At 59.3% G+C, this 44,882-nt stretch carries 39 protein-coding genes and 1 pseudogene (1 of these 40 only partly in view); 10 read left to right on the forward strand and 30 right to left on the reverse strand.

Going from position 1 to position 44,882, the window contains the following annotated elements:
• The 3 genes in view from AC07VR_RS26590 to AC07VR_RS26600 are tightly spaced (at most 60 nt apart) and all read right to left on the reverse strand, a layout consistent with a single transcriptional unit that may run on beyond the window.
• Positions 1-325, reverse strand: the 5' portion of a protein-coding gene (locus AC07VR_RS26590) for an AAA family ATPase (protein WP_495013042.1). It extends 398 nt beyond the left edge of the window; 325 of the gene's 723 nt are visible here — the first part of the coding sequence; it begins with the start codon at positions 323-325; its stop codon lies off the left edge, out of view.
• 60 nt (positions 326-385) lie between these two features.
• Complete coding sequence (locus tag AC07VR_RS26595) at positions 386-2,425, reverse strand: Mu transposase C-terminal domain-containing protein (protein WP_495013043.1); 2,040 nt, start codon at positions 2,423-2,425, stop codon at positions 386-388.
• A gap of 2 nt (positions 2,426-2,427) precedes the next feature.
• Entirely contained in the window at positions 2,428-2,811 is a 384-nt protein-coding gene (locus AC07VR_RS26600; RefSeq protein ID WP_495013044.1) for a helix-turn-helix domain-containing protein, read from the reverse strand.
• A gap of 192 nt (positions 2,812-3,003) precedes the next feature.
• On the opposite strand from AC07VR_RS26600, the gene AC07VR_RS26605 reads away from it, so the two are divergent.
• Entirely contained in the window at positions 3,004-3,663 is a 660-nt protein-coding gene (locus tag AC07VR_RS26605) for a LexA family transcriptional regulator (RefSeq protein WP_495013045.1), read from the forward strand.
• 285 nt (positions 3,664-3,948) lie between these two features.
• On the opposite strand, the gene AC07VR_RS26610 is transcribed toward AC07VR_RS26605, so the two are convergent.
• The 6 genes from AC07VR_RS26610 to AC07VR_RS26635 all read right to left on the reverse strand — a co-directional run bounded on the left by AC07VR_RS26610 (position 3,949) and on the right by AC07VR_RS26635 (position 11,260).
• Entirely contained in the window at positions 3,949-5,361 is a 1,413-nt protein-coding gene (locus AC07VR_RS26610) for an amino acid permease (protein WP_495013046.1), read from the reverse strand.
• A 211-nt stretch (positions 5,362-5,572) separates the two neighbouring features.
• Complete coding sequence (locus AC07VR_RS26615; RefSeq protein ID WP_495013047.1) at positions 5,573-7,834, reverse strand: ATP-binding protein; 2,262 nt, start codon at positions 7,832-7,834, stop codon at positions 5,573-5,575.
• Positions 7,831-8,604, reverse strand: coding sequence for a substrate-binding periplasmic protein (locus AC07VR_RS26620; protein WP_494994044.1), 774 nt, complete (start codon positions 8,602-8,604; stop codon positions 7,831-7,833). Before AC07VR_RS26620 ends, AC07VR_RS26615 begins: the two co-directional genes overlap by 4 nt.
• A gap of 5 nt (positions 8,605-8,609) precedes the next feature.
• A complete protein-coding gene (locus AC07VR_RS26625; protein WP_494994045.1) occupies positions 8,610-9,329 on the reverse strand; it encodes a response regulator in 720 nt (239 codons plus the stop codon).
• A 91-nt stretch (positions 9,330-9,420) separates the two neighbouring features.
• The gene (locus AC07VR_RS26630; protein ID WP_494994046.1) at positions 9,421-10,068 is read right to left on the reverse strand and encodes a TetR family transcriptional regulator C-terminal domain-containing protein; all 648 of its coding nucleotides are present in this window, start codon (positions 10,066-10,068) and stop codon (positions 9,421-9,423) included.
• A 142-nt stretch (positions 10,069-10,210) separates the two neighbouring features.
• The gene (locus AC07VR_RS26635; protein ID WP_495013048.1) at positions 10,211-11,260 is read right to left on the reverse strand and encodes an ABC transporter substrate-binding protein; all 1,050 of its coding nucleotides are present in this window, start codon (positions 11,258-11,260) and stop codon (positions 10,211-10,213) included.
• Positions 11,261-11,474: 214 nt separating this feature from the next.
• Between AC07VR_RS26635 and AC07VR_RS26640 the strand changes: the two genes are divergently transcribed.
• The 3 genes from AC07VR_RS26640 to AC07VR_RS26650 all read left to right on the forward strand — a co-directional run bounded on the left by AC07VR_RS26640 (position 11,475) and on the right by AC07VR_RS26650 (position 14,990).
• A complete protein-coding gene (locus AC07VR_RS26640; protein WP_495013049.1) occupies positions 11,475-13,436 on the forward strand; it encodes an oxidoreductase in 1,962 nt (653 codons plus the stop codon).
• 102 nt (positions 13,437-13,538) lie between these two features.
• Positions 13,539-14,156 (forward strand): helix-turn-helix domain-containing protein, encoded by a 618-nt coding sequence (locus tag AC07VR_RS26645; RefSeq protein WP_494994049.1) that lies wholly within the window; start codon positions 13,539-13,541, stop codon positions 14,154-14,156.
• A gap of 72 nt (positions 14,157-14,228) precedes the next feature.
• Positions 14,229-14,990: an enoyl-CoA hydratase gene (locus AC07VR_RS26650; RefSeq protein ID WP_495013050.1), complete on the forward strand. Its 762-nt coding sequence runs from the start codon at positions 14,229-14,231 to the stop codon at positions 14,988-14,990.
• 11 nt (positions 14,991-15,001) lie between these two features.
• Here AC07VR_RS26650 and AC07VR_RS26655 read toward each other — a convergent pair whose 3' ends face one another.
• Together AC07VR_RS26655 and AC07VR_RS26660 are read right to left on the reverse strand one after the other, a co-directional pair.
• Entirely contained in the window at positions 15,002-15,310 is a 309-nt protein-coding gene (locus AC07VR_RS26655) for a class I SAM-dependent methyltransferase (RefSeq protein WP_495013051.1), read from the reverse strand.
• Positions 15,311-15,495: 185 nt separating this feature from the next.
• Positions 15,496-16,503, reverse strand: coding sequence for a GlxA family transcriptional regulator (locus tag AC07VR_RS26660; protein WP_495013052.1), 1,008 nt, complete (start codon positions 16,501-16,503; stop codon positions 15,496-15,498).
• Between the two features lie 112 nt (positions 16,504-16,615).
• Between AC07VR_RS26660 and inhA the strand changes: the two genes are divergently transcribed.
• Together inhA and AC07VR_RS26670 are read left to right on the forward strand one after the other, a co-directional pair.
• The gene (gene inhA, locus AC07VR_RS26665; protein ID WP_495013053.1) at positions 16,616-17,305 is read left to right on the forward strand and encodes an isonitrile hydratase; all 690 of its coding nucleotides are present in this window, start codon (positions 16,616-16,618) and stop codon (positions 17,303-17,305) included.
• A gap of 33 nt (positions 17,306-17,338) precedes the next feature.
• Positions 17,339-17,510, forward strand: a pseudogene (locus AC07VR_RS26670) (PLP-dependent aminotransferase family protein); the annotation flags it as partial.
• Positions 17,511-17,771: 261 nt separating this feature from the next.
• On the opposite strand, the gene AC07VR_RS26675 reads toward AC07VR_RS26670, so the two are convergent.
• On the reverse strand, positions 17,772-18,260 hold the full coding sequence (locus AC07VR_RS26675) for an SRPBCC family protein (RefSeq protein WP_494994055.1): 489 nt from the start codon (positions 18,258-18,260) through the stop codon (positions 17,772-17,774).
• A 159-nt stretch (positions 18,261-18,419) separates the two neighbouring features.
• Between AC07VR_RS26675 and AC07VR_RS26680 the strand changes: the two genes are divergently transcribed.
• A complete protein-coding gene (locus AC07VR_RS26680; RefSeq protein WP_495013054.1) occupies positions 18,420-18,818 on the forward strand; it encodes a GFA family protein in 399 nt (132 codons plus the stop codon).
• 47 nt (positions 18,819-18,865) lie between these two features.
• Here AC07VR_RS26680 and peaD read toward each other — a convergent pair whose 3' ends face one another.
• The 4 genes from peaD to peaA all read right to left on the reverse strand — a co-directional run bounded on the left by peaD (position 18,866) and on the right by peaA (position 23,440).
• Complete coding sequence (gene peaD / locus AC07VR_RS26685; RefSeq protein WP_495013055.1) at positions 18,866-19,984, reverse strand: quinohemoprotein amine dehydrogenase subunit beta; 1,119 nt, start codon at positions 19,982-19,984, stop codon at positions 18,866-18,868.
• Between the two features lie 38 nt (positions 19,985-20,022).
• Entirely contained in the window at positions 20,023-20,346 is a 324-nt protein-coding gene (qhpC, locus tag AC07VR_RS26690; RefSeq protein ID WP_489071896.1) for a quinohemoprotein amine dehydrogenase subunit gamma, read from the reverse strand.
• A gap of 1 nt (position 20,347) precedes the next feature.
• Complete coding sequence (peaB, locus tag AC07VR_RS26695) at positions 20,348-21,778, reverse strand: quinohemoprotein amine dehydrogenase maturation protein (RefSeq protein ID WP_494994058.1); 1,431 nt, start codon at positions 21,776-21,778, stop codon at positions 20,348-20,350.
• A gap of 81 nt (positions 21,779-21,859) precedes the next feature.
• Positions 21,860-23,440 carry a quinohemoprotein amine dehydrogenase subunit alpha gene (peaA, locus tag AC07VR_RS26700; protein WP_495013056.1) on the reverse strand — a complete coding sequence of 527 codons (1,581 nt, stop codon included), beginning with the start codon at positions 23,438-23,440 and terminating at the stop codon, positions 21,860-21,862.
• A 351-nt stretch (positions 23,441-23,791) separates the two neighbouring features.
• On the opposite strand from peaA, the gene AC07VR_RS26705 reads away from it, so the two are divergent.
• Entirely contained in the window at positions 23,792-24,460 is a 669-nt protein-coding gene (locus tag AC07VR_RS26705; protein WP_494994060.1) for an HAD family hydrolase, read from the forward strand.
• 240 nt (positions 24,461-24,700) lie between these two features.
• Positions 24,701-26,191, forward strand: a complete 1,491-nt coding sequence (locus tag AC07VR_RS26710) for an aldehyde dehydrogenase family protein (RefSeq protein ID WP_494994061.1) — start codon at positions 24,701-24,703, stop codon at positions 26,189-26,191.
• 94 nt (positions 26,192-26,285) lie between these two features.
• Here the strand turns inward: AC07VR_RS26710 and qhpG are convergent, their stop codons facing one another.
• The 13 genes from qhpG to AC07VR_RS26775 form a co-directional block, all read right to left on the reverse strand.
• Entirely contained in the window at positions 26,286-27,602 is a 1,317-nt protein-coding gene (gene qhpG, locus AC07VR_RS26715) for a flavin-dependent monooxygenase QhpG (RefSeq protein WP_495013057.1), read from the reverse strand.
• On the reverse strand, positions 27,599-28,276 hold the full coding sequence (gene qhpE, locus AC07VR_RS26720; RefSeq protein WP_495013058.1) for a subtilisin-like serine protease QhpE: 678 nt from the start codon (positions 28,274-28,276) through the stop codon (positions 27,599-27,601). The genes qhpG and qhpE overlap by 4 nt, the downstream gene beginning before the upstream one ends.
• Complete coding sequence (locus tag AC07VR_RS26725) at positions 28,266-29,984, reverse strand: ABC transporter ATP-binding protein (protein WP_494994064.1); 1,719 nt, start codon at positions 29,982-29,984, stop codon at positions 28,266-28,268. The genes qhpE and AC07VR_RS26725 overlap by 11 nt, the downstream gene beginning before the upstream one ends.
• Positions 29,984-31,888, reverse strand: a complete 1,905-nt coding sequence (locus tag AC07VR_RS26730; RefSeq protein ID WP_495013059.1) for a sigma-54-dependent Fis family transcriptional regulator — start codon at positions 31,886-31,888, stop codon at positions 29,984-29,986. Before AC07VR_RS26730 ends, AC07VR_RS26725 begins: the two co-directional genes overlap by 1 nt.
• A gap of 274 nt (positions 31,889-32,162) precedes the next feature.
• On the reverse strand, positions 32,163-33,188 hold the full coding sequence (locus AC07VR_RS26735; protein ID WP_495013069.1) for a histone deacetylase family protein: 1,026 nt from the start codon (positions 33,186-33,188) through the stop codon (positions 32,163-32,165).
• 10 nt (positions 33,189-33,198) lie between these two features.
• Positions 33,199-34,428 (reverse strand): Zn-dependent hydrolase, encoded by a 1,230-nt coding sequence (locus tag AC07VR_RS26740; protein WP_495013060.1) that lies wholly within the window; start codon positions 34,426-34,428, stop codon positions 33,199-33,201.
• 137 nt (positions 34,429-34,565) lie between these two features.
• On the reverse strand, positions 34,566-35,876 hold the full coding sequence (locus AC07VR_RS26745) for an OprD family porin (RefSeq protein ID WP_495013061.1): 1,311 nt from the start codon (positions 35,874-35,876) through the stop codon (positions 34,566-34,568).
• A gap of 45 nt (positions 35,877-35,921) precedes the next feature.
• Positions 35,922-36,557, reverse strand: coding sequence for an RraA family protein (locus tag AC07VR_RS26750; protein WP_495013062.1), 636 nt, complete (start codon positions 36,555-36,557; stop codon positions 35,922-35,924).
• Positions 36,550-36,942: a RidA family protein gene (locus tag AC07VR_RS26755; protein ID WP_495013063.1), complete on the reverse strand. Its 393-nt coding sequence runs from the start codon at positions 36,940-36,942 to the stop codon at positions 36,550-36,552. Before AC07VR_RS26755 ends, AC07VR_RS26750 begins: the two co-directional genes overlap by 8 nt.
• 21 nt (positions 36,943-36,963) lie before the next feature.
• Positions 36,964-38,337 carry an MFS transporter gene (locus AC07VR_RS26760; RefSeq protein ID WP_495013064.1) on the reverse strand — a complete coding sequence of 458 codons (1,374 nt, stop codon included), beginning with the start codon at positions 38,335-38,337 and terminating at the stop codon, positions 36,964-36,966.
• Positions 38,338-38,505: 168 nt separating this feature from the next.
• Positions 38,506-39,435 carry a 2-hydroxyacid dehydrogenase gene (locus AC07VR_RS26765; RefSeq protein ID WP_495013065.1) on the reverse strand — a complete coding sequence of 310 codons (930 nt, stop codon included), beginning with the start codon at positions 39,433-39,435 and terminating at the stop codon, positions 38,506-38,508.
• Positions 39,432-40,187: a class II aldolase/adducin family protein gene (locus AC07VR_RS26770; RefSeq protein ID WP_494994073.1), complete on the reverse strand. Its 756-nt coding sequence runs from the start codon at positions 40,185-40,187 to the stop codon at positions 39,432-39,434. Before AC07VR_RS26770 ends, AC07VR_RS26765 begins: the two co-directional genes overlap by 4 nt.
• On the reverse strand, positions 40,184-41,485 hold the full coding sequence (locus tag AC07VR_RS26775; RefSeq protein WP_495013066.1) for an MFS transporter: 1,302 nt from the start codon (positions 41,483-41,485) through the stop codon (positions 40,184-40,186). Before AC07VR_RS26775 ends, AC07VR_RS26770 begins: the two co-directional genes overlap by 4 nt.
• 153 nt (positions 41,486-41,638) lie before the next feature.
• Here AC07VR_RS26775 and AC07VR_RS26780 point away from each other — a divergent pair, with 153 nt between their 5' ends.
• Positions 41,639-42,607, forward strand: a complete 969-nt coding sequence (locus tag AC07VR_RS26780) for a LysR family transcriptional regulator (RefSeq protein ID WP_495013067.1) — start codon at positions 41,639-41,641, stop codon at positions 42,605-42,607.
• A 10-nt stretch (positions 42,608-42,617) separates the two neighbouring features.
• Here AC07VR_RS26780 and mrdA read toward each other — a convergent pair whose 3' ends face one another.
• Positions 42,618-44,510 carry a penicillin-binding protein 2 gene (mrdA, locus tag AC07VR_RS26785; RefSeq protein WP_495013068.1) on the reverse strand — a complete coding sequence of 631 codons (1,893 nt, stop codon included), beginning with the start codon at positions 44,508-44,510 and terminating at the stop codon, positions 42,618-42,620.
• Positions 44,511-44,882 lie beyond the last annotated feature (372 nt).

A 44,882-nucleotide genomic window follows, 5' to 3' on the forward strand; every position in this document is an offset into this window, starting at 1 on the left:
CATCATCGACAATCAGCGGGCGCATCGAGGTCGAAAGTTGAACCGCAATTTGATCGACCATTTCTGACATTGTGCGAGCAGGGAAAATCGACATTTCCCTGAGGATGGCCAGCAGAAATGCTTTTTTGCTCCAAGCATCCCGGCATTCAACGTAATACGCCCGATGTAAATTCGCTGAATAAGCAGCTGCTGCGCTTTTGCCAAACCCACTAGGCCCGTACATGGCCACCAGTCCAGGTAGGCCAACTGGACGCGAGAGCGCGCGATTGATAGCCCCCGCTAACAAACCCACATTGGTCAACGGAACAATCTTGGTTACACTCATTGTGTTGTATCTCCTTTAGGTTGTGCTGGCAGGCACACTTAACGTTTTGGAGCGCGGGATTCAGCCCGCGCTTTGAAACACTTGTTGCATCGCTGCGAAGTCCGGGTGTGCGGGGTATCTTTCCCACCATTTGGCTTCGTCAGCGGTCAACTCTTCCCCTGCGTTCACACGCTCATTGAGTTTTACCCACAACCGATAACGTGAAACGTCATCGCCTGGAACGTGAAACGCTGGCGCTGCTGCCTCAAGAGCAATTGCGTACTCATGAGCTGAAATTAGTTGCTCTCGGCTAAGCGTTGCCGACGGAGCATTGGTCGGAGCAATCATTTCCACTCGACTCCCCGTCAACGTCTCCACCTTGTCCATGGACCTCTTGACTTGCCCCTGAGCCCGTTTCTCACGGCTCCGTTCCAGCATGTTCATCGGCATATAATCAGTGGAGTTTCCGTCTAGAACTGCCTCGCCTATCAACTCTCCGTCTAACGTGTATGTCCAAACACGCCCAGCATCTCTAACGTCGTACGCCAACCGTATTTCTTGTCCGTGCAAGCCGCGTAGATCGTTAAGAAAGTATTTATTTCCAAGCCAATTAATTTCGCCACGTCGAGTCTGACGAACGATTTGCGGCCTCATTAGCGACTCAACCAATTCCGGTGACGCTGCAATTGGTTCCCACCCCTCGGCGTAGGCCGCATTCCATGCTTCATCAGGGCTTGGATGTCTTAGTGAGCCTGTTCCAACATCTCTAATTTTTTCGAGCCCCCGATGCGGCGTGTTGTTATAGGAAATAATTTCTTCCTCAACGCCCGCCATGAACTCGGCAAAAGAAGGTAGCAATCTGGTAGTGCCGGTATTCTTCAGTTCTCTACGTCCAATACGATGCACCTTGGTTCCTGCGTGCTTGTCCATGTCAGCACCGATGTAGCTAACTAACTTCTTGGCCGCACGTACCCAGATCGTTTGATGGCCTCGCTCCGACAACCCTCGCGCCTGACTGTTGTAGGGCAGAGAGTGAGTCATCGTGCCGCCGAGACGATCAACAACCTCTCGTACTGTGTCGTTGTCGAACCCTGATCCGTTGTCCACGTAGAAGATCGCGAACATGCATTTACCCACCGCATCACGCAGAGCGTCCAAAACGCCAATAGCTGATTCAGCCTCACCAACCGATATCCCAACGACACGACGGGTCGCCACGTCCAGAACCGTTGTAATTTCCGGGCGATAAGGCTTGCCGGTAAGCGGATTAAGTACCTCAGCGTCGAACTTATGACCGTCAGCGGTATAAACATCCCCTGGAAACAGATTCTTGGTAGACCTACGACGAAACGGTTGCAGCGCCTTCAACTCCTGAGGGCTCATCCGCCCCACGTTGAGAGCCTCAGGCGTCAGTTTTTTTAAGAACCGCTGCACAGCGTGGATGCTTGGAGGCGTTTCGCCTTGGTAGCGAGTCAGGAACTCTCCGTAACTTGCAGCTACGCTTGGCTTTGTTGGTCTCTGGTAGCACCGAAGGAACGTCGCCGACCACTCAGGAACGTCAGTGTTAGGCTTCTGGCGAAGAGGCGCCAACCCGCTTTCACCTTGGGCACGATATGCGGACAACCAACGTTTCAATGTCCGCTCAGACAATGCTCGGCTTCCGGTCTTTCGGTCATTTGCAAGGTCCACGCGCTCCATGAGATACGGGCTCAGTGCATTGTCTCTCGCCTGTTTAACCAGAACGTCGATGGCGTTTTTCTGAGTAGTTACCGCACCGACACGCTCGATCTCCCGAATGAATGAGAGACGAGCAAGCATCACATTTCGTTGTTTATTGTTCAGGCGTGACGATAATTTAGCGTCACGCTCAATCAATTCCGAATCGGAATGAACCAACAGAAGATCGGTAGTTAGTTCAGAAGTACCAACTTCGCGGGTGAGTAAAAACTGTTGCGTTTCGACAGGCAGAGAACCAAGCGAGTATTCAACCGCTTTGGTCCCTGCTCGCTTGCGCCACTCCCAACTATCCTTTCCCCGGATCTGAATTGCCCGGTCACTTCCCGGCATACCGGGGAGCCCAGCCAACTCCTTAGCTGTGAACCATCCAAGTGACTTGGCCATGCTCAAGCCTTCCCTGCGTGATGGTGTGTTTTAGGCGATAAACCGTTAGACTTCTGCGCGATTTCCGAAGATTTTTCGGCCCGACCTGGTCGCTGACGAAACGGTTCTCCGCTTTGATCCCAACGCTCTGGCCAAATCTGAAAAGGCGTAAGGCCTAGGGCTTGGGCGATAGCTCGCTCCATGCGGGGATAGGCAACGCGCTTCACGTTGTTCAGTGCGTTACGCTCAACTCCGAGTTGGCGAGCCAGTTGAGCCAGCGAAGTGCCTTTGGCCCGCAGCTGAAACTTGATCCATTCCCAGCGCAGTTCGGCCTTCTTCGGAATTTCGTTATCTATCTTCATTTTTTGGTTCCGTTTTCCACTATTTAGAGTGGTTTTTAGGGTCACTAACGTTCCCTTGGGAATAATTTAGTCGTTTTCCGCAAAGCGAACAACCGAAAACTGAAGATTTCGTTTGTGTCTTCCGCTGTGTTTGGCACCGTTTTTAGCTAACCGCTTGTTTTTATTGGGTTTTTTAGGAATTCGAAATGCTGAAAAAAAGAAGACGCGCATTTCGTTTTCCGCAAATGGGAAAGCGAAATGCCTGAGAACCTTGCTGAAAGAATTAGGGAGTGCGCTTCGATAGTCGGAAACGGTGATGAGCTGTCTCGAAAAGCATCGATTCCGAGAAGTACGCTTGAGTCGTATATGACGGGGGACAGTGAGCCCAAGGCCTCCAGGCTTGTGGCTATCGCCAAGACTGCTCGCGTGGATATTGGATGGCTTGCGAGCGGTGAAGGCTCTAAACACGCTGGTGAAGCTCTGGAGAGCCAGCAGGAGGAACTGTACGACTACGTTCCACTTTACGACGCCCATATCAGCCAGGGACACGGCGCCTGGAACGAAGGAGCCCGGATTTTGACCATGCTGGCCTTTACCAAGTACAGCCTGCGTAAGAAAGGATTGCTCACGGAACATCTGGCAGCTGTACGCGTTGCAGGTGATTCCAATGAGCCCGTGCTAAGCGACGGAGACACCGTAATGGTTGATCTGCGTCGCAACCAGTTCCAGGGCGAAGGTTTCTATGTAATCCGCTTGGACGACTTGTTGTATGCCAAGAGACTGCAACGCCAACTTGATGGGGGCGTGATGGTCATCAGCGCAAACTCTGCCTATCAGCCACTAGCTGTCCCACGCGGTAGCCTCGACACATTGCATGTCGTGGGCCAGATTGTTTGGTCCGGCGGCTGGATGATCTAGAGCAAATGCCAAAGAGCCCGCTAAATGCGGGCTCTTTGGTGAGTCATCTTCCGTTTTTCGTTTGCTCCCTATTTGGCACTACTTTCGCGCCACCTCTCCGCTCAAGCCCCCGTCTTTCCTGATTCGCCCAGGTTCTTCCGGCTTCTTCCCACCGGTTTCTCTTGGTGCCATATCAATCGTTAACTCACACTTGCTCGCGATGACGGCATCACATTCAACGGGGATGTTGACTGTAAGTCCGCTATCGCGAGCAAGCTCGCTCCTACAGGTTTTTCGTTTGTTGGCTCAAACCGTTGGCAGGGCCTGCGCCAGAGCCGCTTGACGTTTACGGTTGGTCATGAAGTAAGCGCCGTAGCAGATGGCGATAAAGCCAAAGCCCCAATACAGCGACGGACGTTGGGTCTCGTCGAGGGCCAGGAAGACGAACAGCGAGCAGCACAAAGCGATGCACAGCAGCGGCAGGAACGGGAACCACGGCGCACGGTATTTCAAATCGCTGAGTTTGCCGCCGCCCTTGATGTACGCACGGCGGAATTTGTATTGCGCCAGGGCGATCACGATCCAGGTCACAGTGCCGGACATGCCGCTCACGGCCATCAGCACCATGAACAGGGTGTCGGCGGCAACAAAGCTGGTCATCAGCGACACCAGCGCAAAGCACAGGGTGATGCTCAGAGCACGCAACGGCACGCCGCGAGAGCTCAATGGCGACAGGCTTTTGGGTGCCATACCGGTTTTCGACATGGCCCAAAGGATCCGCGTCGAAGCGTACAGCCCCGAGTTACCGACCGACAGAATCGCCGTCAGGATCACGAAGTTCATCAGGTCCGCGGCGTAAGGAATGCCGACCATGTCGAACACCTGCACGAACGGGCTTTCCATCAAGCCGGCCTGCTGCCATGGCACGATGGCCGACAGCACCACAATCGCCAGCACATAGAAGATCAGCACGCGGAACACCACGTTGCGCACAGCCCTGGGAATACTTTTCTCCGGCTGATCGGTTTCGCCAGCGGCAACCCCCATGATTTCGCAGCCCTGGAAGGCGTACACCACGGTCATCATCACCGCGAACACCGCAGAGAGCCCGTTGGGGAACAGCGAGTCACCGATCAGATTGGTCATCATCGGCGCCGGGGCACCACTGGTCAGCGGTATCGCGCCGAAAATCACCAGCACGCCAACGATGATAAAGCCGAGGATTGCCGCCACCTTGATGCCGGAGAACCAGTATTCCGCTTCACCGAAAGCACGGGTCGCCAAGGCGTTCAGTCCAAACAACACCACCACGAACAGCGCCGACCAGTACCAGATCGGGATAATCGGGAACCAGCGCACCATCAACATGCCCGCCGCGGTGAATTCCAGACCGACTGTGGTTGCCCAGCTCATCCAGTAAACCCAGCCAATCATAAAGCCGGTGGCAGGCCCGATGTACTTGGTGGCGTGGGTCTGGAAGGATCCGGAAACCGGCATTTCCACCGACAGCTCGCCGAGGCAGACCATCACCAGATACATCAGAAAGCCGGCCACCAGGTAAGCCAGAATGGCGCCCACTGGCCCGCCCTGGTTGATGGTGACACCCGAGCCCATGAACAGCCCGGTGCCGATGACCCCGCCCAGCGACAGCATGAAAATGTGCCGGCTTTTCAAGGCTCGGGTCAGGTGTACGCCTTTTCGTTCGATAGATTCGCTCATGACGGCACCTCTTAAAACTGGGCGAGGTGCGCGGTGGATGACAGGAGGTCATCGCGCGGGGAAAGATCAGCTTTACGGCAGTTCATTATTATTATCTCCAATAAGCTTCGAAGACCGCGTCCGGCGCGGTTGTCCCGATTATTGGAAAGCCATGTAAGTTCGCGTTGTACGCAAAGATCAAAGATGTAATAAGTCGTAACGAATTTGTGCGTCAGGCATTCAACACGTCTGCCAGCACCCCTTGCGAACGCTGCAACACCCCATGGAACTGCGGCACCAGCGCGTGTATCGCCACGGTGTCGTTGATCAGTGCGGCCTCCTCGAAGGCTCGCAGGACATCGGCCAAGGCGCGGAACCCCAGCGAATCGCTGCTCCCGGCCAAACGATGGGCCAGATGCGCCACTTCCGTGCAGTCACCCGCCTCGATGGCTTCCGTAAGCGCCGTGCGATGCTGGGCAATCGAGTCGCGCAACACCTTCAGCAGGCCGTGAAGTTTTTGTTCGCCGAGCAAGGTGCGATGGGTGTGCAGCAACTGCCAGTCCATCAACTCGTGTTCCAGCGCAGGCTCGGGCATGGGCGATTCACCGGCCAATGCCTGGCGCAGACTTTCGAGTTTCAACGGTTTGCCGAGAATGCCCTGCATACCGGCATCCAGATAACCGCGTACCAAGGTCGGCTGCACGCTGGCGGTCAGAGCGAAAATACGGCTGTGTTGATTGGGCCCAGACGTGCTGCGGATCAGTCTGCACAGCTCGACGCCGCTCATTCCCGGCAGATGCACATCCAGCAGAATCAACTCGAAGGATTGCTTGCGGCAGCACTCCAAAGCCTGCTCGGCATCTTCGGCGAGACTGACCCGATGCCCGTCCCGCTCCAGCAAGCCGCTGACCACATCGCGGTTCAGCGCCACGTCTTCGACCACCAGAATGCTCAGGGCCTGGCCCGGCGCACTGGTGGCGGTGGCGTTCGCAACCCCCACGACCGGTTGCAGGGTCAGCTCGAACCAGAAACAGCTGCCCTGCCCCTCCTGGCTGTCGACACCGATGCGCCCGCCAAGAACTTCCACCAGATGTTTACTGATCGCCAATCCCAATCCGGTGCCGCCATAACGCTGCGCCACGTCTTCGCTGGCTTGAGTGAAACGCTCGAAAATCTTTTCCTGCACCGCTGCCGCGATGCCGATGCCGTTGTCGGTCACGCTGAAACGCAGGCGCTGTCCAGTTATCAGATCACCAGCAGCCAGCAGCGCGACGTCAACGGTGATCTGCCCTGCCTCGGTGAACTTGACGGCATTGGCCAGGAGATTGCTCAACACCTGACGCAAAAACTGCTCGGCACCGTGGCAACGATCTGCGACCTGCGGATCAAACCGGCAATGCAATTGAGTGCCATTGCTCAACGCCCTCGGCTCAAGCAGCGTCAGCACTTCATCGATCAGTTGCCTGACGGAGAAATCGACGAGCTCCGGATGGCTTTCACCTTCTTCCAGCCGGGCGAAATACAGCACTTCGTTGAGAATCGTCAGCAAACCTTCGCCGGCCTTATACAAAGCTTCCAGACGTTTACCATCGCGCTCCTCGAGGCGGGCGCCGCGCAGCAGTTCAGCCATGCCAAGAATGCCATTGAGCGGCGTGCGCAGTTCATGGCTCATGGTGGCGAGGAAGCGCGACTTGGCGAGGTTGGCCGCTTCGGCATCGTCCTTGGCGCGCAGCAGACTGGCGGTGCGTCGCTCGACCATTTTCTGCAGTTCGTCACGCTTGTCTTGCAGTGCCAGACGGTCGACTTCGCGCCGGTCGATATCGCTAAGGATTGCCCGGCGCATGTCATCGAGCGCGTGAGCCACGGTATCGATTTCGTCCTCGGTACCGGTGCTGCTTTTATCCAGCCGCAAAGGCTCGTGCCAGTCTCCGGCGGCAATTCGCCGGGCAAAATCGGCCATGACCTGCAGATGTCGGGTCACCAAACGGTAGAACAACCCCGAAAGCGCAACCGCCAGACCGCAGAGGAACACACTCATCCATAACAGGCTGGTCAGCCCGGTGGCGTACAAACGGCGATACACCGCCCCCAGATCGGTACTGACTTCCAGCTCGCCCAGATGCCGCGATGGGCCGGCCGGCGGCTGATAGTTCAGCTCGAAACGCTCGATGCGCAACGCCCCCGGTGCAGATGAACTGCCTTGCAGCAGGTCAAAGTCAGGGCTGCTCAAACGCACGCGGGCCACATCGGAAAAATCCACCAACCCGCGTAATTGCACATTCAACTGCTCCTGGTTGAGATCCCAGAGGCTGCGCTCCAGACTTGCCAGGTAGCCGGCCCGGATCAGTTCCATGCGCGAATCGATATCACGCATTTCACGGCGGTACTCGAAGTACAACTGCACGGTGCTGGCGAGGAGGGTGAAACAGAGGCTGAACAGCAGGATGAACAGCAGCAAACGCCGCAACAGGCCGCTGGGATTGGTGCGTTTCATTGCGCATCCGCCGGCAGGTTGATCATGTCTCGGTAGGTGGCTTCACTTTCGTTCAGCCAACGTTCGATCTCGCCGGAGTCGACCATCCGCTGCAGTTGGGCGTCGATATCGGGCATGCGTTCGGCCAGTGCGGAACGGCGTGACACCGCGACCCGTAAATAGTCCACGCTCAACGAATTGGGCAATGCCTCGATGTCTGCGGCGCCCGGCAAGTGTTCAACGAACAGCTGCCCGGTGCGTCGCTCCTGAGTGATGAAGTCGATCCTGCCGCGAATCAGTTTGCCGAAGTTCTGTCGACTGTCGGACACCCATTCGATATTGCCGTGCTGAGCGACGAAACGATCGAAGTCCAGCCCATAGCTTTCACCGAACAGTAAACCGCCACGGTAGTTGCCCAGGTCTTCAAGCCGTTCGAACTTCACCGGATGTTGGCGATTGACGAACACCGCGACTTCTTCGCGCAACACCGGCACCGTCGAGAAGCGCATGCTCTGCTCGCGTTGCGCCGTGCTGTAGGCCAGGACCACGTCAACGCGGCCTTCGGCGGCGTCCAGCAAGCAGCGCTTCCAGTTGCCCAGCACGACGATGTCGACCTCATAACCCAGCTGACCAAACAAGCTTTTGACCACGCTGGGCGCAAGGCCGCGCACCTGTTTGCCGTCGCTCCAGGAAATCGGCGGGTAAACCGGATAATCGCAATAACGAATTCGCTCGGCCGCCGCAGCGCTTGTACCCGCCAGCGCCAACAGCAGCCAGAGCAGCCGCAACATGCCGTTCAGGCAGCCTCACTGGCGGTGAACAAATAACCTGCGCCATGGATGGTAATGATCAATTGCGGTTCGGCGGGATCGTCATGCAGTTTGCGCCGCAAGCGCCCCACCAGGACGTCGATGGAGCGATCATTGGGCACCCATTCACGGTTGCGGATCTGATCCATCAACTGGTCGCGACTCAAGGTATGGCCACTGTTGCGCAAAAACACACTGAGCAACTGGTATTCACCATGGGTCAGCAGGGTTTCGCCACCGGCTTGATCGATCAAGCGTCGGCGATCGGTATCCAGTGCCCAGGCAGCGAACTGTTTGACTTGCTGACGAGGCAGCACCGTCGCCGGCTTGTGCACCTGGGCATGGCGAACCCGGCGCACCAGGTTTTTCGCCCGAGACACCAGTTCACGCGGGTTGAGGGGTTTGATCACATAATCATCGGCGCCGCATTCGAGGCCGACGATGCGGTCGATTTCGTCGTTGCGCCCGGTAATCAGGATGATCCCGACCTCCGAGCGTACGCGCAGCTCTCGGGTAAGGGTCAGGCCATCCTTGCCCGGTAGCCGGATGTCCAGCATCACCAGATCGACAGGGGTGGTTGCCAGAAAGGTTTCGGCCAGTTCCGCGGTTGCGGCGCAGTGCACTTCGTAGCCTTCCTGCGAGAGGTAAGCATGAAGGAGTTCGCGAATCAGCGGATCGTCGTCGACGATCAGTACCCGAGGAGTCATCGCTTGTTGTCCTGCCTGTGCCCGAAGGCGCGTTTCTTATTAGAGTTTTTCCTGCATCAGCGGCAGAGAGTATCCATTGCTGAACGGTCGATCAACAGCCCTCCGTCTGCAGCCGGAAACGCTGGCGACCGCCCGCCTGCAAACCGTCGACCCAGGCTTCGCAAATCTGGATGCCCTGATTCGGGGTGAACGTGCCGGGGTTGAGTCCCGACTCCAGCCACAAGCCGTCGAGCAGCGCGCTCAAACCAATAGCGGCAAGGTCGGCATCGAAGTCTTCCCAGCCCTCTTCCTGCGCCAGATCGTTCAACACCTTGCGCAACTCGGCGCGGTATTCACCGTAGGAATGCTCGTGGGCGAGGTTGATCGCCTCGGCGGTCTTTACCGCGCCCCAAAACGCCAGCCAGGCATCCAGCAATTGCGGATCAAGCATTTCGGCCGAGAACGATGCGCGAAAGAACGCCGACAAACGCTCGCGCGCATTGGGTGCGGCTTGTTCCATGGCTTCGCGTAGCAGGCTCATGACTCGACCGGTGACCGCCATGTAGGCTTCGGCCACCAGTTCATCCTTGCCTGAATAGTGATGACTGATCAGCCCGACCGAAACCCCCGCCTGCGCGGAGATCTTGCGGATCGAAGCGCCCTGGAAGCCGTGGCGTTTGAGACACACCAGCGTTGCCTCGATCAGGTTGGCCTTGCGCAACTCCGGCTCCATTCGGGAAAAGCGGGCTTCCTGAGTCATTGCGGTCAATCTCCTGGGATCAGTCGTTGGGCTGGTTGTTTGCAGCCACTAAGCTGAACGACTGTACAACAGGAACTCGAACTGTGGCGAGGGGGCTTGCCACGCGAACCGTAGCAGCTGCTACGGGCATTAAGGTCTGCGCCTATTTGCTCGCCCAGGCATTGAAGCGCTCTTCGAGTTCTTCACCGTGATCGACCCAGAACGGCACATTCATCGACAGTGCACCGATCAGGTTCTGCGGTGCGGTCGGCACCCATTGGGCCAGCTTGGGATCCAGGCGCGCCGCCGCTTGCGTGTTGGTTGGCCCGTAAGGAATCTGCTCGACATACTTGATCTGCGCGTCGGACTGGTTGGCGAAAGCAATGAACCTTTTGGCCTGGTCCACATGTGTTGAGCCTTTGATGATTGCCCAGTAGTCCATGCCGTACAGGCTCCCAGGCCAGACCAGCCCCAGATGGCTGCCGCCCTGCGCGGCGGCGGCGATGCGCCCGCTGTAGGTTGAGGTCATGACCACGTCTCCGGAGATCAGCCATTGCGCCGGTTGCGCGCCGGCTTCCCACCACTGGATATAGGGTTTGAGTTCAGTCAGTTTGGCGAACGCACGATCTACGCCCGCGGGTGTGCTCAATACCGAATACACGTCCTCGACTTTCACCCCGTCCGCCAACAAGGCGAACTCAAGGTTATATACCGCGCGTTTACGCAACCCGCGCTTGCCGGGGATTTTCTGTACATCCCAGAAGTCCGCCCATGAAGCTGGTGCCTTCGCCAGTTTGTCAGTGTCGTAAGCAATCGCCACGCTCCATACCAACGCGGCGGAACCGCACGCTTGTGCCGCATCGGGAATCAACTGGTCCTCTCGTCCAAGTTTCTTCCAGTCGAGTCGCTCGTACATGCCCTCATCGCAGCCGCGCATCAGGTCCGGGCCTTCGATCTGCACCACGTCCCAATCGACGTTGCCGGTGTCGACCATCACCTTGATCCTGGCCATCTCGCCGTTGTATTCGCTTTGGATCAGCTTGCTGCCGTCCGCTGCGCTGAAGGGTTGAAAGAAAGCCACATCCTGGGCTTTTTGACCGGCACCGCCATAACCGACCACCACCATGTCCTGTTCTGCTTGAGCGCTACCCAGGCCCATGGCGAGGGTGAGAATCAAAGGATAAAAACCGTGCTTGAGCGTATTCGACTTCATCAGTGGTTCCTCGTGCTGGTATCACTCAGCGAGCGCTGCCGTGACCCGTTTTTATTTTGGTGAGGTTCACCCCAGGAGTGGGTGCGGATTGAAGCTATTCAACCACAATTAAAAAAACAAGTTGATTTTTTACTGAGGGTAAATTTCTATAGCGGAATAATAACAACGCCGAAAATCCTGTTTACCGGCCTCGGCTAGCCTGGAGTACCACACCATGCCGACTTCAAACCAAGCGTTTGCGCACCTCTTCGAACCGCTGCAGATCCGTGGCAAGCGCCTCAAAAACCGCATCATGTCCAGCGGTCACGACACGTCGATGCCGACCGACAATCTGGTCAACGAGCAATTGATCGCCTATCACCGGGCGCGTGCCGAGGGCGGCGTGGGCCTGATCGTGCTGCAAGTTGCCGGGGTGCATGACAGCGCGCGCTACACCTCCCATGTGCTGATGGCCACCGACGACGCCTGCATCGAGGGCTACCGAAAACTGGCCGAAACCTGTCATGCCCATGGCACCGTGGTGCTCTCGCAGATCTTCCATCCGGGGCGGGAAATCATGGAGTCCAGCGATGGCCTGCTGGCCGTCGCCTACTCGCCTTCGGCGGTGCCCAACGAACGCTTTCGGGTCATGCCGCGCGCGCTTGATCAGGCGATGATCGACGACATCGTCGCCGGCTATGGCGCAGCGGCCCGGCGTTTGTATCAAGCCGGGCTGGACGGTGTGGAAGTGGTCGCCAGCCATGGTTACCTGCCCGCGCAATTCATCAACCCACGCGTCAACCAACGCACCGACGGTTACAACGGCGACCTGCAACAGCGCCTGCGGTTTCTGCGCGAAGTCATTGCGCTGGTGCGCGCGAACACTGACGAGCAGTTCATCATCGGCTTGCGCATCTCCGCCGACGAACGCGACCCCGAAGGCCTGACCGAAGACGAGTCGCTGGCGGCGGTCAAGTCACTGCAGCAGTACCTGGATTACGTGCACATCGTCGCGGGGACCTCGGCGTCTTTGGGCGGTGCGGTGCATATCGTGCCGCCGATGGCCATCGAACCGGCCTATCTGGCCAAGGAGGCCGGGACGTTCAAGGCCAGCCTGTCGATTCCGCTGTTCGTCACTGGACGCATCAACCAGCCGCAGGAGGCCGAACTGATCATTGCTCGCGGTCAGGCCGATGTGTGCGGCATGACCCGCGCACTGATCTGCGACCCGCAAATGCCGAACAAGACCGACGCCGGGCGCAGCGAAGATGTTCGAGCCTGCATCGCCTGCAATCAGGCGTGCATCGGGCACTTCCACAAAGGCTTGCCGATTTCCTGCATTCAGCACCCGGAAACCGGCCGTGAACTGGTTTTCGGCTCCCTGCAGCCGACCACCAAACGCAAGCGCATCATGATCGCCGGCGGCGGTCCGGCCGGGATGAAGGCGGCCGCCGTGGCCGCCGAGCGCGGGCATGAGGTCACGCTCTATGAAGCCAGTTCGCAGCTCGGCGGGCAGGTCCTGCTGGCGCAACTGCTGCCTCGGCGCAGCGAATTCGGCGGCGCCAGCACCAACTTGCAGCGGGAAATGGAACTGGCCGGCGTACGCGTGGTGCGCAACACCCGCGTCGACCGGGCACTGGTCGAGCGCGAACGGCCGGATCTGGTGATCGTTGCAACCGGTGCCGAACCCTACTGGCCGGCTTTCGAACGCGGCGGCGAACTGCAAGTGGTGGATGCCTGGCAGGTGCTGCGCGACGAGGTCAGGCTCGGGCGTTCGGTGCTCGTCGTCGACTGGCGTTGCGACTGGATCGGCCCCGGCGTCGCCGAACGTCTGGTGCGCGCAGGGCATCAGGTACAGCTGGCGGTCAACGGCACCCATTGCGGGGAAAACCTGCCGCTGTACGTGCGCGATCAACTGGTCGGTGAGCTGCATCGGCTGGGCATTCCGATCACGCCCTATGCCCGTCTGTACGGCTGCGATGACAGCACCGTCTACATGCAACACACCGCCAGTGCAGAGCCGATCATGTTCGAAGACATCGACACCCTGGTGCTGTGCCAGGGCCATCAGCCGGTGGATACGCTGGGCGCGCAACTGCAGGGGTTGGTGGAATTTCGCCGGATCGGCGACTGCCTGGCACCGCGCACGGCCGAAGAAGCGATTTATGAAGGGTTGAAGGTTGCCTGGGACCTCTGAGGCTGCTTTATACTCCGGGCCCTTGTCAGCGCCCTCGCTGACGTGCCATCGGCAGGCTCGAGCGTTTCAGACGCTCAGCCAACACTCGGTTCGGAGCACGCAATGAGCAACAGCAGCAACCTGCCGCCTGCCAGCGCCGCGTCCGCCAAACAGAGCGGCGCAACAGAGCCGCACTTTCTGGGCACGCGGATTCGCGGGCTGCGCAAACGCCGGGGCATGACCCTGACCGCCCTGGCTGAGATGAGCGAGCTGACGGCAGGCTATATCAGCCAGCTCGAACGCAATCTGGCTTACCCCTCGATTCCGGCGTTGTTCAACATCGCCCGCAGCCTGGGCGTCACCATCCAGTGGTTCTTCGCCAGCGAAGCCAGCACGGCCCCCGAGGACAGTGGTTACGTGGTCCGCAAGAACAGCCGAATGAGCGTGCATTACGAAGACGGCATCGTTGACCAGTTGCTGACCCCGCAACCCAATCGTCAATTGGAGATCCTGCATTCGCGCTTTCCGCCAGGCACTTACAGCCAGCAGAGCTATTGCCATGAAGGCGAGGAAGCCGGATACCTGCTCTCCGGCAACTTTGAGCTGTGGGTCGGCGAGCGCTATTTTCAGCTCAATGAAGGCGACAGTTTCAGTTTTTCCAGCCAGGAACCTCACCGTTATGGCAATCCCGGTGAGGTCGATGCGGTGGTGATCTGGGTAATCACCCCGCCGACCTTTTGAAGCGCCAAAAACGACAAGAAACTGCCGGAACCCGTGGTGTTCCGGACAGTGAAATCCAGCAAAGGCGACCCCATGAACGACCTGATCAAGTGCAACCAAAGCGGCGGACTGTTGACCCTGACCATCAACCGTCCGGACAAGCTCAATGCCCTGAGCAACAGCATGTACACCCGTCTGGCCGACCTGCTGTTTGCTGCCGCCGAAGACCCCGAGACTGCCGTGGTCATCATCACTGGGGGCGAACAGTGCTTTACCAGTGGCAACGACCTGCAGGACTTTCTCCAGGATCCACCGACCCATCTGAATAGCCCGGCGTTCCGTCTCATGGACGCGGTCATCCATCTGGACAAGCCGTTGATCGCCGCGGTCTGCGGCGCTGCCATCGGTATCGGCACCACCCTCCTGCTGCATTGCGATCAGGTGCTGGTCACCCGTAATGCCAAACTGCGCATGCCCTTCGTGAACCTTGGCTTGTGCCCTGAATTCGGTGCAAGCCTGCTGTTACCGCGCATGCTCGGCCATGCCAGAGCCGCCCGACTGCTGCTCTGGGGCGACGGCCTGGACGGCACTCAGGCGGTGGCTTGGGGGCTGGCCAATGAAGTGCTGGACGACGGCGAACAATGTCTGGCCGCAGCACAACGGATGGCCGATCGACTGCTGGCCCTGCCTCGCGAGTCCCTGTTGCACAGCAAACGGCTGCTTAAGCAGCCAGTGCTGAAGGAACTGGAGGAAACCCTGCGCAGGGAAAACCTGCTGTTTATCGAACGTCTGAACAGCACCGAAGCCAAGGACGCGTTGAACGCCATGCTGCAACGCAGTAGCACCAAGGCCTGAACCCACTGGCCTCAGCGGCGGGTAATCAACCCTTGCCGGGCGATTCGCGTCAGTTGCTTGATGACTTCTGCCGCGTGCTCGGCGCTGGGTGCCTGAATCACCGCCAGATCGAAACTGTCGCTGGCAAAGCGCGCCAGCGACTCCCCGTCTTCGACAAACTGAATCAGAAAAGCCGAAGGACCACCGGTGCGTCGCGGCCAGCCATCGAGATAGCGCAGCAAAGTGGGTTGATGTTTACCGCCAAGAAGGATTTTTGGATTGCGCTGGGTGAGGTCCGCCGTGATCGGCGCCAGACGTATAAGGGGGCGAAGTGCATTCATCGTGTCGAGTCTCTGCCTCAAAAGTCTGCATGGCAGGTGAGAGGCAACACCGAACCAGCGCTTTAGCGGTATTTCGAAGCCTGTTTCAAGCTTCTGTCGGTAACCCTTTGAGTCACCTGGCGCCCCGCAAGTAGCTGTTTAAATCGGCGCATGAGCAGCATCCTAGAGAAGCCGATGGTGCAGTGTCAAGAATCTCGATGATCACTCTGCTGCCCGACGTCCTCCGTTGAAAACCGCTCTCGATAAGCCTGAGGTGTCACACCCATGGCCCTGAAGAAACTGCGCCGCAGCGTCTCTTCACTGCCAAACCCGCACTGCGCCGCCACCCGCTTGATCGGCACGCCGGTATCACACAACAAGCGCCGCGCGGTCTCCACCCGAATCAACTCAATCGCGCGAGCCGGAGTCTGACCCGTCTCGGCCCGGTAATGCCGCACAAAGCTGCGGTCACTCATCCCGGCTTGTAGCGCCAGGGTCGGGATGTTGAGTTCCATGGCCAGGTTTTCGGCGATCCAGGCGTGGAGCTCGTCGAAGCGATTGCCGTCTTTTTGCAGGGACAAGGTCACGCTGAATTGCGACTGCCCACCTGGGCGTTTGAGAAACACCACCAGTTGCCGTGCAACCTCCAGGGCCATGGCTCGGCCGAGGTCTTCTTCGACCAGGGCGAGTGCCAGGTCGATACCGGCGGTCACCCCGGCCGAGGTCCAGACCGGGCCGTCATTGATGAAGATCGGGTTGGGCTCGACCCGCAGTTGCGGATGTTTCTGTGCAAGCTGTTCACAGCGGGTCCAGTGGGTGACCACGCGCCGACCGTCGAGCCAACCGCTGGCAGCCAGTAGAAAAGCGCCGGTGCAGACCGAAGCAACCCGTCGCGATACTGATGCCTGCTGGCGTACCCACTCAACCAGGCTGGCGTCTTCGGCCGCCGCGTAGACGCCCCAGCCTCCAGCGATAATCAGCGTGTCGCACGGCCGGTCCTTCGCCGGCAGCGGATCGGCCACCAGCGCCAGCCCGGCTGAAGACATCACCGGTCCCGTCTGCGCGGCAATCACCGTCGGCGCATAGGGCTGCGGCAAACCTTGCTGACGGGCCAGATCATTGGCCGAAGCGAAGACCTGCAACGGCCCGGTCGCATCGAGCACTTGCACGTTGGCAAAGGCCAGCACATAAACAGTTTTCGGTTGGGTCGTCATGACTGGCGTAAATCGTGGGCTTATTGGCGTATACGCCAAATCCTACGTCGATAGAGTGAAGTCGTCCACCCATGCCGGGTGAGTGCATTGGATCGACCACGAGGATTGTGCAATGACGCTGCAGATCGGTTTTCTGTTGTTTCCACAGGTTCAGCAACTCGACCTGACCGGGCCTTATGATGTGCTGGCCTCGCTGCCGGACGTCACCGTGCATTTGATCTGGAAGGACCTCGAACCGGTGAGTTCGAGCACCGGCCTGATGTTGATCCCGACCACCCGCTTCGACGACTGCCCGCCCCTGGACGTGATCTGCATTCCCGGCGGTTCCGGTGTCGAACCGCTGATGGAAGACACCGAGACCCTGGACTTCATCAAACGTCAGGCCAGCCACGCGCGCTATATCACCTCGGTCTGCACCGGCGCCCTGGTGCTGGGCGCCGCAGGACTGCTACGCGGCAAACGTGCAACCACTCATTGGGCTTACCACGAGTTGCTTGGCCCGTTGGGCGCCATTCCAATACGCGAGCGTGTGGTGCGCGACGGCAACTTGCTGACCGGCGGAGGCATTACCGCCGGAATCGATTTCGCGCTGAGCCTGGCCAGTGAATTGTTCGGCGAAGACACGGCGCAACTGGTGCAGCTGCAGCTCGAATACGCTCCTGCTCCACCGTTCGACTCCGGCAGCCCGCAGACTGCACCGCGCGCGGTGCTGGAGGAAGCCAATCGGCGCTCGGCGCAATCGCGCAAGCTACGTGGTCAGGTTGCCGATCGGGTTGCGCAGCAGCTGAGTCACAACTGGTAAAGCTGCGCCGAACACACAATCTGTGGCGAGGGAGGCCTGCGCGCGGAAAGTGTCGTCGCCGAGCTAAAGCGTAAGGGCGTGATGGTGACAACGGCAGAACCGTTTGCGGCGACCGCCCATGTGCCCCACGCACTGCGGGGGGGCGATCGGGCTGCCAATGTTGAAACGGACGCTGGAAACCCTGCGCGAAGTGGTCGAGGTCTGAAGCTGCGGACTTTTCAGCAGATAACAAAAAACCCGCCGAAGCGGGTTTTTCAAGACCATTACGACATCCTGTCGGCTGCATTCCATGCAAATGGTCGGTCATCCATGACCCTGAGCGCGTCCTTCGCTTCAGTTGATGGATGTAGATTAGGCTCAATGCCCAAGCGTCAACAGACGACATTCCATCGACCGCGTGTAAGCCTTTCGCCATAACCGCGCCGTCGTGCAGTAAATGACGATCGGCGCACCGTTTTGGATAACCTCAATGCGCAGCGAGATACGTCTCAATGTTGCTCATCTGCTCGTCCCAGCCCCTGCTGTTCATGCGGAAGGCTTTCAGACGACGCTCCGCCGGGATGTCGTCGAAACCGGACTCCACTACCCGCAGCAAGGTGCCGGCGTCCGGGTCCTCCGGATCCTCCGAGTCCCCCAGGTCTTCCAGCTCAAACCGCACTAGCGTGGTGGGCTCCGCCGAATAGTCGACACCGGGATCCACGGCATAAGGATGCCAACGGAAGGAAAAAACCAGCTCCGGCTCGAGACGCTCGACCAGTACATCCCACACAAGATGTTCGTACCCCGGATAGGTGATTTTCCCTTGGGTACGCTGGCCCGCGACGAAGCGTTGCCCTTTGAGCGCCACGCCGAACCAGTCACCGAAGGCTTCAGCATCCGCTAGCGCACGCCAGACCAGTGAGCGCGGCACGTTGAGCAAGACCTTTCTTTCAATGTGATCTGATGATGTGTTCATAGCAATCCTCCTGAATGAACAGTAGGCCTGCCCGTCCCGGGGAGCAACCCTCACGTTACATCAGGTATTCTCAACTATCGGCAAACGTCGGGAAGTTTGGCCATTAATCCCCCCATATGGCCGGTAATCGTCATTAAAAGTAGATACAAGGATGAATCCGTGAATACCCTCAAAGGCAGTTGCCTGTGCAAAACCATCGAATACCAGCTCGATAGCCTCGACATGCCGATCAGCCACTGCCATTGCCACACCTGTCGCAAAGCTCACGCCGCCGCTTTTGCTTCCACGGCAGGCGTCATGCGAGAACACTTTCGCTGGATCAAAGGTCAGGACAAGCTTTCATCCTTCGAATCTTCACCGGGAAAACTGCGACACTTCTGCTCTGTCTGCGGTTCCCATTTAGTGGCACAGCGCTTGGGTCAGCCTCATGTGATTGTTCGCGTCGCGACGCTCGATGACGATCCGGAAATCAAGCCACAGGCGCACATATGGACGTCCCATGATGTGCCGTGGCTTGAGTATGAAGCGGTAGTGTCCTGGCCAGAATGGCAAGAGTGAAACCCGTGGCCGGCTACCCTCTCATCCGAGAGCAGCCGGTTTGACCATCAGCGCACAAACACCTGTGCCGTGGTAATCGCCATATCCCCACCCGGCATTTTGATACTGCCCACCTGCTTCAGGCTGTCGGCATCAAAAATCGCCACGTCATTGAAGGTCCCGGCCAGGTAGATCTTGCTGCCTTCCTTGTTGAACGAGATGCAGTAGTAGGAGTGATCCAGGGTTGTCGACTGGAGCAGTTTCTTCTGCTTGATATCGTACTTGGCCAACCGGTTGAGGACGCCGAACATCAGGTTCGGGTCTTTGGGTGAACGCATGCCGCTGAAATAGATTTCGGTCAACGGTCCGAAGTCGGTGGTTTCGGTTTTGCCGGTATTCAAGTCGATGCTGAACAGGCCGTAAAGGAGCTCGGCGGTCGCCGGGTCTTCCTTCTTGTCTTTGAATTTCGCTGCGGTGTAGAGCAGCGAGAAGTCATGCCGATAGGTTTGCTGGTTCCACACGTAGAGCACGTCCGGCGGGCTGTACAACGGACGTTTCCAGTGGCGGCTGGGGATCAGCACGTCGAATTTTCCGGTTTTCACGTCGACCTTGTAGACGTCCGCGCCTGCCACATAGAGCGTGCCGTCATCGCCGCTTTGCATGATGGTGAGCTGCCGTGGCGCCGGGAAGCTGCGGACCGGTTTGGCGCTCATGCCGGCGTCGGTGGCGTAGACATCCAGCCTTGGCGCCTGCACTTCGTAATGGTCACTGCGCATCAATGTCGGATTGGCGACGGTGTAGAGCTCCTTGCCGTCGTGGCTGACGGTGAAGGCGAACATCGAGCGCGCTTTTTCACCCGGTTGTTGGGTGATGCTGGCGTGGAATACCTGCTTGCAGCTATCCAGCTCGACGCCGTAAACATCCGCGTAATGGTTGTTCAGCACGTAGGCAATCTTGCGATCCGGGGACAGCTGGATAGTGCCCGGGCCGAAGGCGTCCGGCAGTTTGCAGGTCTTGTACAGACTGTCGGTCTTAAGGTCGATGACGTGCAGGTTGTTCGGGTAATTGGTGGTCAACATGTACTCGTGACCGGTTTCGAGAATCGGGTTTTCATCGGCCAGTGCCGTGAGCGAACACGCGCCTAGAATGGCGGAAGCGGCAAGGCCGCAGACATTGGTGCGAAGCATGCTGGAATCCTTCTGTGGGATTATTTGTCTTTCGGGAACTATTTGTCTTTCGGAAAAACAGTCCCGAGATTGCGCCAGCTCTCGTTGGAGGCTTGCGCATCTTTGTTCCAGTCCGGGTAGGTGCTCATCATGTCCGGCACCTGGGCCGGCCACCAGCAGGGGTCGGAGCAACCGTAAAGGTCAGCCTCCATCGGCTGGCACAGCGACGACACGCCGCCAAAGGCGTCGATCTCCCAACCGGGGTCGGTGGTCGAGGCGCAGCCGGCGACGGAGTTCATCGCCACCACTTCTTCGATACGGTTTTCGGCCGCGGCCTGATCGAGCTTCTGGGCTTTGTTGTTGATTGCCTTGAGATGTTTCATATCAGTGAGCCTTGCGCGGAGTGATGTAGCTGCTGATGAACGCAGGGTTGTGGGCCATGATCCGGGTGTAGACCTGGATGCCGAAGTCGACCCAGTCACGCATCAACTCGCAGTAGTGATAGGTCGGGTGCGTCGGGTCGCCATAGCGGGCGTAGCTTTCGTGGTAGCAGCCGCCGGAGCACAGGTTGCGGATGTGGCAGTCTTCGCAACCGGTGTTGGTGCGGTCCAGACGCTGGGACAGGAAGTCGTTCAACTCGACCTGCTTCACCCCGCTGTGGACGTTGCCGAACGTCGGTAACGACGAACCGGTAAAACGGTGGCACAGGTTGAGCTCGCCTTTGTGATCCACCGCCAGCATCTTCAGACCCGCACCGCACGGCAGGGCTTTTTTGTGGCCTTCGTGGATGTCGGTGATTAACTGGTGCAGGTTGGAGAAACCAATATTGCGGTGCTCCAGCGCCGCTTCCAGATAACGCCGACCGAGTTTTTTCATGTTGGCGAAGACTTCAATCAGCTCCTCGCTGGACAGGTTGAAGCTGCTGATGTCGCCGGAGGTCACCGGGGCGAATCCGACTTCGGCAAAGCCCAGCTCATTGAACAGGTGATCCCAGATGGTTTCGACGTCGGTGACGCCTGTGGTCAGGGTCACTCGCGCGCCCACCGGGCGGCTGTTGTAGCGCGACAAGAGCATCTCGGCCTTGCGCCGGACCACGTCGTACGTACCCTGCCCGCCCACGGTGATACGGTTGCGGTCGTGCACGGTTTTCGGGCCGTCGATGCTCACTGACAAACCGAAGCGGTGAGCATTCAGGTAGTCGACGGTCTCTTCAGTGAGCAACGTCGCGTTGGTGGTCATGACGAACTCAACGAATTTTCCGGCCTCGGAAAAACGCTTCTCGCAGTAGTCGACCATGTATTCGATCAGCTTGCGATTGCTCAGCGGCTCGCCGCCAAAGAACACCACAGTGAAACGCTCTTCATCCGGGGATTCGCGCAGCAGCATTTCCACTGAAGCGATCGCCGTTTCGACGTCCATTTTCTTACCGGCCGACGGCTTGTCGAGGTCTTCCTTGTAGCAGTAGGTGCAGCTCAGATTGCAGCCAGTGTTGACGTTCAGCACCACGGTATTGATCGCCGTGCGCTCGACCCGTTTGACGCCGATGTCCGGGGTCAGCGGCGAACCGTCGCTGACCAGTTCCAGGGCGATCAGCTCGCGCAGGGTCTCGGTGATTTCCTCGCCGCCGTAGCGCGCGGCCAGGCGCTCGATCAGGTCGTCGGACGAGCAACCGGGACCGCGCAAGGTATCGATAATCGTGCCCGTCAGTTCATCGCTGGCAAACAGCGAACTGCTCGGAATGTGGAACAACATGCGGTCGGCATCGACATGCACTTCGTGCAGATTCCGCTCGATCAGATTCAAAACAGCGCCCATCGCAACCTCCTGTGCAAACCCGGTTATTCAGGGTCTGCGGTCATTCCTGAAAATGCCTGAACTGCTGGTTTAGCCAGACCATCAGGGAATGGGTGGATTGTTCCAGCGTTGCACGGTGACAATCATGTGGCCTTCACCGGTCAGGGATTTTCCGGCGTCATCCACGGCGGCGATTACCTTGAGGTTGCCAGCGTTGTTGGTGGACATTTTGCGTTGTGGATTGGGCCCGGCATCGCCCGGAGTGAACACCCCGCTGTCGGCCTGCATTTGGCCTGCGAACTTGACGTCTTCGTCCTCCTTGGCGCGCTCATCGAAGGCTTCGACCTTCCACTGCGCCGGGAACACGCCGATCCGATATGGCTTGCCGTCAGCACCTTTGCCCCAGGCTTCGGCATCGAAACGGCCCTGGACCTTCGGTGTGGAACCGCCGCCCTCGCCGATCCGTGCCACCGAAAACCCGGGCACAACCTTGACCTCGGCTATGTTGCTATAGACCGCCAGCGAGGCACCTTTGAGGCTACCCAGCGTGACCTCGCGCAAGCCTGGCTTCGCATCCGCAGCCGCCTTGAGTTTGACCCGCAAGCGCTCAGGGCTTTGCTCCAGCACTTCGACCACGTCCACGCCTTTGCCGAAGTTTGGTTTGCCAGTGAGACCGCTGCCGATCAGCGTGACTTCAGTTTCGCTACCGGCTTTCAGGTAACCCGGCTGCACCGCCAGCAAACGACTGGAACCGTGCCTTGCCGCAATAAAGTCCAGCCCGCGCTCATCGTGCTCGGCCTCGAACATGCGGCCTTGCAGTTCGCTGCCCTTGGCGGCGAACACCTGACGCATGACCACGCCATCGATCGTCACGTTGCCGCGCCATTCGTAGCCGCTGTAGAGGATTGCGCTGCCTTCGCCATTGAACGGGCTGCCGTCGGCGTATTGGCCTTTGACGCTGACCTTGAACTGATCGGTGCCAGCGGTGCTGACGGTCATCACGCCGGCCAGTTCACCCTTGCCCGGCAACTGGCCGCTGAAGCTCCATTCGCCTGCCAGTGAGTCGGCTTTCGGAGCTGTTTTAAGCCAATTGTTCCAAGCCTGGTTTTCCAGCGGATAACGCTTGGCCAGCAGCGGCACCATGTCCTTGCGAGCGATATCGAACCAGTCACGGTCGCGGGCCAGTGCCTGATACTCCAACGACGGCCATTGCCCCAGGTGGAAGTTCACCAGGCGTTCCCACTCCTGAGCCGGCCGCCGTTGCAAGGCAACCCGCGCACCGGAGTGGCAGCGGCCACACATCTGGCTGGTCTGGTCATCGAAATGCTCGACGGTATTGAGTCGACGCTCCAGCGCATAACGCACACCGTCAGTCTCGCTCGGCGCCAGGCCTTGGGTGTCGGCCAGGTATTTGACCAGCGTACGACGGTCCTCATCGCTGATCTGCAGACCATGCATGGTCTGCATACGGGCGATGCTCATCAGCCAGCCTTCCGGGGTCTTGCGCTGGTGGCTGATGCGGCTCAGAGCGTTGCCAGCCTCGGGGGTGTGACAGCCCTGACAGGTTTCCTTGAGGATGGTCTGCGCATCACGCGCCGCCATGCTTGGGGGAGAATGCAGGGCCACACAAGCGGCTATCGCCAGCAGGCTGCCGCTCATGCCTGATCGGAGTTTTCTCTTCATCAACGTCGAACCTCGCACGGTGCTTTCTTATTTTTTATGGATCGTTTTTATGGTCTCTACCGTCAACCGGCACGCTGTTGACGCAGGCCTGAGAAACGTCTGACATGAGCAATACACGGAGCGTGCCAGCTTATAAATAGTGTTTTTAATCAAGGTATTAACCGAAATCCGCGGCCGCAGACCGATTGGATCGATGGTTGCCAACGTCTAATTTCGCGACAACTGTTCCACTCTGAGACGAGCATAGGCGATAGATCCCATAGCAGCCGAACGCAGGCTTCGCCAGCTGCTACGATGACGGCTTAACCGCTTCAGCACCCGGCCCGGACGCGGCCTGACAGGAATCCAGCCATGCTCAACGCCCTGCTTTTCGACCTCGACGGTACCCTGACCGACACCGACAGACTCCACCTGCTGGCCCTGCAACAGCTGCTGCAGGAGGAGGATGGCCGGGCGTTCACGAAGGAAGAATTCGAAGCCCACGTCAGCGGTCAGGCCAACGCCAACATGTGCCGCTATCTGTTCCCCCAGCGCTCGGTGGCCGAACACCAAGCCTTTGCTGATCGCAAGGAAGCGCGGTTCCGTGAACTGTCACCGCAACTCACGCCCATGGCCGGGCTGGTGCGGCTGTTGGACTTTGCCAGGGAACAAGGCATCGGCGTCGCCGTGGTGACCAATGCCCCACGAGCCAATGCCGATCACATGCTTGAAGCCTTGGGTTTGCGAGAACGCTTTGAGACGGTGGTGGTCGCGGAAGAACTACCTCGGGCCAAACCTGACCCGCTGCCCTATCTCACCGGCCTTGAATGCCTGAACGCCAAAGCCCACGTCGCCATCGCCTTCGAGGACTCGATCCCCGGGCTGACGGCAGCGGTGAAGGCCGGCATCTTCACGGTCGGCCTGGTCACCAGTCAGAGCCGTGAAGCATTGCTGGCTGCCGGGGCGCATCTGGTGATTGATGACTTTACCGATGCGGCGCTGTGGGAAGTGATTGATCGGATGCTGAGTCGCCAGGCTTAGAGCGACGCGTGCCTCCAAGGGCTGTTAATGCCCTTGGGAGCGAAAAATCGGCGAAAAAACAATCGGAGACGTCTCAGTGCTGTCGCAAATTGCGACGAAGCACCTGCCCCAGCACGCTCGCCAAAATCCATAACTTGCTGAAAATCAGCCAGTTATCCGAACTTATCCACTTGGCACAGCCATTGCGAAAGACCTCGCCTCACTTCGAACCTTTATTTTCGAACAACAAGAGGTCACGCCATGCAGCTCCCTTCCCTGCTCCCTGCCACCACTGCTTTTATTCAACGCGCGCCACGCATGCTGATCGGCGCCGAATGGGTCGAGGCCGCTGACGGTCAGACCATGCCGTTGCACAACCCGGCCAGCGGCGAAATACTTTGCGTGGTGCCCCGTGCCACAGTGGACGATGTGGATCGCGCGGTGCTCGCGGCACGCCAGGCATTCGATGATTCTGCGTGGACTCGCACCCGGCCTCGGGAGCGGCAGAACCTGCTGTGGAAGCTCGCCGATCTGATGCAGCGCGACGCCGAAGTACTGGCGCAGCTGGAATGCCTGAACAACGGCAAAAGCGCGGCGGTGGCACAGGTCATGGATGTACAGCTGTCCATCGACTTCCTGCGTTACATGGCCGGTTGGGCGACCAAGATCGAAGGTTCGAGCGTCGAAGTTTCATTGCCACTGATGCCGGATGATCAGTTTCACAGTTTCATCCGCCGTGAAGCAGTGGGTGTGGTCGGGGCCATCGTCGCCTGGAATTTCCCGCTGCTGCTGGCCTGCTGGAAACTCGGCCCGGCACTGGCGACCGGTTGCACCGTAGTGCTCAAACCGGCTGACGAAACACCGCTGACCGCGCTGAAACTGGCGGAGTTGGTGCTCGAAGCCGGCTACCCGACTGGCGTGTTCAACGTGGTGACCGGCACCGGCATTACCGCTGGCTCAGCCCTGACCCACAACCCGCTGGTGGACAAACTGACCTTCACCGGCTCCACCGCTGTAGGCAAAGAAATCGGCAAGATCGCCATGGATTCCATGACCCGCGTCACGCTGGAGTTAGGCGGTAAATCACCGACCATCGTCATGGCCGACGCCGATTTGAACAGCGCCGCAGCAGGCGCCGCCAGCGCAATATTCTTCAACCAGGGTCAGGTTTGCTGCGCCGGTTCGCGGCTGTATGTGCAGCGCAAACACTTTGACAATGTAGTGGCCGACATCGCCGATATAGCCAACGCCATGAAGCTCGGCAATGGGTTGGACCCTAGCGTGCAGATGGGTCCATTGATCTCGGCCCGCCAGCAGGAACGGGTTTATCGCTATATCGAAATGGGCCGTGAAAGTGGCGCGACCATCGCCTGTGGTGGCGAGCAGTTTGGACCGGGCTTTTTCGTCAAGCCGACAGTGATCGTCGACGTCGATCAGAAGCACTCGCTGGTGCAGGAGGAAATCTTCGGCCCGGTGCTGGTGGCGATTCCTTTCGACGACGAAGCCGATGCCCTGCGCATGGCCAACGACAGCCCCTACGGTTTGGGCGCGAGTATCTGGTCCAACGACCTGGCGGCGGTGCACCGGATGATTCCGCGGGTCAAGTCCGGTTCGGTGTGGGTCAATTGCCACAGCGCCCTGGACCCGGCGCTGCCGTTTGGTGGCTACAAAATGTCCGGTGTCGGGCGGGAAATGGGTTATGCGGCGATTGAACATTACACCGAGTTGAAGTCGGTGCTGATCAAGCTGTGACACCCTCACCTGATCGTTCCCACGCTCTGCGTCACATCCTAAAGCGGAACGCGGAGCGTCCCTGGCGGCATTCCCACGCGGAGCGTGGGAACGATCAAACAGCTTTTGTAGGAGCAGCCGGCCTATACCCCTGCCCCAACAACCATCCGCGAACCATCCTCCCCTGCTCCACCGTCAAATCCGCCAGCGCCTGTTCCGCTGGCCGGGTTTGCAGACGTCGCAGTAAAGGCGCCAGCTCAACGCCCTGCAGATGCCAGATCCCCAGCGGCTGATCCGCCGTCACCACCACCTCGGCCTCATCCACCAAACCCTCGCGCAACACCGGTGCACGCTGTATCCGTAGCGAGGCGAAGTCCGCCGGTTTGTGCGCCGGTTCGCTGTCCGGCCACTGGCGACGTGCCTGCCAGAACGGCTGCTCCTGCCAGCGCTGTTCATCGGCATAGAAGTCACGACCGATACGGGCAAAACGTAGAAACAGTTGCTCGACTCGTTGCTGATGAAACTGCTTTGCCAGGGCCGCGCGTTCAGGTGCACGGAGTAACGTGTTGATCACCACCGGCGCCTGCAACGCCGAAGACAAGGACTGAAAGATGCCGTTACCCGACAGCGGATCAACCGCCATCGCTGCATCACCGACCCGAATCCAGTTATCCCCGCAGACCTGCGGACAAAGGATCGCCGTGCTGCTGCGGGCATGCAGTTGCAGCTCGATTTCAGGTGCAGCGCCAAAAAAGTCGATCGCCAACGCCGATGCCTGGCGCCTGCCCCGACAGTAATCGAGCAACTGCGCCTTACCCGGCAACCCGGCGCTGGCCACGTCCACCGTCAGTTGCCAATAACATTGACCATCGGCCCGCCGCGCCATCCAGGCCCAACCGTCTTCAAGACTCTCGACCGCGCTTGCCGTGGTGCCCGGCGTACCTTGCCAGCGGTTGAGCAGGCTGACGGTTTCCGGCCCGCGCAGACCTTTACCCAACGCCGGAGCCTGGCGTCCTCGCGACTCAACCAGAAAATGCGCCGCTATATCTGCGCGCCCTTCGACTTCCACTCGATGGCCCGATACCTCTGAATGCACCGCCAGCACCCGCCCTTCGACCAACTCGACACCGGCCAGGCGCAAATCTTCGCGCAGGCCTCGATCAAAGCGCGGACGATCCAGCAGGAATTCGATATTTTGCGCGTGTTGCTGAGCGTTCCACGACACCTGACGCTGGGAAGGCAGCGTCGCATCGTCCAATGCATGGGTAAAGCCCGCGCCACGCAGGGCGTCGAGAACCCGCACCGAAACGCCTTCCAGTGCCGCAAACCGGCGCCAGTCACTGACCAGCGTCACCGGATAGCCAAGCCGCCGCAAGCCCAACGCCACCGCCGCCCCGGCTGGCCCGGCCCCGAGAATGAGGATCGCACTCATGTCCAGACGCGCCGCTCAGGGCCGCGGTAACAGGCATTCTCGCGCAGCCATTCGATGATCTGTGGATTGCTTGCATCGTCATGTTCGGCCAGATAATTGGCGATATGCCCGCTCAATGCCCCACACCCCAGACTCGCACCGGATTGCCCCGGATGAGTGCCGCGAACACAGGCTGCGAAGTCCGCCTGCTGACTGTTGAGCCACGACCATTGATGCTCGCCACAACGCGCATCGCCGGTGACCCGCAGCACCCCCGGATAACTCGCCGGAAACACTGCCGCGCCCTGCGCCGGGCAGGAAGCGCAGAGCAACACTCCACGCTCCTGCGCCAACCCGCAGGCTTCGCGCAGCAGGCTGCGATCCTGACGCAAACCCAGGCTCAAGTTGATCAACCGCACATCCTGCTCGACCAACCAATCAATGGCCGTGGCGATCTGCAACGCACTGGTCACCCCGCGCTGATCGAAAACCTGCGCAACGCAAAACAACGCCGACGGTGCACGCTGACAAATGGCATCGATCACTGCGCTGCCATGGCCGAGGGGATCATCATGCAAATCATCTTCAGCCAGCCCCTCATCCACCAGACAGAAACGCCGCCCGGCGACCACTCGCGTTCGCTGCGCCATTGAATGACCGCTATCGACAACGCCGATCCGCAGCTCAGGCTTCATGCAGCACCTTCGATGACTTGAGCACACCGTCCACCAATTCAAAACGCAGGTCGGCGTCCGCCAGGGTCGAGGGCCGATGACTGATCAGGATCCGCGTACGCCCGGCAAACAGCCGGTCGATGGCCTCGATCACCTCGCGCTCCGTGGCTTCGTCGACCGCCGAAGTGGCTTCATCGAGCACCAGAATCAACGGGGCTTGCAACAGCGCGCGGGCGATGGCGATCCGCTGTTTCTGACCGCCCGACAGCTGCTGGCCGCGCTCCCCCAACGGGCTGTCGAGGCCTTCGGGCAAGGATTCGATCAGGCTGTCGAGTTGCGCCAGACGCGCCACTTCGGTAATCGCTTCGCGGCTGGCCGAGGGCACGCTATAAGACAGGTTGTCCGCCAGGCTGCCGCGAAACAGTACGATGTCCTGACTGACCACGGCGATGCGCCGGCGCAACTCGAACAGGTCCAGCTCACGCAGGTCAACGCCATCGAGCAACACCTGGCCGGACTGTGGATCGTGGTGGCGTTGCAGTAGATCGATCAGTGTCGTCTTGCCAACACCGGAAGCGCCGCTCAACGCGACTTTCAAACCATAAGGGATTCGTGCTTCGATGCCGCACAAGGTCATCGGGCGCCCTGGATGGCTGTAATGCACCGCTTGAAAACACAGCTCACCCGAGCTCGGCATCGGCTGCGGATCGGCCGGGGTAACGACGCTCGGTTCTTCACCGCGCAACTCCATGACCCGGCCAAGGCTGACGGTCATGCGCTGGATGGCCACGTACAGCCCGAGCAGACTCTGCACCGGCCCCACCGCCATCCCCAGATAAGTGGAAAACGCGATCAGCGCACCGAGCTGCCACGTCCCCTGCACCACCCAGTAACCGCCAATCAAAAAAGCACAGGCGCGGGACAACGAGGTCAGGGTACCGGGGACCGACTGGGTGAAAAACTCAGTCACCTGCAGGCGCAGCAACTGACTCATGTAACCCTGCCCCAGCCTCTCCAGCCGACGCGCTTCGCGCTGTTGTTGACCGGCGCTCTGGATGAACTTCATCACCGGCAAAGTCTCGACCAGGAACGACGACATGTCTGCCGAGCGCTCACGCAGCTGTCGTACATCGCGCTCGACTTTGCGTCGCATCCAGCGCAACCAGAGCACGTCCAGCGGAATCAGCACCAACGCCAGCAGCGAGAGTTTCCAGGACAAGGTCAGCAACATCGCCACCGCGCAGACCAGCCCAATGACGCTGGAGACCGCGGAGAACAGCGAATCGACAGCGAAGCGCTGGATCTCCGCAACGTCGCCGTCGAGGCGCGACATCAGGTCGCCGATCCGCCGTTGCCCGTAAAAGCCTGGCGACAGCGTCTGCAAATGCCGATACAGGTCATCGCGCAAGGCGAAGAGAATTCGTCCGGAAAGCCGCGTGTGCAGGTATCGATTGATCCCCGACAGCGCCGTGCCGAGCAACCCGGCGACGATCATCAATCCGGCAATCAGTACCAGCATGGGAAAGTTGCGCGCCAGCAGGCCATCGTCGATCAGCAACTTGGTCAACCACGGTTGCACCAGCACCAGCAACGAGGCGCACACCGACAACCCGAGCAGGCCGCCGATGGCCAGGCGATGGGGCCGGACGAAGCCATACAGCCACTTCAGCGCGGCTTGCAGCGCTTGTGGGTCCCGGCTATCGATCAGCCTGACAATCAAGCGCTGCATCAGTTGCGCAACTGTTTGAGTTTGCGATACAGCGTCGCGCGACTGATACCCAACGCGTCGGCGGCGGCCGACACGTTGCCTTGATGGCTGTCCAGCGATTGGCGGATCAGCTCCAGCTCGTTCTCGCGAATGCTGCCGGTCTGCGGCCGGTCACTGGTGTTGAGCTCATCGAGCATGCTGTCGGGCAGATGCTCCGGGCTCAACTCGATCTCGCCTTCTTCGCGCATGGCCAACGCGGTGCGCAGGACCATTTCCAGCTGGCGGATATTGCCTGGCCAGTGATAGCCGGCCAACAAGGCGTTCAAATCCTCGCGGAGCCTGATCGCAGGCGCGCCCAATTTTCCCAACAAGCTGTTTACCAAGGCGCTGAAGTCCTCACGCTCGCGCAGGGCCGGCAACATCACGCTGATGCCATTGACGCGGTAGAACAGGTCCTCGCGAAAGTGCTTGTCCTCCACCAGACGCTTGAGGTCGCGGTGGGTGGCGCAGATCAGCGCCACATCGATGTCCTGCTCCTCGCCGGCGCCCAGCGGCGCGACTTTGCGATCCTGCAAGACCCGCAACAAACGGGCTTGCAACGACAGCGGCATGTCGCCGATTTCATCGAGAAATAGCGTGCCGCCGTGGGCCTGTTGCAGACGGCCGATCATCCCGCCGCGACGGGACCCGGTGAAGGCACCTTCACGATAGCCGAACAGTTCCGACTCGATCAGACCTTCCGGGATTGCCGCGCAGTTCACCGCGATAAAGGGTTTGTCGCAGCGGCTACCGGCCAGGTGCAATGCCCGTGCGATGACTTCTTTCCCGGTTCCGGTCTCGCCCAGCAGCAACACCGGCAACTGATTGGCCAAACCTTGACGGGCCATGCGCAAAGCACGGGCATAGCGAGTATTACTGCCTGCCAGGGCATCGAAATCCGGTTGAGTTTTTGCTGTTTTGCCGAGACTGCGCGCTGTGCTGGCGACGTTGATCGAGCGCTGTGGCGCACGCAGGGTTTTGTAGAAGAATTCGCCTTTGGCGGTTTGCAGGCTACCGATGCCGCCCTGCTGCAGACGCGCCAGCAGTTGCAAACCATCCACCCCGAGAAACTCCTCGCAGCGGCGCCCCACCAAGGCCGAACGCTCGGCGTTGAGCAACTGACAAGCCTGGGCGCTGACCGCCAGAATCTGCCCGCCAAGGCTCACCGCCAGCAGTCCTTGCCAGGGTGATTCGAGGTACTGTCGACGACTGTGAAAAGCCAGAACGATCTGCTCTGGATAGCTGGCGTTGAACACCCGGCTCTCAATCTGGCTGACCGCCATGGCCAGCAACGCGGTGCTGTCATGGACTCGCCCGAGCGGACCTTCACGGGTCAAATCGAGTACACCGAGGATGTCGCCCTGAGGACAATGAATCGGCACCGAGGTGCAGGAGAAGTCACTCAGGCGATCGAGGTAATGCTCGCCGCAATCGATAAGGGTCGGCCGGGCTTCCACCAGTGCGGTGCCGAGGGCATTGGTGCCGCGCACCGCTTCGCTCCAGCAGGCACCGAGGGTGATGTCTTGCAGCCCACTGCCCTTGAGGCGATCGGCGCGACCTTCGACGGCCAGAATGGTGGCCTCGGAATTGGCCAGAATGATCAGCCCTTCCTTGCCTTGGCGAGCGGCCAGGTAGTCGATCGCCGGCATTGCGGCATCGATCAACAGGCGATTGCTGGCCAGCAGCACCTCAAGGCTGGCGCTCGACTCCAGAGCCAGCTCATGATTGCCATTGAAATGCACACCATGGCTGAGGCTGCGCCGCCATGACGCATCGATTTCGGCCCGCAACACCCCATCGGGGACTTCGCCTTCAAGATGAAGCTTCTCCCGAGCCAGTCGGGCTTCATGTTGCAGTTCACTGTTTATTGTTTTTATAAGAGTCATCAAGCGCTCCGGATCGGTCCGCCCAGTAAAACCTGCGCCTGGATACAGCAGCGCCTGATGCAATCTTTACGTTAACGTCAAGGCAATGGCAAGTGCCGTATGGCGACTGCTTGTTCTAGGCCAATTAACCTTCATCGTCTGTCAGATGGTTGCGAGCGCTTCGCGCTCGTTCGCGGGCAAGCCTCGCTCCTACAGTTGATCGCGTTTTCCGTAGGAGCGAGGCTTGCCCGCGATATAGGTAGCCCTGTCAGTCGATATCCATTCACCTGAACAATCAGAGGCTCCAAACCTGCGGTCCCTGAAAGAACGCCCGCGCATTATCCTCAAGACTCTCCAGGTGATACCCGCCCTCCTGCACAATCAAACACGGCAATCCAAGGCTGCGAATCCGCTCACCCAACCTGGCGAAACCGTCGCGGGTCACCGCCACTTTGCTTTGCGGGTCCAGCTCATAAATATCAAAGCCCAAGGACAGCACCAACACATTCGCCCCGAAGTTCTTCGCCGCCGCCAGTGCCAACTCCAGCTGACCCAAAAAATCCGCCTCGCTGGCACCGTGGGCCATTGGCAGGTTGAGGTTGAAGCCTTCCCCTGCCCCCCTTCCACGCTCGTCGGCAAAACCGGCAACCCCCGGATAGAAGTTGGTCGGATCGCCATGAACCGAGACATACAGCACGTCATCCCGGTCATAGAAAATCTCCTGAATGCCCTGACCGTGATGCATGTCGGTATCCAGCACCGCGACCCGTTCAAAACCGCCGCGCAGCATCTGGGCTGCAATCGCCGCATTGTTCAGGTAGCAAAAACCACCCGCCGCTTCGGCCCGTGCATGGTGCCCCGGTGGTCGACACAACGCGTAGGCAGCCGGCTGGCCGTCGAGCAAGGCCTGGGCTGCGGCTATTGCGCTCTGCGCCGACCAATAGGCCGAACGCCAGGTCAGCTCACCCACCGGACAACTGCCGTCGGCCAGGTAACGCGCGGCTTGGGCGAGAATCCCGCGCAATGCATTGGGTTCGCGAACGAAGATGTTCGACATCACCTCATCGCCCCAGTCCTCCGGGATTTCCTTCCAGCGCTCATGGGCCTCCCGCAGGAATTCCAGATAGGCCGCACCATGCACCGCCAGCAACGGTTGCAAGCCAGCATCCGCAGGTTGCAGCACCTCGAAACCAAGAGAATGCGCCGCCCGGACCAAGCGTTGAGCCCGCTCCGGAACTTCCTGTGGCGTGCGCATCTGGCCGCGTGAGTAGTAGCTGCGTGGGTGGTGGAGCAATTGTTCGGGGTGGAAAAAACAGCGCATCATCTTCTCCTCATTCAGCCTTCCCGGCGCGAGCCAGCACGGCATTGAGCAATACATCGGTGCCCTGACGCACATCTTCGGGCAACACATCTTCAGCTTCGTTATGACTCAAGCCGCCGACGCAGGGAATAAACACCATGGCCGTTGGGCAGAACCGCGCCAGGTGAATCGCATCATGGCCGGCGCCGCTGACAATCGATTGCTGAGCGTAGCCCAGACCGTCCACCGCCTGCTGCACCGCCGCCACACATTCGGCATCGAACGGCGTCGCCGGGCTGATCCAGTGTGGGGTGATGCTCACACGCAAACCACGATCTTCGGCGATGGCCTGCAAGCGTGCGCGGACCTGTTGCTCCATGGCCTCGATAGCTTCGTCGCGGTGATGACGCAAGTCCACAGTGAAATTCACCAGCCCGGGAATGGTATTGCGCGAGGACTTGGCAATGCTCAGTTCACCGACGGTGGTCAGGCCTTCAGGGACGAAATCGGTAGCCAGTGCTTCCAGCGCCAGAATCATCTGTGCCGCGCCGAAGAGCGCGTCCTTGCGCAGCGGCATGGGCGTGGTACCGGCGTGGGCGGCCATGCCTTCGACCCGCACGTCGAGCCAGCGAATCGCCTGGCCGCCGCTAACCACACCGATGCTCTTGGCGTTGTCCTCAAGAATCGGGCCCTGTTCGATATGGGCTTCGAAATAAGCATCCACAGCGCCGCCCAACGGCCGTTCGCCAGCATACCCGGTGCGTTGCAAAGCCTCGGCAACACTGATGCCATCGACGTCACGCACGGCCAACGCGGCATTCAGATCCATGATGCCGGTAAACACCGCCGAGCCGAACATCGCCGGGGTGAATCGCGCGCCTTCTTCGTTGGTCCACACCGCTACCTCCAGCGGCTTGCGGGTCTTGATCTGCAGATCATTCAGGCGTCGCACCACTTCCAGGCCGGCGAGCACACCATACACACCATCGAAACGCCCGCCTTCGGGCTGGGTGTCGAGGTGACTGCCCATCATCACTGGTGCGGCATCGGGGTCCGTCCCGGCGCGACGGGCGAACAGATTGCCGATCGGGTCCACGCTCAAGGTCATCCCGGCCTCGCGGCACCACCGGGCAAACAATTCGCGTCCGGCCTTGTCTTCCTCGCTCAAGGCCAGACGACAGCTACCGCCGCGCGCCGTAGCGCCGATTTCGGCCATGGCCATCAAGCTTGTCCACAAACGTTCACCGTTGATTTTCAACATCAGTCATTTCTCCAAAAATAAGGGGGCGCTCAAGCGCCAGGAGCCTTTTGAAACAATCTTCCTCGAAGGCTGCGGCTTTGCTTGATCGCATGAACGGTCTATCGCTCCCGCGCAAAACGCGGAAGCGATCAGCACCCTCAGAACAGCGGCAGGCTGTAGCTCACCACCAGGCGATTCTGGTCCTGATCGCGAGAGGCTTCGCTGCGAGATGTACCATTGCGCCAGCCCATGGCCACGCCTTTGAGTGGACCGCTCTGGATCACATAATCAAGGCTGAAGTCTCGTTCCCACTCCTTTTGATCCGGACCGGCAGTTGTCTTGATACCCGTACCTGACAAATACATGGCCGAGGCTTTAAGCCCCGGCACGCCCAAGGCTGCGAAGTCGTAGGTGTATTGAGCGAAACCGGTGCGCTCCCCTGCACGGGTGAAGTTCTGGATGTAGCGGTCGGTCAGCAGGTACACGCTGGAACCCGAGGCGCCCTTGTCTGGCAAACCACCCTGATTGAGTTGAACGAAGTTGCTGTCCCTGGATACTTGCTGATAACCCGCCATCAGCGTTTGGGCACCAATACCCCAGGTGAAAGCCAGGCTCCAGGTATCGTTGTCGATCTTGCCGTTGCCATCCTTGGTGAAGCCGCTGGTCCGGAAGCCTTCGCTGCGCCCGGCGGCGGATGCGTTGGCCCCCTCGGCGGTGGTCTTGAAGTAGCGCAGGTCGGTTTTCAGCGAGCCAAAATCACCCAGCTTCAAGTCATGCACCAGACCGCCAAAATGCTGTTGGTAATAGTCCTCAAGGTTGGCGTAGTAATACTGCGCAAGCAGCGCATCAGTGACTTTGTAATCGGCTCCGGCAAAATTGAACGCATTACTTTCCTGCGTCCCGCCCGCCACTGCCAAGCCGGTGCGGTCGCTGGAGCCACGACCGGTCGCGTGTTCGATATGGCCGCCAGTCAGGGTCAGATGCTCGAAGTCGTTGGAGACGATCTGCCCACCTTCGAAGGTCTGTGGCAACAGGCGACCATCGTTGGCCACCAGAATCGGCAGCTTGGGGGTCAAAGTGCCGTAGAGCACTTGCGTCCTGGCAAAGCGCATCTTCGCCGTCGCCCCCAGGCGTGCCCATTGCTCAGCGGCACCTTTGCCGTCGTCAGGGATCATCGAGCTGCCCACATGGCGGCCGTCACCACTATCGAGTCGAACACCCAGTAGTCCTAACGCATCAACCCCGAACCCCACAGTACCGTCGGTAAAGCCCGATTGATAATTGAGCATGAAGCCCTGGGCCCACTCTTCGGTTTTCGACGGAGCGGCGCTCCCGTCGCGATTGTCGTTGTTGTAATAGAAGTTGCGAAAGCCCAGCGTCGCTTTACTGTCTTTAACAAAGTCCGCCATGCTCAACGGACTGAAAAGTGCACTACCGATCATGACCAGTGCCAAGGGTTGTTTGTTCATTAAATAGAATTCCATAAAACCACGATTATCTTGGCGAGCAACTTTCTACTGTTGATGAGTTGTAACACTCAGTACTTGCGCCAGTGATTCACCGGCGCACAAGCGCTCCAGCAACTTCGGCTCGGCGCGATCCGAAGCCAGCGCTTGTTCGATAACTTGCGCCGCTGTTTGCAGATCGAGAAACAGCACTCCGTTATCGTCGGCCAACACCAGATCACCAGGGAGTACCTGTATTCCCGCGCAGTGAATCGGCTGATTGATCGGGCTATCGCCACGACCATGGAGCTTGGTGGTCAACAGGCTGGTACCACGGGCAAAAACCGGCAGCCCGGCCTCGCGCAGTTCCAGCAAGTCGGTTACCACACCGTCCACCACAATCCCGACGGCGCCGGCACAGCGGGCCGCGCAACTGGTGACCGCACCGACCGGCGCATGCCGCAGGTCGCCGCCAGTATCGATGACCAGCACATCCCCGGGCTGCAACAGCGCCAGCGCCTGGTTCACCGCGATGGCGTCGGCGCCGCGCAGGCTCAGGGTCACCGCACGACCGACCAACTTGACCCCCGGCACCATGGCGCGCAGCCGTGAATCGGCAAAGCCGTCTTCAAGAAAGTGCCCTAGCGTCGGGAAACTCACTGCTTTGAGTTGCTCGATCAAAAGCTCTAGTTGCGCCTTATCCATGGTCCGGGGCTCCTTTGATCAGTTCGGCCACACAGTCAATTTCCAATGACACGCCCCACAGTGCGACACACACGGTGGTTCGCGCGGGCGGCGCATGGCCGAGCAACTCACGGTAAACCTCGTTGAAGGGCTCCAACTGTGCGGGGTCGGTCAGGTAGGCATTGACCTTGACCAGATGACTGAGGCTGGACCCGGCTTCAATCAGGATCGCCTCAAGGTTGCGCAAGGTCTGGTGCACCTGTTCGGCAAAACTTGCAGGCTGGTCGTCGAGCCCGGTCTGAGCCGGAATCTGTCCGGCGGTAAACACCAGATGACCGCTGACCACCGCTTGTGAATAAGGCCCCACCGGCCCAATGAACCCTGGTGCTGACTGGATTCTGCGCATGCTCTGTGAACTCCGTAGGGATCAGGCCGCAGCCGATTTCAGGGGGGTGGCAGCAGGCTGACCCTCGGCCGAGGCCGAGACTTCGCTGATGTCTTTCTTGAAGGTTTCGGTCAACAGCAACAGCGCCACCAACGAGATCAGCGCCGCACCGATCATGTACCAGGCCACGGACGAGCCTTTGCCGGTGGCCGCAAGCAACGCGGTGGTGACAATCGGAGTCGCCGCGCTACCCAGCAGGCCGGAAAGCATGTAGCTGATGGACAACCCCGAATAGCGAACGCGAGTGCCGAACAGCTCGGCGAGGAAGGTCGCAATCGGCCCGTAGTTGGCGGCGAAAGCGGTCATCAACAACAGGTAGCCGAAGATCACCATCGGCAGTTCTTTGGTGTCCATCAACCAGAACATCGGGAACGCCACCAAGGCTTCAGCAACGATCCCGGCCACGATAATCGGCTTGCGACCGTAGCGATCCGACAACGCCCCGAATACTGGCAGCATGACGATGCAATACGCGCAGGACAGCAGCACCACACCGAGCATCACGCTGCGGCTGAAACCGAGGTTCTGCGTGCCATAGGTCAGGCCGAAAGCGACGATGATGTTGAAGGACGCGCCGGTCGACATGGTGGCGATACCGCCCAGCACCACTTGCTTCCAGTATTTACGAAAGACTTCGGCGACCGGCATTTTGACCTGAACCTCAGCCTCCTTGACCTTGTTGAAGGCTGGCGTTTCGGCAATGTTCAGGCGGATATACAACCCCACGGCGATCAACAACACACTACCCAGAAACGGAATCCGCCAGCCCCAGGCAAGCAAGTCCTCAGGCGACAACCAGGCAGCAATTACCAGGAACGCCAGATTGGCAATCATGGTCCCGGCCGGAACCCCGATCTGTACCCACGAACCATATAAACCGCGCTTGTTGGCCGGCGCATGCTCCACCGCCATCAACACCGCGCCGCCCCATTCCCCACCGAGGGCCAGGCCCTGAATCACCCGCAACAGCAGCAACAGAATGGGCGCCCACATACCGATAGCCGCGTAATTGGGTAACAGACCGATTGCGAAGGTCGCTGCGCCCATGGTCAACAGCGAAATCAGCAGCATCGACTTGCGTCCAAGCCTGTCGCCGAAATGCCCGAACAGTGCCGCACCCACAATCCGCGCCAGGTAAGCCGAAGCAAAGGTGCCAAAGGCCAGCAAGGTGCCGATCAGCGGAACGAAGTCCGGGAAGAACACTTTGTTGAACACCAATGCCGAAGCGGTGGCAAACACAAACAAGTCATACCATTCCACCGTGGTGCCGATCACACTGGCGACTGCCACTTTTTTCATACTAATTTCAACTTCGGGTGGTGCGGGGCACTTTTCTACAGACGATATTTCGCTCATAACTGTCTCCAGAGAGCTCTTCAAGAACTCGATGTTTAATTGTTATAACTGGCAGTAAAACGTTTAAAGCGAGGATTATTTTTATAGCCGGCTCGTCAGAACGAACCGGTTCACAAGGCATATTTTATAGTTAACAAACCTGCAACTTCGCTCCGTTGAGGAAGTTACTCAATAACCCAAGGTCATATCCACGCTGTTCAACAACGGCTCACCGGCATTCAGGCGTCGAACATTTTCCGCCACTTGCTCGGCAATACAGTCATGGGACGCCGCCGACGCCATATGCGGAGTGATCGTCACCCCGGGCATGCTCCAAAGTTTGTGTTCTAGCGGTAACGGTTCACGTTCGAATACATCAAGTAATGCGCCACGCAACTGACCGCTTGCCAGCGCCTGTTCGAGATCATCGATCCGCAGATGAGCGCCCCGTCCACAGTTGACCAGCGCTGCGCCGGGGGCGAGCCGGGCAAACGTCGTACTGCCGAGAATGCCGCGGGTTTCAGGGGTCAGCGGCAGCAAGTTGATCAACAATTCCACGCCATCGAGAAAAGGCTCGAAGCCTTCAGTCCCGGCGAATGCCTGCACACCCGGCAAGCTCTTGGCGCCACGGGCCCAGCCCCGCACCGTATAGCCGGCTGCAGCCAGATCGCTGGCGATGGCACTACCCAGCGAGCCAAGGCCCATGACACCCACCCTGAATTGCTTGGCTGAACGTTGCAGCGGGCGTTGCCATGTTTTTTCGCGCTGTTGTTGCAGTACCTGGTCGAAGCCGCGGTGATAGTGAATCACCGCCCAGCGCACGTACTCGGTCATCCCTTGGCGATGACCAGGGTCGACCACTCGGCACACCGGTAAATCGGGACACGACGGGTCATGCTCAAGATGATCGACACCCGCAGCCACGGAGTGGATGACTTGAAGATTGCTCAACGCCCCCAGACTGCCGGGCAATGGAAACCAGCACGCCGCCACCTGCGCCGCTGCGGCCGCCGGATCATCCATCAGCACCGCGTTGATTTGCGGTGCAGAACGGGCGAAAGCGGTTTGCAGTTGCTCGAGCAAGAGGCTGTCGCGTGACAGCAGGACGACCGTGTTCATGAGCAGTAAGACTCGCGCTGGGATTCAATCAGGGTCAGGGCGGCCTCCCAGGCCAGATCGATGATGTTGTCGGACTCATCCCGATCGAACTGCTCGGCGGTGTGCGCGCAGACCTCCGGGGAAGGGAAATGCAGCGCCGAACCACCGGCCAGGGCCTGGACCTGCGCCTGGCAGGCACGCTCCAGGAAATGAATCTCCTGGAAGGCCTGAGCCACGCTGGCGCCGCCGACCAACAGCCCGTGATTGCGCAGGATCATCGCCCTGTGCGGTCCCAGATCGGCAATCAACCGCTCGCGTTCGTCCAGCGACAAGGCGATGCCTTCATAGGTGTGATAGGCCAGCTTGCCGTAGAACTTCAGCGCATGCTGGCTGATCGGCAACAGCCCCTGCTGCTGGGCCGCGACCGCCATGCCGGCTGCGGTGTGGGTATGGATCACGCAGTTCAAATCCGGGCGCGCCATATGAATCGCCGAATGGATGACAAAACCCGCCGCATTGACCCGATGATCGCCATAGGCCGGGTCGACAATCCGGCCCTGCTGGTCGATACGTACCAGATCCGAGGCGCGCATCCGGTCGAAAATCACTCCGTAGCGATTGATCAGGAAGTGATGTTCAGGCCCCGGGATGCGCAAGGTGATATGGGTATCGATCAGGTCGGTCATGCGAAAGTGCGCGACCATCCGGTACAGCGCCGCCAGTTCGCAACGGGCCTGCCATTCAACCGGGCTAATGTGTTCAGGTTTGCTCACGAATACACCTCTTTAGGAGCGTGGGAGACGACCGGGTTGGCCCGCAACCGGGCCAGGCCGCAAACGCCGATCAAGGACACGGCCGACAGCAGCGTGAAGAACACCGCCAGCGGTAACCATTGTCCGGAAAACTTGCTCGCCAGCAGCGTACCGATCAGCGGCGTGGTGCCGCCGGCCAGAGCGCAGCTCAACTGGTATGCGATAGAAATGCCCGAGTAGCGCAGGTGCACCGGGAAGGCCTGGGACATGTAACCGGCGATGACCGCGTACAAGGCCGAGAGGATGACGACCGCCAAAGCGATGCCGATGATCATCAGAAAAATGTTTTGCGTGCCTACCAACAGGAACATCGGGTACGGCGTGACCAAGCACAGCAAGGCAACCAGTTTGAGAAAGCGGCCTTCACCGATACGCTCGGCCAACAGTGCGGAGAGTGGTTGGGACAGTAGCTGGATGATGGTCACCAGAAACAGGCAGTCGAGAATCGTCGAGCGAGCGATGCCTTGATACTGGGTGACGTAGGTAATCATGAAGGTGTTGGTGAAGAAGAACCCGGCCGACCCGATGGTCACCGCCGCTGCGGCAAACAGGATCTGCCGCCAGCAGCTGCGGATAACTTCCATCACCGGGTATTTGGCGGTCTCGTTGTTGTCCCGCACTGCGGCGAACTCCGGCGACTCGTGGACTCCGGAACGGATCATCAAACCGACCATCATCAGCACGCCGCTGGCGAGAAATGGCATACGCCAGCCCCACTCGAGAAAGTCCTGCTGATCAAGGGATGTGACCAGACGAAAAGCGATCAATGCCAACAGCAAACCTGCCGGACTGCCGAGCTGAGCGAAGGATGCGTAGAACGTCTTGCGGTTGGCCGGTGCATGTTCACTGGCCATCAGCACCGCCCCGCCCCATTCGCCGCCGACCGAAATGCCCTGAATCAACCGCAGCGCAATCAGGCTGATCGGTGCCCAGATTCCGGCACTGGCGTAGCCGGGCAACAGGCCGATGCCGGTGGTGGCCAGGCCCATGAGTGCCATGGTCACCAGGAGCATTTTCTTGCGCCCGAGACGGTCACCCAAATGGCCGAACACCATGCCGGCCATAGGGCGGGCAATGAAGCCAACCGCAAAACTGCCGAACGCTGCGAGGGTGCTCATCACCGGATCGCTGCTGGGGAAAAATACTTGCCCGAGCACCAACGCAGCCGCCGTCGCATAGATATAAAAATCGTAGAACTCGATGGTGGTGCCAATAAAGGCTGCCGCCGCCGCTCGTCGCGGCTGAGGGGTGGTATGCATGCAAGGACCCTGTGTATTTATTGTTGGGCAGGTACTGAAGGCTGAATCCGGTTGCACTCTCTGGCGCTTGTGAGCTTTATCGCCGCCGGGCTAGGATTAGTCAATTTTCATATTCTTATCTTTACTATTAGCCCTGCTACTACTGAGAAAATCATGCCCTCACCTACCTCCACCTCCAACCCATGGGTCGGCCGACGCTTTCTCAATGATCGCCTCGACTGGAACCTCTTGCGCACCTACCTGGTAATCGGTCAGGAAGGCAACATGAGCCGCGCCGCTGCGCGCTTGCACATCACCCAGTCAGCGGTGAGTCAGGCGCTCAAACGTCTCGAAGAACAGCTTGAATGTGTGTTGATTGCACGTAGCGGAAGGCGCTTCGACCTGACTGAAACCGGGGAAGAAGTGCTGCGCATTGCTGCGGATATTTACGGAGATATTTCGCGGCTAGGGACAGTAGTGGAGAGTCGGCATGACGACCTGGTGGGCAAGATTCGCCTGCTCACCGTCAGCGGTGTCCAGTCGGCGCACTACGATGAGTTTCTGGCGGACTTCCATGTCACCCATCCGAACGTCGAGCTTGAAGTCGAAGTGATGGGCAGCTCGAACATCATCAGTTCGCTGCTGCAAAAGACCGCGACCGTGGGCGTAGGATTGTGCCGACTGGTACAACCACGGCTGGAACAGCGGGTGCTATTTCGCGAACGTTATGCGTACTTTTGCGGGCAACGCCATCGGCTGTTCGGGCAGGAGAATCTGACACTGGAGCAGATTGCTGCCGAGAACTTCGTCAGCTTCACCAGCGACCAGTTGGGCGGCAATCTTTCACCCCTGACGCTGTTTCGCGACCAGCAAGGGTTTACCGGCAAGATCGTCGCATCCTCCACCAGTTTCGAAGAGATTCATCGCCTGATCTGCGCAGGGTTCGGCATCGGTTGTTTGCCCATTCATCTGGTGCGCCGAGATGTCGAGCAGGGTCTGCTCTGGCGCCTCCCCCCTGAGGACGGGGTGGTAGACTTCGATATCCAGCTTCTGTGGAATCGCGAGCAGCGAATGAGTCAGGCCGAGAGCGTGTTTCTGGAGAGCTTCCAGCACATGCTCAGCATTCGTGAGCAGGTGCTGTGAAGGTTTAGCCTCAGACGTGGGGATCGCCCGGGGCTTTGCTCGGGGCGGCGTACTGCGGCTTCAGATGCCCGTCCTGATCCAGCAGCCAGGCATCCATGATCTGCCGCACCACCGGACCTGCGACGCGCCCCCCGGCCTCACCGTTTTCGATCATCACCGAGATGACGATCTTCGGATGTTCCGCTGGGGCGAAGCCGACGAACAAGGCGTTGTCGCGATTGCGCTCCTGAGTTTTCAGACGGTTGTAACGCTCGCCCTGCTTGATCGCGACCACTTGAGCCGTACCGCTCTTGCCCGCAATCCGGTATTGCACCCCGATCGCCGCCGCGCGGGCAATACCGCGTGGATCGTGCATGACCATCTGCATGCCGTGGTTGACCTGTTCCCAATCCCGCGGATCTTTAAGCTGAATGTTTGGCATCGGGTGCTCATCCACCGGCGCCACACCGTCCACAGTCTTGGCCAGGTGCGGACGATTCCACACGCCTTTGTTGGCAATCAACGCAGTAGCCTGCGCCAGTTGCAGCGGCGTCACCTGCATATAGCCCTGACCGATGCCGAGAATCACCGTTTCGCCGGGGAACCACGGCTGGCGACGGGTGGCGCGCTTCCACGCCTGAGACGGCATCAAACCGGCCGACTCTTCGAACATATCCAGCGAGACCTTCTCGCCGAGACCGAACATGGTCATGTAATCGTGCAGTCGGTCGATGCCGAGCTTGTGTGCCAGGTCGTAAAAATAGGTGTCGTTGGAGCGCATGATCGCCGCGTCCATATCGACCCAACCATCGCCGCTGTGGTTCCAGTTACGGTATTTGTGATCGAAGTCTGGCAACTGGTAATAGCCCGGGTCGAAGACCCGGGTCTGGGCCGTGACCACGCCAGCGTCCAGCCCGGCAATTGCCACTTCTGGCTTGATCGTCGAACCGGGCGCATACAGGCCACGTAACACCCGGTTGAACAGCGGTCGGTCGATGGAATCGTGCAGAGCGGCGTATTCCTTGAAGCTGATGCCGGTGACAAACAGATTCGGATCAAAGCTCGGCTTGCTGACCATGGCCAGCACCTCACCAGTCGATGGATCGAGAGCGACTACCGACCCGCGTCGATCACCCAGGGCCTCCTCGGCCGCTTCCTGGAGCTTGACGTCGAGACTGAGCACGATGCTTTTGCCCGGAATCGGGTCGGTGTGCTTAAGTACCCGTAGCACGCGGCCCTGAGCATTGGTTTCGACTTCTTCATAGCCGACATGACCGTGCAGCTCGGACTCGTAAAAGCGTTCGATGCCAGTCTTGCCTATCGATTGGGTACCGCGGTACTCCACCGAGTCCAGGGCCTTGGATTCTTTCTCGTTGATCCGCCCGACATAGCCGATCGAATGGGCGAAATGCGCGCCCAACGGGTAGTGACGAACGAACTGCGGCTCTACCTCGATGCCGGGCAGACGGAACTGGTTCACCGCCAGCACGGCTATCTGCTCCTCGGTCAGCTCATAAAACAGAGTGACGGGAACAAAGGGATGACGCGCTTGCTTCATCTCTTTGTCGAACAGAGCCCGCTCTTCAGCCGGCAAGTGCAACAGACTGACAATCGAGTCCAGCTCGCCTTTCAAGTCGGCCGCACGCTCGCGGGTGATGGTCAAATTGAAGCTGGGCTGGTTATCTGCCAGTAGTACGCCATTGCGGTCGTAAATCAGGCCTCTGGTAGGCGTGATCGGCAGTACATGCACCCGGTTGTTTTCAGAGATCGTCGAGTGATAGTCAAATTCGACCACCTGCAGGAAATACATACGTGCGACCAACGCGCAGGAGATAGCGACGACAGACAGCGCACAGGACAGTAGCCTTTTATTGACCAGGCGCGTTTCTTTTTCGTGATCCTTGATCGGTATCGGTTCGGGCATTTCTACAGCAGCTCTTTGAATGGGTTAAACGACGCTCCCTGCGCGTGAAATCAGTCCTTTTGAAAAACGAGCTGCACCATACCAAAAAGTCCCGAGTCACTTGCGGGTGTTTTCCCTGAACGGCTGTCCTTGGCGGCCAATGCGACGGTTGGAGTCCTGCTTTTACTTACGCACACTGTGTGAATTCGTGCGCTCTGACGGCCACTGCCTGAAGAGATCACTGGACGCCCGAGTGCGCGCCATGGCGTCTTGGAAATCGCCATCGCGAGCCAGCCCGCGCCGACAAATCGCGCGCAAAACAAAACCCCTACCTGCAGATGCAGATAGGGGTTTCGGAAGTTAATCTTGACGATGACCTACTCTCACATGGGG

This window comes from Pseudomonas sp. GW821-FHT02H09 (assembly GCF_059421425.1).

What these genes read in the sequence shown, in the direction of transcription:
- AC07VR_RS26740 (WP_495013060.1), bottom strand. Translation starts at nt 34,428, where the DNA reads ATGTTGAAAATCAACGGTGAACGTTTGTGGACAAGCTTGATGGCCATG.
- AC07VR_RS26705 (WP_494994060.1), top strand. Translation starts at nt 23,792, where the DNA reads ATGCTCAACGCCCTGCTTTTCGACCTCGACGGTACCCTGACCGACACC.
- AC07VR_RS26645 (WP_494994049.1), top strand. Translation starts at nt 13,539, where the DNA reads ATGAGCAACAGCAGCAACCTGCCGCCTGCCAGCGCCGCGTCCGCCAAA.
- qhpG (WP_495013057.1), bottom strand. Translation starts at nt 27,602, where the DNA reads ATGAGTGCGATCCTCATTCTCGGGGCCGGGCCAGCCGGGGCGGCGGTG.
- AC07VR_RS26615 (WP_495013047.1), bottom strand. Translation starts at nt 7,834, where the DNA reads ATGAAACGCACCAATCCCAGCGGCCTGTTGCGGCGTTTGCTGCTGTTC.
- AC07VR_RS26625 (WP_494994045.1), bottom strand. Translation starts at nt 9,329, where the DNA reads ATGACTCCTCGGGTACTGATCGTCGACGACGATCCGCTGATTCGCGAA.
- AC07VR_RS26630 (WP_494994046.1), bottom strand. Translation starts at nt 10,068, where the DNA reads ATGACTCAGGAAGCCCGCTTTTCCCGAATGGAGCCGGAGTTGCGCAAG.
- AC07VR_RS26610 (WP_495013046.1), bottom strand. Translation starts at nt 5,361, where the DNA reads ATGAGCGAATCTATCGAACGAAAAGGCGTACACCTGACCCGAGCCTTG.
- AC07VR_RS26620 (WP_494994044.1), bottom strand. Translation starts at nt 8,604, where the DNA reads ATGTTGCGGCTGCTCTGGCTGCTGTTGGCGCTGGCGGGTACAAGCGCT.
- AC07VR_RS26775 (WP_495013066.1), bottom strand. Translation starts at nt 41,485, where the DNA reads ATGCATACCACCCCTCAGCCGCGACGAGCGGCGGCGGCAGCCTTTATT.
- AC07VR_RS26640 (WP_495013049.1), top strand. Translation starts at nt 11,475, where the DNA reads ATGCCGACTTCAAACCAAGCGTTTGCGCACCTCTTCGAACCGCTGCAG.
- AC07VR_RS26605 (WP_495013045.1), top strand. Translation starts at nt 3,004, where the DNA reads ATGCCTGAGAACCTTGCTGAAAGAATTAGGGAGTGCGCTTCGATAGTC.
- AC07VR_RS26760 (WP_495013064.1), bottom strand. Translation starts at nt 38,337, where the DNA reads ATGAGCGAAATATCGTCTGTAGAAAAGTGCCCCGCACCACCCGAAGTT.
- peaA (WP_495013056.1), bottom strand. Translation starts at nt 23,440, where the DNA reads ATGAAGAGAAAACTCCGATCAGGCATGAGCGGCAGCCTGCTGGCGATA.
- AC07VR_RS26765 (WP_495013065.1), bottom strand. Translation starts at nt 39,435, where the DNA reads ATGAACACGGTCGTCCTGCTGTCACGCGACAGCCTCTTGCTCGAGCAA.
- AC07VR_RS26660 (WP_495013052.1), bottom strand. Translation starts at nt 16,503, where the DNA reads ATGACGACCCAACCGAAAACTGTTTATGTGCTGGCCTTTGCCAACGTG.
- AC07VR_RS26595 (WP_495013043.1), bottom strand. Translation starts at nt 2,425, where the DNA reads ATGGCCAAGTCACTTGGATGGTTCACAGCTAAGGAGTTGGCTGGGCTC.
- peaB (WP_494994058.1), bottom strand. Translation starts at nt 21,778, where the DNA reads ATGGGCGCTGTTTTGAATCTGATCGAGCGGAATCTGCACGAAGTGCAT.
- mrdA (WP_495013068.1), bottom strand. Translation starts at nt 44,510, where the DNA reads ATGCCCGAACCGATACCGATCAAGGATCACGAAAAAGAAACGCGCCTG.
- AC07VR_RS26750 (WP_495013062.1), bottom strand. Translation starts at nt 36,557, where the DNA reads ATGGATAAGGCGCAACTAGAGCTTTTGATCGAGCAACTCAAAGCAGTG.
- AC07VR_RS26675 (WP_494994055.1), bottom strand. Translation starts at nt 18,260, where the DNA reads ATGAACACATCATCAGATCACATTGAAAGAAAGGTCTTGCTCAACGTG.
- peaD (WP_495013055.1), bottom strand. Translation starts at nt 19,984, where the DNA reads ATGCTTCGCACCAATGTCTGCGGCCTTGCCGCTTCCGCCATTCTAGGC.
- AC07VR_RS26745 (WP_495013061.1), bottom strand. Translation starts at nt 35,876, where the DNA reads ATGAACAAACAACCCTTGGCACTGGTCATGATCGGTAGTGCACTTTTC.
- AC07VR_RS26735 (WP_495013069.1), bottom strand. Translation starts at nt 33,188, where the DNA reads ATGCGCTGTTTTTTCCACCCCGAACAATTGCTCCACCACCCACGCAGC.
- AC07VR_RS26755 (WP_495013063.1), bottom strand. Translation starts at nt 36,942, where the DNA reads ATGCGCAGAATCCAGTCAGCACCAGGGTTCATTGGGCCGGTGGGGCCT.
- AC07VR_RS26655 (WP_495013051.1), bottom strand. Translation starts at nt 15,310, where the DNA reads ATGAATGCACTTCGCCCCCTTATACGTCTGGCGCCGATCACGGCGGAC.
- qhpC (WP_489071896.1), bottom strand. Translation starts at nt 20,346, where the DNA reads ATGAAACATCTCAAGGCAATCAACAACAAAGCCCAGAAGCTCGATCAG.
- AC07VR_RS26725 (WP_494994064.1), bottom strand. Translation starts at nt 29,984, where the DNA reads ATGCAGCGCTTGATTGTCAGGCTGATCGATAGCCGGGACCCACAAGCG.
- AC07VR_RS26780 (WP_495013067.1), top strand. Translation starts at nt 41,639, where the DNA reads ATGCCCTCACCTACCTCCACCTCCAACCCATGGGTCGGCCGACGCTTT.
- AC07VR_RS26730 (WP_495013059.1), bottom strand. Translation starts at nt 31,888, where the DNA reads ATGACTCTTATAAAAACAATAAACAGTGAACTGCAACATGAAGCCCGA.
- AC07VR_RS26650 (WP_495013050.1), top strand. Translation starts at nt 14,229, where the DNA reads ATGAACGACCTGATCAAGTGCAACCAAAGCGGCGGACTGTTGACCCTG.
- AC07VR_RS26710 (WP_494994061.1), top strand. Translation starts at nt 24,701, where the DNA reads ATGCAGCTCCCTTCCCTGCTCCCTGCCACCACTGCTTTTATTCAACGC.
- AC07VR_RS26635 (WP_495013048.1), bottom strand. Translation starts at nt 11,260, where the DNA reads ATGAAGTCGAATACGCTCAAGCACGGTTTTTATCCTTTGATTCTCACC.
- qhpE (WP_495013058.1), bottom strand. Translation starts at nt 28,276, where the DNA reads ATGAAGCCTGAGCTGCGGATCGGCGTTGTCGATAGCGGTCATTCAATG.
- inhA (WP_495013053.1), top strand. Translation starts at nt 16,616, where the DNA reads ATGACGCTGCAGATCGGTTTTCTGTTGTTTCCACAGGTTCAGCAACTC.